Annotated in this window: 43 protein-coding genes, 1 tRNA gene and 1 pseudogene (1 of these 45 cut by a window edge); 19 read left to right on the top strand and 26 right to left on the bottom strand. The window is 62.4% G+C overall.

What is annotated here, in order from left to right; genetic code table 11:
- Both ROH8110_RS18475 and ROH8110_RS10995 read left to right on the top strand, forming a co-directional pair.
- Positions 1 to 104, top strand: a pseudogene (locus tag ROH8110_RS18475) (IS5/IS1182 family transposase); the annotation flags it as partial.
- A gap of 25 nt (positions 105 to 129) precedes the next feature.
- Entirely contained in the window at positions 130 to 663 is a 534-nt protein-coding gene (locus ROH8110_RS10995) for a deoxycytidylate deaminase (RefSeq protein ID WP_085817769.1), read from the top strand.
- Between the two features lie 58 nt (positions 664 to 721).
- On the opposite strand, the gene ROH8110_RS10990 is transcribed toward ROH8110_RS10995, so the two are convergent.
- Positions 722 to 2,239 carry a DNA cytosine methyltransferase gene (locus ROH8110_RS10990; protein ID WP_245962893.1) on the bottom strand — a complete coding sequence of 506 codons (1,518 nt, stop codon included), beginning with the start codon at positions 2,237 to 2,239 and terminating at the stop codon, positions 722 to 724.
- A 57-nt stretch (positions 2,240 to 2,296) separates the two neighbouring features.
- Between ROH8110_RS10990 and ROH8110_RS10985 the strand changes: the two genes are divergently transcribed.
- The 3 genes from ROH8110_RS10985 to ROH8110_RS10975 all read left to right on the top strand — a co-directional run bounded on the left by ROH8110_RS10985 (position 2,297) and on the right by ROH8110_RS10975 (position 3,747).
- Positions 2,297 to 2,761 (top strand): very short patch repair endonuclease, encoded by a 465-nt coding sequence (locus ROH8110_RS10985; protein WP_085817767.1) that lies wholly within the window; start codon positions 2,297 to 2,299, stop codon positions 2,759 to 2,761.
- 76 nt (positions 2,762 to 2,837) lie between these two features.
- A complete protein-coding gene (locus tag ROH8110_RS10980; protein WP_176236598.1) occupies positions 2,838 to 3,152 on the top strand; it encodes a hypothetical protein in 315 nt (104 codons plus the stop codon).
- A gap of 1 nt (position 3,153) precedes the next feature.
- Positions 3,154 to 3,747 (top strand): hypothetical protein, encoded by a 594-nt coding sequence (locus ROH8110_RS10975; RefSeq protein ID WP_085817765.1) that lies wholly within the window; start codon positions 3,154 to 3,156, stop codon positions 3,745 to 3,747.
- 80 nt (positions 3,748 to 3,827) lie between these two features.
- Here ROH8110_RS10975 and ROH8110_RS10970 read toward each other — a convergent pair whose 3' ends face one another.
- The 4 genes from ROH8110_RS10970 to ROH8110_RS10955 form a co-directional block, all read right to left on the bottom strand.
- Positions 3,828 to 5,384 (bottom strand): relaxase family protein, encoded by a 1,557-nt coding sequence (locus ROH8110_RS10970; protein WP_085817764.1) that lies wholly within the window; start codon positions 5,382 to 5,384, stop codon positions 3,828 to 3,830.
- Positions 5,378 to 5,806 (bottom strand): plasmid mobilization protein, encoded by a 429-nt coding sequence (locus ROH8110_RS10965; RefSeq protein WP_245962892.1) that lies wholly within the window; start codon positions 5,804 to 5,806, stop codon positions 5,378 to 5,380. Before ROH8110_RS10965 ends, ROH8110_RS10970 begins: the two co-directional genes overlap by 7 nt.
- A 19-nt stretch (positions 5,807 to 5,825) precedes the next feature.
- The gene (locus ROH8110_RS10960; RefSeq protein WP_085817763.1) at positions 5,826 to 6,677 is read right to left on the bottom strand and encodes a helix-turn-helix domain-containing protein; all 852 of its coding nucleotides are present in this window, start codon (positions 6,675 to 6,677) and stop codon (positions 5,826 to 5,828) included.
- 222 nt (positions 6,678 to 6,899) lie between these two features.
- A tRNA-Pro gene (locus ROH8110_RS10955) sits at positions 6,900 to 6,976 on the bottom strand.
- 109 nt (positions 6,977 to 7,085) lie between these two features.
- Here ROH8110_RS10955 and ROH8110_RS10950 point away from each other — a divergent pair.
- Positions 7,086 to 8,636 carry a Na/Pi cotransporter family protein gene (locus ROH8110_RS10950; RefSeq protein ID WP_085817762.1) on the top strand — a complete coding sequence of 517 codons (1,551 nt, stop codon included), beginning with the start codon at positions 7,086 to 7,088 and terminating at the stop codon, positions 8,634 to 8,636.
- A 56-nt stretch (positions 8,637 to 8,692) separates the two neighbouring features.
- Here the strand turns inward: ROH8110_RS10950 and leuB are convergent, their stop codons facing one another.
- Positions 8,693 to 9,799 carry a 3-isopropylmalate dehydrogenase gene (gene leuB, locus ROH8110_RS10945; protein WP_085817761.1) on the bottom strand — a complete coding sequence of 369 codons (1,107 nt, stop codon included), beginning with the start codon at positions 9,797 to 9,799 and terminating at the stop codon, positions 8,693 to 8,695.
- Positions 9,800 to 10,047: 248 nt separating this feature from the next.
- Here leuB and ROH8110_RS10940 point away from each other — a divergent pair, with 248 nt between their 5' ends.
- Positions 10,048 to 10,893: a Rossmann-fold NAD(P)-binding domain-containing protein gene (locus tag ROH8110_RS10940; protein ID WP_245962799.1), complete on the top strand. Its 846-nt coding sequence runs from the start codon at positions 10,048 to 10,050 to the stop codon at positions 10,891 to 10,893.
- Here ROH8110_RS10940 and ROH8110_RS10935 read toward each other — a convergent pair.
- The 3 genes from ROH8110_RS10935 to leuD all read right to left on the bottom strand — a co-directional run bounded on the left by ROH8110_RS10935 (position 10,890) and on the right by leuD (position 13,786).
- Positions 10,890 to 11,843, bottom strand: a complete 954-nt coding sequence (locus ROH8110_RS10935; RefSeq protein WP_245962831.1) for an endonuclease/exonuclease/phosphatase family protein — start codon at positions 11,841 to 11,843, stop codon at positions 10,890 to 10,892. The two genes, ROH8110_RS10940 and ROH8110_RS10935, sit on opposite strands and share 4 nt — an antisense overlap.
- Positions 11,844 to 11,968: 125 nt before the next feature.
- Positions 11,969 to 12,769, bottom strand: a complete 801-nt coding sequence (locus tag ROH8110_RS10930; protein ID WP_245962800.1) for a hypothetical protein — start codon at positions 12,767 to 12,769, stop codon at positions 11,969 to 11,971.
- A gap of 411 nt (positions 12,770 to 13,180) precedes the next feature.
- Complete coding sequence (leuD, locus tag ROH8110_RS10925; RefSeq protein WP_085817860.1) at positions 13,181 to 13,786, bottom strand: 3-isopropylmalate dehydratase small subunit; 606 nt, start codon at positions 13,784 to 13,786, stop codon at positions 13,181 to 13,183.
- Positions 13,787 to 13,918: 132 nt separating this feature from the next.
- Between leuD and ROH8110_RS10920 the strand changes: the two genes are divergently transcribed.
- Complete coding sequence (locus tag ROH8110_RS10920) at positions 13,919 to 14,533, top strand: hypothetical protein (protein ID WP_085817759.1); 615 nt, start codon at positions 13,919 to 13,921, stop codon at positions 14,531 to 14,533.
- Here ROH8110_RS10920 and leuC read toward each other — a convergent pair.
- From leuC to ROH8110_RS10905, 3 genes are all read right to left on the bottom strand, one after another.
- Positions 14,526 to 15,929: a 3-isopropylmalate dehydratase large subunit gene (leuC, locus tag ROH8110_RS10915; protein ID WP_085817758.1), complete on the bottom strand. Its 1,404-nt coding sequence runs from the start codon at positions 15,927 to 15,929 to the stop codon at positions 14,526 to 14,528. The genes ROH8110_RS10920 and leuC overlap by 8 nt on opposite strands.
- A gap of 365 nt (positions 15,930 to 16,294) precedes the next feature.
- Entirely contained in the window at positions 16,295 to 16,996 is a 702-nt protein-coding gene (locus ROH8110_RS10910) for a response regulator (RefSeq protein ID WP_085817757.1), read from the bottom strand.
- The gene (locus ROH8110_RS10905) at positions 16,993 to 17,490 is read right to left on the bottom strand and encodes a MarR family winged helix-turn-helix transcriptional regulator (RefSeq protein ID WP_085817859.1); all 498 of its coding nucleotides are present in this window, start codon (positions 17,488 to 17,490) and stop codon (positions 16,993 to 16,995) included. The genes ROH8110_RS10910 and ROH8110_RS10905 overlap by 4 nt, the downstream gene beginning before the upstream one ends.
- Before the next feature lie 173 nt (positions 17,491 to 17,663).
- Here ROH8110_RS10905 and ROH8110_RS10900 point away from each other — a divergent pair, with 173 nt between their 5' ends.
- Positions 17,664 to 18,533: a branched-chain amino acid aminotransferase gene (locus ROH8110_RS10900; protein ID WP_085817756.1), complete on the top strand. Its 870-nt coding sequence runs from the start codon at positions 17,664 to 17,666 to the stop codon at positions 18,531 to 18,533.
- A 295-nt stretch (positions 18,534 to 18,828) separates the two neighbouring features.
- Here ROH8110_RS10900 and ROH8110_RS10895 read toward each other — a convergent pair whose 3' ends face one another.
- The 11 genes from ROH8110_RS10895 to eutB form a co-directional block, all read right to left on the bottom strand.
- The gene (locus tag ROH8110_RS10895) at positions 18,829 to 19,554 is read right to left on the bottom strand and encodes a DUF4145 domain-containing protein (RefSeq protein WP_085817755.1); all 726 of its coding nucleotides are present in this window, start codon (positions 19,552 to 19,554) and stop codon (positions 18,829 to 18,831) included.
- A 69-nt stretch (positions 19,555 to 19,623) separates the two neighbouring features.
- The gene (locus ROH8110_RS10890) at positions 19,624 to 20,592 is read right to left on the bottom strand and encodes a hypothetical protein (RefSeq protein ID WP_176236597.1); all 969 of its coding nucleotides are present in this window, start codon (positions 20,590 to 20,592) and stop codon (positions 19,624 to 19,626) included.
- Between the two features lie 210 nt (positions 20,593 to 20,802).
- Positions 20,803 to 21,978: an ABC transporter permease gene (locus tag ROH8110_RS10885; RefSeq protein WP_085817754.1), complete on the bottom strand. Its 1,176-nt coding sequence runs from the start codon at positions 21,976 to 21,978 to the stop codon at positions 20,803 to 20,805.
- 4 nt (positions 21,979 to 21,982) lie between these two features.
- Positions 21,983 to 23,650, bottom strand: coding sequence for an ABC transporter permease (locus ROH8110_RS10880; RefSeq protein ID WP_085817753.1), 1,668 nt, complete (start codon positions 23,648 to 23,650; stop codon positions 21,983 to 21,985).
- 86 nt (positions 23,651 to 23,736) lie between these two features.
- Positions 23,737 to 24,849: an extracellular solute-binding protein gene (locus ROH8110_RS10875; RefSeq protein WP_085817752.1), complete on the bottom strand. Its 1,113-nt coding sequence runs from the start codon at positions 24,847 to 24,849 to the stop codon at positions 23,737 to 23,739.
- Positions 24,850 to 24,962: 113 nt separating this feature from the next.
- On the bottom strand, positions 24,963 to 26,066 hold the full coding sequence (locus tag ROH8110_RS10870; RefSeq protein WP_085817751.1) for an ABC transporter ATP-binding protein: 1,104 nt from the start codon (positions 26,064 to 26,066) through the stop codon (positions 24,963 to 24,965).
- Positions 26,067 to 26,297: 231 nt separating this feature from the next.
- A complete protein-coding gene (locus ROH8110_RS10865) occupies positions 26,298 to 27,668 on the bottom strand; it encodes an aspartate aminotransferase family protein (protein ID WP_085817750.1) in 1,371 nt (456 codons plus the stop codon).
- Positions 27,669 to 27,745: 77 nt separating this feature from the next.
- A complete protein-coding gene (locus tag ROH8110_RS10860; RefSeq protein ID WP_085817749.1) occupies positions 27,746 to 29,221 on the bottom strand; it encodes an NAD-dependent succinate-semialdehyde dehydrogenase in 1,476 nt (491 codons plus the stop codon).
- A gap of 108 nt (positions 29,222 to 29,329) precedes the next feature.
- The gene (locus ROH8110_RS10855) at positions 29,330 to 29,803 is read right to left on the bottom strand and encodes an Lrp/AsnC family transcriptional regulator (RefSeq protein ID WP_085817748.1); all 474 of its coding nucleotides are present in this window, start codon (positions 29,801 to 29,803) and stop codon (positions 29,330 to 29,332) included.
- Positions 29,800 to 30,792, bottom strand: coding sequence for a cyclodeaminase (locus ROH8110_RS10850; RefSeq protein WP_085817747.1), 993 nt, complete (start codon positions 30,790 to 30,792; stop codon positions 29,800 to 29,802). The genes ROH8110_RS10855 and ROH8110_RS10850 overlap by 4 nt, the downstream gene beginning before the upstream one ends.
- Positions 30,782 to 31,783 (bottom strand): hydroxyectoine utilization dehydratase EutB, encoded by a 1,002-nt coding sequence (gene eutB / locus ROH8110_RS10845; protein WP_085817746.1) that lies wholly within the window; start codon positions 31,781 to 31,783, stop codon positions 30,782 to 30,784. The genes ROH8110_RS10850 and eutB overlap by 11 nt, the downstream gene beginning before the upstream one ends.
- A gap of 163 nt (positions 31,784 to 31,946) precedes the next feature.
- Here eutB and doeA point away from each other — a divergent pair, with 163 nt between their 5' ends.
- The 5 genes from doeA to rfbA all read left to right on the top strand — a co-directional run bounded on the left by doeA (position 31,947) and on the right by rfbA (position 36,620).
- The gene (doeA, locus tag ROH8110_RS10840) at positions 31,947 to 33,131 is read left to right on the top strand and encodes an ectoine hydrolase DoeA (RefSeq protein WP_085817857.1); all 1,185 of its coding nucleotides are present in this window, start codon (positions 31,947 to 31,949) and stop codon (positions 33,129 to 33,131) included.
- 153 nt (positions 33,132 to 33,284) lie between these two features.
- Positions 33,285 to 33,863, top strand: coding sequence for a dTDP-4-dehydrorhamnose 3,5-epimerase (gene rfbC / locus ROH8110_RS10835; RefSeq protein ID WP_176236596.1), 579 nt, complete (start codon positions 33,285 to 33,287; stop codon positions 33,861 to 33,863).
- A complete protein-coding gene (rfbB, locus tag ROH8110_RS10830) occupies positions 33,860 to 34,900 on the top strand; it encodes a dTDP-glucose 4,6-dehydratase (protein WP_085817745.1) in 1,041 nt (346 codons plus the stop codon). Before rfbC ends, rfbB begins: the two co-directional genes overlap by 4 nt.
- Complete coding sequence (rfbD, locus tag ROH8110_RS10825; protein ID WP_085817744.1) at positions 34,897 to 35,754, top strand: dTDP-4-dehydrorhamnose reductase; 858 nt, start codon at positions 34,897 to 34,899, stop codon at positions 35,752 to 35,754. Before rfbB ends, rfbD begins: the two co-directional genes overlap by 4 nt.
- A complete protein-coding gene (rfbA, locus tag ROH8110_RS10820; RefSeq protein WP_085817743.1) occupies positions 35,751 to 36,620 on the top strand; it encodes a glucose-1-phosphate thymidylyltransferase RfbA in 870 nt (289 codons plus the stop codon). Before rfbD ends, rfbA begins: the two co-directional genes overlap by 4 nt.
- Before the next feature lie 27 nt (positions 36,621 to 36,647).
- On the opposite strand, the gene ROH8110_RS10815 is transcribed toward rfbA, so the two are convergent.
- Both ROH8110_RS10815 and ROH8110_RS10810 read right to left on the bottom strand, forming a co-directional pair.
- Positions 36,648 to 38,045: an aspartate aminotransferase family protein gene (locus ROH8110_RS10815; protein WP_085817742.1), complete on the bottom strand. Its 1,398-nt coding sequence runs from the start codon at positions 38,043 to 38,045 to the stop codon at positions 36,648 to 36,650.
- 90 nt (positions 38,046 to 38,135) lie between these two features.
- Entirely contained in the window at positions 38,136 to 38,831 is a 696-nt protein-coding gene (locus tag ROH8110_RS10810; RefSeq protein ID WP_085817741.1) for a GntR family transcriptional regulator, read from the bottom strand.
- Positions 38,832 to 38,977: 146 nt separating this feature from the next.
- On the opposite strand from ROH8110_RS10810, the gene ROH8110_RS10805 reads away from it, so the two are divergent.
- The 5 genes from ROH8110_RS10805 to ROH8110_RS10785 all read left to right on the top strand — a co-directional run bounded on the left by ROH8110_RS10805 (position 38,978) and on the right by ROH8110_RS10785 (position 44,281).
- A complete protein-coding gene (locus ROH8110_RS10805) occupies positions 38,978 to 40,066 on the top strand; it encodes a polyamine ABC transporter substrate-binding protein (protein WP_085817855.1) in 1,089 nt (362 codons plus the stop codon).
- Positions 40,067 to 40,128: 62 nt separating this feature from the next.
- On the top strand, positions 40,129 to 41,253 hold the full coding sequence (locus ROH8110_RS10800) for an ABC transporter ATP-binding protein (protein WP_085817740.1): 1,125 nt from the start codon (positions 40,129 to 40,131) through the stop codon (positions 41,251 to 41,253).
- Between the two features lie 3 nt (positions 41,254 to 41,256).
- Entirely contained in the window at positions 41,257 to 42,147 is an 891-nt protein-coding gene (locus tag ROH8110_RS10795) for an ABC transporter permease subunit (protein ID WP_085817739.1), read from the top strand.
- Positions 42,144 to 42,959: an ABC transporter permease gene (locus ROH8110_RS10790; protein WP_085817738.1), complete on the top strand. Its 816-nt coding sequence runs from the start codon at positions 42,144 to 42,146 to the stop codon at positions 42,957 to 42,959. The genes ROH8110_RS10795 and ROH8110_RS10790 overlap by 4 nt, the downstream gene beginning before the upstream one ends.
- Positions 42,956 to 44,281, top strand: a complete 1,326-nt coding sequence (locus tag ROH8110_RS10785; RefSeq protein ID WP_085817737.1) for an NAD(P)/FAD-dependent oxidoreductase — start codon at positions 42,956 to 42,958, stop codon at positions 44,279 to 44,281. The genes ROH8110_RS10790 and ROH8110_RS10785 overlap by 4 nt, the downstream gene beginning before the upstream one ends.
- A gap of 9 nt (positions 44,282 to 44,290) precedes the next feature.
- On the opposite strand, the gene ROH8110_RS10780 is transcribed toward ROH8110_RS10785, so the two are convergent.
- Positions 44,291 to 44,709, bottom strand: the final stretch of a protein-coding gene (locus ROH8110_RS10780) for a DMT family transporter (protein WP_085817736.1). The gene runs 505 nt beyond the window's last position; 419 of the gene's 924 nt are visible here — the last part of the coding sequence; its start codon lies off the right edge, out of view; it ends in the stop codon at positions 44,291 to 44,293.

Here is a 44,709-nt window from a genome sequence, read left to right as displayed (position 1 = left end):
GCAGGCTCAAGGATTGGAGGCGTGTTGCGACCCGTTACGACAGGTGCCCAAAGGTCTTCCTGTCAGCCATCGCTCTCGCGGCCATCGTCATCTACTGGCTTTGAAACTCAATGAGTCCAGACCCTAGCCATGAACATTTTCAACTGTGATAGATGGGATGCTCGGTTCTTTGCAATGGCAGACCTAGTCGCGTCGTGGAGTGAGGATCGCAGCAGGCGGGTCGGTTGTGTTGTCGTTGGCGATGCCAACGAGGTCAGATCGACCGGCTACAATGGCTTGCCAAGAGGTGTGAGTGCAGAACACGCGAAGCGTCATTCACGCGAAAACGGCGAAAAGTACCTGTGGTTCGAACACGCCGAGCGAAATGCGCTGTTCAACATGCTCCGTGCTGGCGTGTCCACGTCGAACTGCCGGATGTATTGCAACAGCTTTCCCTGCGCTGATTGCGCTAGGGCAATTATCCAATCTGGCGTTAGCGAGCTTCGGACTTTTGCGCCAGATTTGAAGGACAAGAAATTCGGTCGGCACTTCGAGGTTGCCTTGGACATGTTCAAAGAAGGTGGCGTGACCGTAAGGTTTTACTCGCGACGCGACGATTTGATATCTGGTGTCTTTGGTGTCTTGGAGGAAACACGCAACCCGGACAGCGGTTTTTTTCGGTAGTTTGTTTCTTCAACCACGCATCGACATGCCTCTTTGAGGCTAAGTGTCTCTCGCTTGGTCAAACCAGATCAGAAAAGACGGGTAACAGAGCCTCCGCAATCTGCCGCGCAAGAAACGGCGGCACGGCGTTCCCAACCTGGACGAACTGCTCGGTGCGATTGCCCATGAAATGGTAGTTGTCTGGGAAGGTCTGCAACCGCGCAGCCTCGCGTACAGTCAGACTGCGACACTGCGTCGGGTCGGGGTGAATGAAGTAGTGCCCGTCCTTCGAGATGTGACTCGTTACCGTCGAAGCCGGAGCATTCCCGACCTGCACACGAAACCGGTCATTGAACTTGCCCGTTTTCCAGTTCTTGTGGTTCGGCGCCAGGATGTCTGGAAACTGATGCGCACGCGGGCTCAGACCCTCGGCCTTCGCGAAACAGGCGGCATACAGATATCGGGCAAGATCGGACGGCATGTGTCCACGGGTTTCGTGACCCGAGACGCCTATCAGGTTCGGGTCGTCGAGGAACGCGGCAAGCTCGGGCTGCAGTTTCCTTGATAGGGGTTTTCGCGCGTGGTTCGTTCGGCCCATCTGCGACGTTGCCAGCAATCGTTCCTCGACACGATCCAACTCATCTTGAAAGCTGCGAAAGTTTTCGCCTGGGTACTCCCGAGTGACCTGACCAACGGCTTCGATCGCATCTACAACAGCGTCATACCAGGCATATTCGTCGTCGCGTCTGCTTAATCCGCTTCTCAGCCGCGGCAAGCCGGTCAACATGTCCTTGACCTGCGCCTTAGTGTTCCGCCGACGAAGTCTGGGCGCGGAACCCGCGTCAATATCCGATCTGATACCAACGATGATCACCCTGTGGCGTGCCTGCGGCACTCCGTGGTCTTCTGCGCGAATGACGAAATCCTTCGGTTCGGGATGATCTCCCGGCTGGATGTTGGCCGACAAGGACATGAGCCTGTAGCCGGGACCAGCAGTTTGGAGATCAGACAAGACCTGTTCGAAAATCGCCAACCCCTCGACAGACGAAGAGAGCATGCCCTTGACGTTCTCCATTACGAAAACAGCGGGACTCAACTCATTCAAGACACGACAATATTCGCGGTAGAGGAAGTTGCGCTCATCGTCTTTCGGCCTGTAGTCCTCAATGCCTGCGTTACGTGAGCGCCCGGCAAGAGAGTATGCTTGGCAAGGCGGACCACCGATCAAAAGCGTTCGATCGCCTGCTGTTCTGTTGGTTTCGGAAATCCTCTCCGACAAGAGCGCGGTGGTTTCTGCCTTCCCAAGCTCCGCGCAAACGGCCTCATTCTCGGCGGCATTCCATTCACGCGGATAGAGCTTCTTCCAATCCGGGCAGTCGTGCTTTCCGGAAATCCATGAATAGTACTCGGGTGGAAACTCGCTGAACTGACGCAAGAACGCGCGAAGTCGGAGTGTCTTGTGCGCAGCACTATCCTTCTCAATCGACACAGAAATCTCGTAGGCACGAGAGCCATCCGTCTGCATGCACGATGAAAATCCCTCGCCAAGGCCACCCGGGCCGGAGAATAGATCAATTATCTGAACGGGTTTTGACACTGCATTACTCCTCGATCTCCTCTTTCCAGGTTTTCGGACTCATGGCAAGGAGTAGGAATGGTAGACATCGTTGATGCCAGAACCCGCTCACAGATGATGAGCAACATTCGCGGCAAGGATACGAAGCCCGAGCTTGCTCTCAGAAAGGCCCTTCACGCGCGGGGTTTTCGATTCCGGCTGCATGTGAAGGATGTCCCCGGAAGGCCTGACATCGTGTTTCCAAAGTATCGCGCGGTCGTGTTCGTTCATGGGTGCTTCTGGCACCGTCATGCCGGTTGTCGATATGCAACCGTTCCCAAGACACGCGAGGACTTCTGGAACAAGAAATTTGCTGCAAACGTATCCAGAGACGCTGCCGTCCACGAGAGATTGACCAGCAAGGGGTGGCGAGTTGCCACCGTTTGGGAATGCGCTTTGCGGAACCCCAAAGCAATGACGCAAACGGCAGAGATGGTGGCAACTTGGCTCAAGTCAGATGAGCCTGAAATGGAACGTGGTGAGCTTCAGGTCGAGCCGCATTAGGCAATGGCGCACCGGGCCGTTGTTGTTGCCCAGTCAATATGCTTGAAGCATCTGGATCGAACGTCGCCCCATAAAGTTGTCGATTGACAACTTAAATCAGAAAGCCTATATCATGCCCCGTAAGCCGCACAAATCCAAGGAGATCGAGACGGTCTTGCGTGAGCTGGAAGCCTTGGGGTGGACGGTCACTCTGCGTTCCGGGCGCGGGCATGCCTGGGGCCTGATCAGGTGCCCGAACAACGATCCGGACTGCCGGTGCGGTGAGTTTTGTCAGATGGGTGTCTGGTCGACGCCACAGAATCCGGGCCGGTTTGCCCGGCAACTGAGGAACCGGGCGCTTGGCTGCACGAAGCTCGGCAATGCCGATGGTGGCGCTCAAGAGGATGAATGACATGGCAGAAATCGAATTCGAACTGGTCTTTGCCCTTCCCGAAGGCGATCACGATGCGTTCGACCTGATGGATGCGGTCTTCGAGGCGGGATTCGAGGACGCCATCGTTGGCACTGGTGTCCCTGGCATGATCGGAATCGCGCTGGAAGCTGCCAGCGATCACGCCGAAGACGCCATTCTCGACGCCGCGCGCGCGATCCGGAAACAGCTTCCTGTTGGGTCAGTACTGCGTGAAGTGCGACCCGACTTGGTCAGCCTCGCTGATGTTGCAAAGCGGCTCGAAGTTACACGCCAGTCTCTCCAGAAGCGAAAAATGCCCTTGCCGAGCCAAGGCGGCCTGTTCCGTATGGAAGAGGTTGCCGTGGTCATCATTGAAGCCGCGCAAGGTAACGGCGCAGGAACGCGCAAGGGGCGTTTCTCGGTCGAGAAGGCTGCGAGATGGCTGAGTGCCGGCAAGCCTGCGCGCAGGGTCAACGCTGGTCTTGCCGTTGGCGTCATTGACGGCGCGACGCTGGAAATCCGTGAAGATGCCAAGCACTTCCTCTACGCGGACAATCCGGCAACCGACCCACGGAATAGTGCCGGCGCGGCCTGAACTCCCCAAGGGTCTTTCGCGCGCCAAGCCATAGCATGGCAAAGGGCGCGCATTTGCCAACTCGTAGCTTGGCAAATGGCTCAATGCGTCAGCCCGCGATCCATATCCCGATCCCGCACCTCTAGCTCTGTCTCAGCCGCTCTTCGGCGTCCCTCGCTAGCATCAAGCTCTCGTTCAACTTCGCGTCCAGCGCGTTGTAGGTGGCCTCTTCGCTCAGCAAGCCACGCAACGCCTGCATTGACGCGATCTGCGAGCGTATGAGCAACGTCGCGCAACCCGCGATACCATCCAACTGGGCTTGCAGCCTCTTCGTCGAGCGCGCCTCTAACCCGCTCAATTCCTGCGTTGAGGTTTCGCAGGCCGTCACCAACCGCTCGACGCAGGCGAGCAAGTCGCGTTCCAAGGCTGTCAGGGGTGTCGTCATTCATTTCTCCTCGATCTTGATGCAGATGACCGGCGTCCCGGCCAGCGTGCAGGTCTTCAGCTCGGTCCTTTCGGGGTCCAGCGTCAGCCAGGTCTGCTCCCCCTGGTCGATCCGTGTCAGGCCGAGTTCCGTCAGCTCCGAGCGCGTCAGCATGGACGTCCAGAACCAGCTCGCGACCATCATCGAGGCGATCCCCGTCACGATCAGCCCCGAGATCACCCAAGGCGAGATCGTCAGCCAGCGCCTGATCTGGTCGGTCCGCGTCTCGAACAAGCTCCTGTTCTCGTTCAGGAAGCGGCGCGTATCGCTCTCGATGGTACGCCGCGCGTCGCTCGCAATGCCTGTCAAATCGGTCCTGAAGCTCTCCAGCTGGGATGCCATCGAGGCGGCGTAGCCCTGGCGTATCGTGTCCAGCTCCGCGTTCAGCTTCTCGCTCAGCCGGGTCGGCCTGCCAGTCTTCATGGAAAATCTCTCCTTTCAGGCGCCAGCGTTCGCCGGTCTCGGGATCTTGCGCGGTCAGGTAGGCCTTGCCGATGCGAGGCAGGTCGAAGCCCGCATCGGCCAAGGCATTGATCATGCTGGCGCGATCCACGATCAGACCCATCGATATCTGATCGAGGATCCACGCGTGCAGCTCGTCGCGGCCATGGGCACGGGTCGGGGCCTCGATGGTGTCGCGCACCTCCTGGACGCGCTCCAGCTCCATCGGATCGGCCCAGCCGTGGCGCTGGTTCATCAGGTCGCGCAGGCTGTCATAGGCGTCCTGGTAGCCCGGTGGCGCGATGTTGAGGCTGCGCCCGGTGGTCAGCTCCAGGCGCGGGGTGCAGAAATGCAGCTCGACGCGGTCCTCGTGGCTGTGACGGACCCAGAGCATGTCATATTGCTCACCGTCCAGCCCGGCAAAGGCCAGTTGTTCAAAGGCGTCCATGACCTCGGCCTGCTGCGCCTCACTGGGGGCGTCTTCGGCCGCAAAACTGATAACGCCCGCGCGGTAAGTCCACTGGTGGCGGCTGGCGTCGATCAGCGCCTCGGTGCGGCTTGGGTCGCCGCGCAGCACTTCGGGCAAGGGATCGCGCGTCACGGTCGGGGGCTGGCCGTCGGCATCGCGGATCAGGTCGCGGTTGCCGTCATAGGCCAGCACGCGCTCGGCCACGAGGTAGCCGACCGGCCCCGCGCCCGCGCCCTTGCCGTTGGGGAAGAACTTGATCAGCACTGCCGCGCCGCCTCAACGATCTGGGCAAGCTGGCGTTCGATCACCAAGAGGCGGCGCGCGACGGTCAGGCTGTCGAGATCGGTGCGACCCATCAGCATCGCGCGGTTCAGCCAGCGGGCGATCTGGTTGAGGTTGCCGCCGATGCGCCCGACCGCCAGCACCAGCGCCGGATCGACGCGCGGCATAGGCTTGCGTCGGCGCGCCTCGGTCAGGCCAAGCGCCTCGCGCAGGAGCGTTGCGGCGGGCAGACCTGCGGCCTCGGCCTTGGCGCGCAGCTCGGCCTTCTCGGTGGCCGTGCAACGGAAGACGAAGGTCTCGGTCAGCGGCTCCTTTGCGCGGGGCTTACCCGCGCCGGTGGGGTTCGAAGGGGAGGCTTGCCGCCCCTCGCAAGGTCCCGTGTCATCCGCGCCAGCGTATGACATGGGTCGCCTTGCTGTTTCCTCAGACCGCATGGCGGTTCTCCCCCACGGTCGGGGCAACATCCTGCGGAAGACGTGATGCGCGCTGCATCTGACGCGGTGCAAAGGAGGCGATACGGGTTGCAGAAGACGCGGCGCATTCGCCATCCTGCGCCTGACGAATGACATCCCGCAGAGCGCGCAACTGCGCCTGCCATTCCGCACTGCCCACCGGGGCCGGTATCTGGGCTGGCAGCCAGAAACCCAAATGTCGCCCGTTCGGTACGATGGGCAGGCTGCGCTCCAGCGTCGTCATGCCTTCCCGGGCCAGCCTGTCGTCCCAGTCCCGGACAAAGCAGATGCCCCTCGGGACAAACACCAGGTCCGGGCGCGTTCCGCCGGATTGCCCTTCATCGGGCAAATCCGGCGCGGACGCGCGCCCCTGTTCTTTTCTAAGTTCTTGTTCTCTGTTCGGGGGGCGATCCTGTCCCCCTTTGCCGGACAGGTCTGTCCCGTTTTGCGGACAGGATTGTCCCCCTTTGGCGCGGCCAAGCGGGACAACCTTGTCCCCCTCCCGGCGGCGCTCGGTGGCCCGTTTCAGAGCCGCTTCGGTCGGGCGGTAGCGCGAGGATTTTCCCTTGTTGGTCCCGCGCTCCACGGTCATGTAACCCGCCGCCTCGACCTTGTTCAGCGCGCGTTTGACCGACTTGGCGTGTTTGCCGATGGCCGCGCCTATGGTCTCGAAAGACGGGCGGCTCTCGCCGGTCTCGTGGTCTGCATGCGCCAGTGCCAGGTAGAGGGCCACGCGCAAGGCGTTGTCGTCCAGGTCGTGGTCCGTGACCATCTCCAGCAGGTATTGCAGCTTGATCTTGCAGAAGGGCAGAAGCTCAGACATCGGCCCCTCCCGCAATTGCGATCACGGGCGCGATCTGGTATCCAACTTCCGCAAACTTTTCGATTTGGCCGTTGACGCGGGTGCCAGCCCGGTCAGCGGCCTTTCGGTTTCTGGGACCAAGAGACTCAGGAAAACGTCTCCAAAGAACCGCAAAATCCGGATCAAATCCGGACCGGCCCTGAATGAGGGCCGGAACAACAATTGCTAAGTATCTGAAATTATTGGTCGGAGTGAGAGGATTCGAACCTCCGGCCCCTGCCTCCCGAAGACAGTGCTCTACCAGGCTGAGCTACACTCCGACCGTGGAACAGGCGATTATACGTCGCAGGCCTTCTTTGCAAGGGGGTATCGCGGCGCGCTTGTATTCGACGCGCAGGATTTGCATTGTCTGTCGTCGGAGACAGAACCATGACATTGAATCTTCTGACCGCATTGGGCGGCGTCGGCCTGTTCCTGATCGGAATGGACATCATGACCGGCGCCCTGCGCGAGGCCGCCGGGCCTGACCTGCGCCGGATGCTGGGGCGTTTCACCGCCTCGCCGCTGCGCGGCACGCTGACCGGGGCGGTGGCGACCGGGGCGCTGCAATCCTCGACGGCGGTCACGCTGATGACCATCGGCGCGGTGGGCGCGGGGCTGCTCAGCTTCGCCCATGCGCTGGGCGTTCTTTACGGCGCCAACATCGGCACCACGCTGACCGGCTGGATCGTGATGATCCTCGGCTTCAAGCTCAAGCTGGGCACCGCCGTGCTGCCGGTGATCTTCGTCGCGGCACTGGCGGCGATGTTGGCGCATGGCTGGGTGGCGCGCGCGGCGCGTGCCCTGGCCGGGTTCTGCCTGCTCTTCATCGGGCTCGACATGATGCAGGGCGGGCTTGATGGCGCCGATGCGCTGCTGCACCCCGAAATGCTGCCGGATGGCGACGGCTGGTCCGGGCGGCTGATGCTGGTGGGGCTGGGGGTGATCCTCGTCACGCTCACCCAGTCCTCATCGGCGGGCATCGCCCTTACCCTCGTGCTGCTGGGGGCCGGGTCGATCACCTTCGCGCAGGGCGCCGCGCTGGTCATCGGGCTCAATGTCGGCACCACGCTCACCGCCGTCCTCGCGGCACTTGGCGGCACGCGGGCGATGCGGCTGACGGCGCTTGGCAACCTGCTGTTCAATATCGGCACCGCGCTCATGGCCTTTCCCCTGCTGGGGCTGATCGCGCCGGTCCTGCATGGCACATGGCTCGGGTCGGACGACCAGACCGCACTGGTGCTGTTTCACACCGGCTTCAACCTGTTGGGCGCGGCGGTGTTCCTGCCCCTCACCCCCCGCTTTGCCGCCATGGTCGAGGCACTGGTCCCCGACCGGCCGATGCCGATGGCGACCCCCCTCGACAAGCGCCTGCTGGCCGATGAAGGCGCGGCGATGGAGGCCGCGCAGACCGTCGCCGATCAGTTGCGCCAGACCCTCTTCACCGCGCTCGCCAACGCGATCGGCCCCGATCACGACCTGCGCGCGCTCGGTTCTGTCTCTGCGCAGGGCGCACCCGTTCTCGAGGCGCTCGGCGCCTATCTCGCCAAGATCCATATCCCCCCCGACAAGGCCCCCGAACAGGCCCGCTATGTCGCCCTGCTTCACCAGCTCGATCATCTGGAGCGCCTGCTCGAACGCTGCGGCCAGCGAAGCCGCATCGACATGCTGCGCAAGGACCCGCTCCTGACACGCGACGTGGCGGCGATCCGCGCGGCGCTCGCGCGCGACGCGGACGCGGCGCGGTTCTCGCGGCTGGCGCGTCTGATCCGGTATCGCGCCGAAAGGTTCCGGCGCGGCGCGCTCTTGCGTGAACATGCCGGGCTGATCGAAGTCGATCAGGTCTTTGCCCGCACCGATGCGATCCGCTGGCTCGAGCGTGTCGCGGGCCATGCCGAACGCCTCAGCCACTACGCCGCCGAGGCCCGCACCCACGCATGAAAAAGCCCGCGCCTTGGGGGCGCGGGCCATTGGTCATTGCCGCAAAGGCGTGCCGCTCAGAGGCTCGCGTCCAGCGCCGCCAGGATCGCGTCGCCCATTTCCGAGGTCGAAACCGGCTCGATACCGTCCTCGCCCAGCAGGTCGGCGGTGCGCTTGCCATCGGCCAGCACCTTTTCGACAGCCTTTTCCACCCGCGTCGCTTCCTCGCCCAGGTCGAAGCTGTAACGCAGCGCCATCGCAAAGCTGAGGATACAGGCAATCGGGTTGGCCTTGCCCTGCCCGGCGATATCGGGGGCCGAACCATGCACCGGCTCGTAAAGCGCCTTGGGGCGGCCATTCTCCATCGGCGCGCCAAGGCTGGCCGAGGGCAACATGCCAAGCGAACCGGTCAGCATCGCCGCCGCATCCGACAGGATATCGCCAAACAGGTTGTCCGTGACGATCACGTCGAACTGCTTGGGCCAGCGGCACAGCTGCATCGCCCCCGCATCGGCATACATGTGGCTCAGCTCGACATCGGCGTAATCCGCGTCATGCACCTTCTGCACGACTTCGCGCCACAGGATGCCGGATTCCATCACGTTGGCCTTCTCCATCGAGCAGACCTTGTTGCCGCGCTTGCGCGCCAGTTCGAATGCCGACCGCGCCACGCGCTCGATCTCGGATTCGGTGTAACGCTGGGTGTTGACGCCGACCCGCTCGTTGCCTTCCTTGAAGATGCCGCGCGGCTCGCCGAAATAGATGCCGCTGGTCAGCTCGCGCACGATCATGATGTCGAGTCCGGCGACCACGTCGCGCTTGAGGCTCGAGAAATCCGCCAGCGCGTCAAAGCACTGCGCCGGGCGCAGGTTGGCGAACAGGTCCATTTCCTTGCGCAGGCGCAGCAGGCCGCGTTCGGGCTTGAGCGAGAAATCCAGATCGTCGTATTTTGGGCCGCCCACGGCACCCAGCAGAACCGCATCCACCTCCTGCGCGCGCGCCATCGTATCGTCATGCAGCGGCGTGCCGTGCTTGTCATAGGCCGCGCCGCCCACCAGATCCTCGCTGACCTCGAACGGCAGGTCGCGTTTGGCGCCGAACCAGTCGATCACCTTGACGACCTCGGCCATGACTTCGGGGCCGATCCCGTCACCGGGCAGAATGAGAAGCGAGGGGGTGCTCATGGGCATTGTCCTTTGCATGATCCTATCGGCTTTCGCCTAGCCCGAAGCCGGGGAATGGTCAAGAAACGAGGGCGGCGGCCGACGCCCCGCCAGCCCCGCCCGCTCGACAGATGGATCGGGCCGCGTCTTCATTCCGTGATGAGGAACGGACATCATGGAATTCGGTATATCCATCCGGGTCGCCTGTGGCGATGATATGGACAGGACGTCAGCAAGCGGAGGCTCGGATAACCGGCACGGCAGTTATCATGGGACAGAACGGACGCTTCGGCAGCGCGATGGCGAAGGCCATGACCGCTGCGCACTGGTCCCTGCGCAGCTACCGGCGCGGGCATGACGATCTCGATCAAATGGCGCAGGGCGCGGATGTGATCGTGGTCGCCGCCGTCCCGCCCTATCACCAATGGGCGGCGCAACTGCCCGCGCTCCATGCCGCCGTGCAACGCGCGGCAAAGGCCAGCGGCGCGCTGGTGCTGCTTCCCTGCAATGTCTATGTCTATGGCGCGGGGTCCGGGCCGCTCTGGACAGCCGAGACGCCCCACGCCGCGACCAACCCGCTTGGACGCCTGCGGGTCGAGATCGAAGATTCCTATGCCCGCGCGGGTGTGCGGACCCTGATCCTTCGTGCAGGGGATTTTCTGGATACCAAACCCTCGGGCAACTGGTTCGACAGGCTCATGACCCCCGGGCTTGCGCGCGGCGTGCTGCGCTATCCCGGTTCCCCTGACGTGCCCCATGCCTGGGCTTACCTGCCCGATATGGCGCGCGCGGCCCTGGGGCTGCTCGGGGACCATCGGCGCATGACCGGTGTGAACGAGGTGCTTTTTCCCGGCTACACGCTGACCGGCGCTCAACTGGCCGAGGCGCTTGGCGAAGTCATGGGGCGGCCGGTGACCCTGCGCCCCTTTGCGTGGTGGCAGTTGCACCTGCTGCGCCCCTTCATGCCGGTGCTCGGGGGCCTGCTGGAAATGCGCTACCTCTGGGACATGCCGCACCGGCTGGACGGAACGGGCTTCGAGCGCGCGCTGCCCGACTTCTCGCCGACGCCACTGGTGCAGGCCCTGACAGCGTCCACCGCCCATCTGCGCGCCTAATCGCGGATCATCAGGTCCGCCCAGACCAGCCGATGCCGGCTGGCCACCTCGGCCACGGCATTCAGCGGCGCGCCCGGCGCCGGCCACAAGACGCCCGATGCCAGCACCTCCAGATCCGCCGACGGCAGGATGTAATCCACCCGCCGCCCGCCCGGCCCCGGATCGGGCCAGTGAACCGTATCGAATGCCGGATCGGCGGCGCGCGCAGGGTCGCGCGGCACCGGCGCGCTTCGGCGCGGGCGCGGGTCCTGCAGGCGCGGATCATCCAACAGCGCCCGCAGCGCTCCATGCCGCCCCTCGCCCTCGTCAGGGGCAAGGTTCGCCGCGCCCAGCAGCACGAAACGCTTTGCCGGCGGCGGCCCGAACGCCCCGTCCATGTAAAGCGACCAGAACCGCAGCTCATCGTGATTGCGCCGCCCGTTGCGGTCTTCAGGCCCGTCGAAAACCGGCGTCGTGGCGTGAAAGGTCAAAAGGTGCACCGGCCCCTCGGGCAGCATCACCGGCACCACCCAATGCCCCACCGAAGACAGGCGCTGCACCGCCAGCGCCTTTGCCGCCATCACCGGCGTGCCATCCGCCATCTGCAGATCAGCACCCGGCAGGTCCTTCCACAGCAGGCCCGAGAAATCCCGCACACCCGCCGCATCGATCGGATAGCGCGACAGGATCGCCATGCCCCCCTGCCCCGAGAACCCGCCATACGCCTGCCGGTCGACGGGTTCACCAAGGCGGCCATTGCCATCCATGTCCTGCCCGGTCGGCATTCCGCGATTGGGCCGCAGCGCGAAGAAATGCCCGAACTCCGCACCCGCATCGGCTATCCGGTCCCGCAGCGCGCCCAGCGCGTGCAGCTCCAGGTCGTAATCGACCCCCTGAAGAACGATCACATCCGGCGACGCCGCGGCGATCACCGCCGCCACCGCGTCAATCTGCGCATCCTCCCCGCGCATGAGATCGCGCAGCAAAAGACCGGGGCCGTCGCGTTTGAGTTCGGTGTGAAAACTGGCGATCCGCAGCCTCTCGCCCGCATCCGCCTGCGCGAGGAAGATCAGCAGAAACGCAATCGCAAGCGCGCTCAGGCGCCCTGCATCGCCTCGGCTTCTGCGCGGGCATGGGCGCGGCGGCGCTTCTCGACGATCATCTCGGCGATGCGCGACATCGCGATGCCCCTCATCAACATGCTGGCAGGCAGGAAGGCCCATGCGCTCATCGTCCAGATCAAGGTCTGCGAGTCGGCAATCGAAACCGGGTTGATCAGATCGGATGCCGCCTTGATCGCCGCCGGAATCAAGAATGGCAGCAAAGTCCCTAACACAATGTTAAGACCGGCATCGCGCCGCAGGCGATGCAGCACATCGCCCCCGCCCGTCGGGTCGAACATCGGCAGGTTGACCCAGACATTGAACGCGCCGTTGCGCAGCGGCCAGCCCAGGAAACGGACAAAGGTGATGAACACGAACAGCATCACGATCGAGATCGTATAGGCCAGCCCCGCCGCCGTGCGCACCGAGGCAATCAGCTCGGCATCGGCATCGGCGGGCAGCATCAGCACCACCAGCCGGACCGGCGAATAGGGAAAATCGATCGCCTCTCCCAGCCCGTTGCCCAGCACCGTCAGGAACATGGTCAGCTCAGTGGGATAGGCCTTGCCGCGCAGGATCAGCGTCAGCATGAGCACCGTCAGCGCCAGCCCCGCGAACTTCAGCCGGTTGATCGGCGGCGCAAAGCGGAATTCGACGATGCTCGGGTAGCGTCCGTAATATTCGATGAATGTCATGAACGAGGCCAGGATCGCCAGCACCAGCACCAGCTGCGCGGTATCCGAAGGCGTCTCGGGCAAGAGCAGGGACGGCGTTGCAACCAGCAATGCGACCATGAATGCGCGCAAAAGCGCATTTGTTACCTGTGAAACCACTGCTCATGTCCCTTCAAACTGGTCCGGCCCGATACTTTGTCGCGCCATTGTGCCAACTTGATCCCGCCAATTGTGGCGGCTTGCCTCATTTCTGTCCAATTTCTGCCCATTTTCGGACCCCGGCTCAAGCTATTGGTTATTAACACAGGGTTTTTCTGGCGAATTGATGAAGCAGGTGGTGCGAGAATGCATCAATTCGCGTTCAGAAATTGGGCAGTCTTGTGTCTCACCACAACATCATGTGGATGCAGCCCGCGCGCCTACCACGCCTGAGCCGCGCAGCGCGACACCCTGACACGAAAACGCCGCCGAGATGCCCCGGCGGCGCTTCGGCCCCATCGCGAAGGGCCGGTCTTCAGCTCTGGTCGCGTGCTACACCCAGGGGCGTGCGCTCTGCGACTGCGCCTCGAAATTGTCGATCGCGGCGGCCTTTTCCAGGGTCAGCCCGATATCGTCCAGCCCCTCCAGCAGGCAATGCTTCTTGAACTGGTCGACCTCGAAGGCGATCACCTCACCATCCGACGTGGTCACGGTCTGGTTCTCCAGATCGACGGTGACGCGCGCGTTCGATCCCTTTTCGGCGTCCTTCATCAGGATATCCACCTGCTCCTGCGGAAGCGCGATGGGCAGGATGCCGTTCTTGAAACAGTTGTTGTAGAAGATATCGGCAAAGCTCGGCGCGATGACGCAGCGAATGCCGAAATCCTTGATCGCCCAGGGCGCGTGCTCGCGCGATGAACCACAGCCGAAATTATCCCCCGCGATCAGGATCTCGGTCTCGCGGTATTGCGGCTTGTTCAGCACGAAATCGGGGATCTCGTTGCCATTGTCGTCAAACCGCATCTCGTCGAACAGGTTCTTGCCCAGACCCGTCCGATTGATCGTCTTCAGGAACTGCTTGGGAATGATCATGTCGGTATCGACATTGATCTGCGGCAGCGGCGCCGCGACGCCTGTGAGTTTCTCGAACTTTTCCATCTTGTCCTCCTTGGCCCGCAACGAGCCGTGTTGTTCTGTCTGGATCGCCTAGAATGATACCCCTGCGATCCGCGGCGCGGACGCCAGAAAGCCTGTGGTCAGCGGATGTGAGCTGTCATACTCTCCACAGTCGTGAACGATATCTTGCGCATCTCCTGGCCGGACCTGCAGTGGATCGCCACCTGCACCTCCGATCATTGGCAGGCGAAGATCGGCGACCCCCACCTGATGGGCTGGATCACCGTTCTCGCCTATGCGCTGACCTGTGCGCTGGCTTTCGCCCTGCGCCGCCGTCTGCCGCGCCACCCACGGGGCCAGCGCTTCTTCTGGTCCTTCATGGTCGTGGTGCTGGCCTTCCTGGCGGTCAACAAGCAGCTCGATCTCCAGTCGCTCGCCACCGCCGCGGCGCGCTGCACCGCCAAGCTTCAGGGCTGGTATGCCGAACGGCGCGGTGTCCAGGTGACGGCGATCCTGTCGTTCATCATGCTCACCGGCTTTTACGGGCTGATCCTGCTCTGGATCATCCGCAAGGCCTTCTGGCAGAACGCCGTCGCCCTGCTGGGCCTGACGGCGATCCTCGCCTTCGTGCTGGTGCGCGCGGTCGGCTTTCACCATGTCGACGCCCTGATCGGCCAGAGCATCGCCGGACTCCGCATGAACTGGATTCTCGAACTCTCGGGAATCGCGCTTGTCGCCGTGAACGCCGCCGCGCTTCTCGTGCACATCCGGCGCACCGGGCCTACATGAGATCCCGGACATCGGTCAGCCTGCCTGTCACCGCGGCCGCGGCCGCCATTTGCGGCGACATCAGATGCGTGCGCCCGCCCCGGCCCTGACGGCCCTCGAAATTGCGGTTCGACGTGGCCGCGCAACGCTCACCCGGCGTCAGCTGATCCGGGTTCATCGCCAGGCACATCGAACAGCCCGCCAGACGCCACTCGAAACCGGCCTCCTTGAAGATATCGGCAAGCCCTTCTTCCTCGGCCTGGGCACGCACAAGGCCTGAGCCCGGTACGACCATCGCGCGCAGGCCGTCCTTGATCTTCTTGCCCTTCAGGATTTCGGCGGCGGCGCGCAGATCCTCGATCCGGCCATTGGTGCAGGAACCGATGAACACCGTGTCGATCTCGATCTCGCTCAGCTTCTGGCCGGGCTTGAGGCCCATGTAATCCAGCGCCCGGCGCGCGGCATCCACCTTGCCACCCTCGAAATCCTCGGGGGCGGGCACGCTTTCGGTGATCGCCAGGACATCCTCGGGGCTGGTGCCCCAGGTGACGACCGGCGCGATCTCCTCGCCCTTGATGGTGATGACCTTGTCCCAATGCGCGTCGTCATCGGAATAGAGCGTCTTCCACCATGCCATCGCGGCTTCCCACTGGGCACCCTTGGGCGCGTGGGGGCGACCGTTGATATAGGCATAGGTGGTCTCGTCCGGGGCGATCAGCCCGGCACGCGCGCCACCCTCGATCGCCATGTTGCAGACGGTCATGCGCCCTTCCATGCTGAGCGAGCGGATCGCCTCGCCGCAATACTCGATGACATAGCCGGTGCCCCCGGCGGTGCCGGTGCGCCCGATCACCGACAGGGTGATGTCCTTGGCGGTCACGCCGGGGCGCAGCTGTCCGGTGATCTCGACCTTCATGTTCTTCGACTTGGTCTGGATCAGCGTCTGGGTGGCCAGCACATGCTCGACCTCGGACGTGCCGATCCCATGCGCCAGCGCGCCGAACGCGCCATGCGTGGCGGTGTGGCTGTCACCGCAGACCACCGTCATCCCCGGAAGGGTCCAGCCCTGCTCCGGCCCGACGATATGCACGATGCCCTGACGGATATCGTTCACCGGGTAATAATGGATACCGAAATCCTTGGCGTTCTTGTCCAGCGCCTCGACCTGGATGCGGCTTTCCGGGTTCTGGATGCCGTTCACACGGTCCGGCGTGGTCGGCACGTTGTGATCCGGCACGGCGATCGTGTTCTGAGGCTTGCGCACCTTGCGCCCGGCCATGCGCAGACCCTCGAAGGCCTGCGGGCTGGTCACCTCATGAACGAGGTGGCGGTCGATATAGAGAAGGCAGGTGCCATCATCGGCTTCATGCACCAGATGCGCATCCCAGATCTTGTCATAGAGTGTCTTGGGGGACATGGGTTCTCTCCCGTTTGGCGGAATGTCTCGGATAGCTCAACAGGTCGTGCCGCGCCTCATAGGCGGGCCAGCACCGATAGCGTCGCGCCGAAAAACCGCCAGGGCAGGCGCGCGCGGTCATCCATGTCGAATATAGGTTTCATGCCCTGTCAGATACTCCCGATCCACGACTCTATCAAGAGGATTGGACCCGCCGCGCCCCGCCGCGCCCTGGCGATATGAGTATTTTTTGCAAGATGAAGCCCACACCCTTCACCGTGCCGCAAATACTCCGGGGGTGAATTGGCCGAAGGCCAAGGGGGGGCCGCCCCCCCTCACGCACAGGGATCGAGCGCGCCGCAGGCGCTCATCGTGATCGCAGCGCCTCAGTCGGGCGCCAGCATGTAGCCCTCGCCGCGCACCGTCTGAAGATAGCGCGGCTGCTTGGGGTCGGTCTCGATCTTGCGGCGCAGGCGGGTGATCTGCACATCCACCGCGCGCTCCTGCGCCTGTCCCTTGTCGCGCCCCAGGTCCTCGACCAGCTTGGCACGGCTCAGCGGTGTGCGCAGATGCTCCGAGAAAATACGCATCAGCTGCACCTCGGTCGCGGTCAGGCGCACCGGCTCGTTGCCGCGCATCAGCTCCGCGCGCTCGATATCATATCGCACCGGCCCCATCTGCAGCACCTTGGGGACATTCGTCTCGGGCTGGGGCTCGGGCATCCGCCGCAGGATCGCGTTGATCCGCAACAGCAGCTCCTTGGGCTCGAAGGGCTTGGCAAGATAGTCATCCGCCCCCGCCTCCAGCCCGGCGATCCGCTCTTCGGTCTCGCCCCGCGCGGTCAGCAGCAGGATCGGCGTGGCCGATGACTGGCGCAGCGCCCGCGTCAGCGCGACGCCATCCTCGCCCGGCATCATCACGTCCATCACGATCAGGTCGAAATCCAGCCCCGACAGGATCCGCCGCGCATGTGCCGCATCGCGCGCCACAGACACGAGGAAACCATGCCGTATCAGGAACTTGCGCAGCAAGCCCCGGATGCGTTCGTCGTCATCCACGATCAGGAGATGGGGGCTCGGGTCGCTCATGTGTCCTTTTCCCTGATCGCATGATAGCGCCGCCGCATATCCGGGTCCATCATCGCCTCCAGCACCTGCCGGAACCCCGCCACCGCCGCCGGCCCTGCGGCGCGATAGGCCGCCCGCATCCGCGCCCGCTGCGCATCCGACAGCCGCTGCTCCAGCGCCTCGCCCTCCTCGGTCAGGTAAAGGTGGCGCTCGCGCTTGTCGGCATTGCCCACCCGGCTCTCCACCAGCCCGTCCTCGATCAGCGTGCGCAGCACCCGGTTGAGCGACTGCTTCGTCACCCCCAGGATGGCCAGCAGGTTGTTGACCGTGGTGCCGGGGATGCGCGCGATGAAATGCACCGCCCGGTGATGCGCCCGCCCATAGGCCAGCGTCGCGAGGATCCTGTCGGGATCGGCGGTGAACCCGCGATAGGCGAAGAACATCGCCTCGATCCCCTGTCGCAGCTGTTCATCCGTCAGGAACAGCAGGGTCTCTCCGCCTGGGCGTTCGGGCATGTCGTTCCTCCGGTCGCGCAGCATGGGGCGTTCGCCGCCACATTACGTCAGCTTTATTGACATTCCAAGAGCGAACTGGTAGCGAATCGCAGTTTCGACGCAATATTATGTCCACTTCGGACGTTTCGCGCGCAACAAATGGAAATTAATGCCTGCGCAGAAGGAGAAGAACGATGGCTGGCTACGATGACCGCGACGGCAAGATCTGGATGGATGGCACCCTTGTCGACTGGCGCTCGGCCAATGTGCATATCCTCTCCCATGCCCTGCATTACGCCAGCTCCGTCTTCGAGGGCGAGCGCTGCTATGACGGCACCATCTTCCTCTCGCGCAAGCATTCCGAACGCCTGCTGAAATCCGGCGAACTGCTCGACATGGAGATCCCCTACACCGTCGATCAGATCGAAGCCGCCAAACAGGCCGTGCTCGATGCCAACGGGCTGGAAAACGCCTATGTGCGCGTCGTCGCCTTCCGTGGCGCGGGCGAGGACATGGGCGTCGCCTCCGCCCGCAACCCGGTCCGCATGGCCGTGGCCGCCTGGGAATGGGGCAACTACTATGGCGACGCCAAGATGAAGGGCGCCAAGCTCGACATCGCCAAGTGGAAACGCCCCAGCCCCGAGACCATCCCCACCGCCGCCAAGGCGGCCGGCCTCTACATGATCTGCACCATGTCAAAACACGCCGCCGAGGCCAAGGGCTGCTCGGACGCCCTGTTCATGGATTACCGCGGCTACGTGGCCGAGGCGACAGGCGCCAACGTGTTCTTCGTCAAGGACGGCGAGGTCCACACCCCCAACCCTGACGCCATCCTCAACGGCCTCACCCGCCAGACCGTGATAGGCATGCTCGAAGAGCGCGGCATCAAGGTCAACGTGCGCCACATCATGCCCGAGGAACTCGAGGGCTTCGAGCAATGCTGGCTCACCGGCTCCGCCGCCGAAGTCACGCCCGTCGGGCAGATCGGAGACTACACCTTCGAAGTCGGCACCCTGACCCGCGACATCGCCGAAGGCTATGAGAGGCTGGTTCGGGGGAAGTGAGAGGGTTGCCCCCCGGCGGCGCGGTTTGTGGTGTCGGGGGGGGTGACGCGAGGGGCGGAGAGCCGACCTTCGCTGCGTCATGTGCGAATGTTCGAGGCGAGCATAATAGCTGACCTTGAGACACGCCGTGTCGGCCGTTTGGAAGTGATAGTGACGTTCGATTCATGATCGGGTTCAGGCTGAACGGGATAGCAAGGCTACCGATCGCAAAGTCGACTTGACCAGGAACAACGGCACAGGACGTCTAGGGCAAGCAGGTTCGCGGGCGAACGATCTAAGGCCTATTCGCGGACAATTACTTACTCGGAGCCTTGCCGTCGCGCTTCTCAATGGCCTTGACCGCTCCCTCTGGAAGCGAGGCGTAGACCTCTGCGACATGCTTAGGCTCAGATATGGTCTTGTCCACAATGAGGTTAAGGAGCTTGAAGAGCGCCTCCGCTGTCGCCCGGTCGTCGCGCAGGTCGATTTGACCGGGATGCACAGCGCTGTTCCCGATGACGCGGACCGCATCAAGTGCCTGCTGCACTCTTGGGTCGAGCCCGCCCTTCACTAATGCGCCAATGTCGTCGTTGATGTTCTTTCCGGGCTGCCCCAGCTCCCTGCACAGCTTCTGAATCGCAAGGCGGATGAGCGCCGCCGCCCCTCTGGGCGACTGGTCGAGGATCGTGCTTGCCTCGTTATAATCCCGCTGGATGTCGTCCGGCATGTCCGCATTCGCCGCCGGAGCTTCCCCGGTTTGTGGGTAGACAATTGCGTCATGGACCCACACCGCGACCTTATTGCAGCTCGCGCATTTGCTGAACATGACACTGCCCAGAGCAAGGCAGGACTGGCTATTCTCAGTATTGAAAAGCTCGGGAGGATGTCGTTGCGCAAGGGTTGCATCTTTGAAGAACGCGCCCATCGGTAAGTTTCTGGCGAAATGGCGGGCACCTCCCGCGAACCAGTCTTGATGCGCATAGGCCCGGCAGTAGGGACAGTTGAATGCGTTGAGGTCTAGTTCTGGCGGGACATATTTCATTGGCAACTCACAGTTCTAACAATCGGACAGCATAGACGGTGCTGGTAAGTTTGAAAGCCGCATGGACAACTACGGGCCAGACACGAAAAGATTTCTTAAGAACGCCCAAAGAGACCCGGGGAGGGTGGGCTGAAACGCAATTACCAAGCCGATTATGCTCGCTGTTCCTGCAACAAGCTGGAACGTCCGGCTCTCTGCGGCGAAATTGATGAAGGTCCGAAGTCGCCCGCCGTGCATCTCCCACCACGTTGTGTTGGTCTTTAAGGAACGGTCCCGGGCGCGCCCCGCGAGGTTGGCTATCATGTCAACTTTTCGCAACGTAGACTGATGAAGGCCCACAAAGTTCCCCTGCTCGAAAGCCTCTGCTTCGGACGCCCCATTCAGGAAGTCTCGCGGCTGAATCTTGTTCTTGTCGAGCAAGGTCGTAAGCCGGGGGTGTCCCGTGTACCCTACGCCGTAAATGTCGATCAGCAGTCGGGCGAGGTCAAATTTGTTCTCGTCCGGGATGATGAACGCGGGGGTTCCGCCCAGTACTCGGTATCTGTGCTCAATGGCGGCGAAGCCGTAGTTGATGTCCCTCATGTTCCAGTGGAGGTACTTCATCCCTCGGTGCCCGCCGATATGGGCAAAGAAGGCGTCCAGCATCTTCCGCTCTAGGGTATCGTAGTGCGCGGTGATGCCCGCAAGGTCGATGCCGTCCATTTCTGCAACTTGGTGAATTGAAAAGGAGATGGTTTGCCCCGAGTCAAGTTTGCGCACCGCGATTGACGTGATCCTAGGCGAGCGTCCATCGGTCCGGTCATAGAAGCTCTCGCAAGAGTAATGCGTCACCCAGACATTGGCAGCGTCTTCAAAGAGACGATCAATGATTTCCCTCGATGCCTTCTGCCGTTTGGGGTCTGGTGCTGACAAGTTGTGGTAGCCTTCAATACTTGACTTTACGTCTGAGTTATCCGCGCTGCCGACATTCTGACATTCCACGATGCTGCGCAAGGCATGAATGTCCGGTTTGTTGGAACTGCGGCGCGGCACCAGCAACGGCCGTGAATGGCCGGTGTGGGCCGAAACATCCCTCTAGCCCTACACCTCCATCACGGCTGTCGCCCCAATCACTCCCCCCAAAAACCACACCCCGACCCGGCGCAAAAGCACCTGATCGGGGGATTTGTACAGAACGAGGACTAACCCGCCGGATTTCGGTACAGAACAGCCGTACAAAACGGACGATTTGTACTGAATTTTCGGGCGTCAGCCGGGGCTCAGGCCGCGCAGGCGCTCGGAGCGGCGGCGCAGCATTTCGACCGTTGTCAGCAGCATGATCGAGATGATCACCAGCATCGTCGCGACCGCCAGGATGGTCGGCGAGATCTGTTCGCGAAGGCCCGTAAACATCTGCCACGGAAGGGTTTTCTGCCCCGCCGAGCCGACGAACAGGACCACCACCACCTCGTCGAACGAGGTGATGAAGGCGAACAGCCCGCCCGAAATCACCCCCGGCAGGATCAGCGGCATCTGCACCCGGAAAAACGTCGTCACCGGGTTCGCCCCCATATTCGCCGCCGCCCTGGTGAGCGACCGGTCGAACCCGACCAGGGTGGCCGTTACCGTTATGATAACAAAGGGAATTCCGAGCGCGGCATGGGCCAGGACGACACCCCAGTAGGTGCCCTGAAGCCCCAGTCGCGAGTAGAAGAAATACATCCCCGCCGCCGAAATGATCAGCGGCACGATCATCGGCGAAATCAGAATCGTCATGATCGCCCGCCGAAACGGAACATGCTCATCACTCAACCCGATCGCCGCCAGCGTCCCGAAACCCACCGACAACATCGTCGCGACAGGGGCGATGGAAATCGAGTTCCACATCGCTTGCTGCCAGTCGTCATTGGTGAAGAAGTCCTTGTAATGCTTGAGAGAATAGCCCGCGGGATCAAGCCGCAGCATCTCGGGCGTGAAGGTGAAGAAGTTCTCGGCGTTGAAGCTGAGCGGCATCACCACGACGATGGGCGTGATGAGGAAAAAGAAGATCAACCCGCACAGAACCCGGAATGCGAAGTGATAAAACACCTGCTGCGCCGTGGTATAGGGCGGCAGTTTCGCCCGGTAACGCCCCTCGCCCAGCCAGAAGATGAACCACCCGATCAGCCATCCGAACAACAGGCCGATCAGCGCCCCCATCGCCCCGGCCAACAGGTAACCCCCTGTTCCCGCAGCGATAAACGTGACCCATCGCGCGATACGCTCATGCCGGAACACACCCAGCCAGACAAAGGCCAGCGCCGCTGTCAGCACAAATCCGATGGCCAGCCCGAGCAGCGGATTGTCATGCGCCGTGCCCACCAGAAGGCCGGCAAACGCCCCCGCCAGACCCGCCACAGGCGCGGCGAAGGTGATAGGCTTCGGTTCGGTGATGGTGATTGTCATGGCCTTACCCCAGCTTCACGTTGTCGATGCCGACAATCTTGTCATAGGCCCAATACAGGATCAGCACCGCGAACAGCAGGATAGACCCAAGCGCCGCCGCCAGACCCCAGTTGAGCGAACTGGAGATATGATAGGCAATCCGGTTCGAAATGAACGTGCCGGTGGTGCCGCCCACGATCTCGGGCGTGATGTAGTAGCCGATGGCGAGGATGAACACGAGGATCGACCCCGCACCGATCCCCGGAACGGATTGCGGGAAATAGACCCGCCAGAAGGATGTCCAGTTGGTTGCGCCCAGCGATCGGGCCGCACGGACATAGGTCTGCGGGATAGTCGACATCACCGAGTACATGGGCAGGATCATGAAGGGCAGCAGGATATGCGTCATCGCCACGATCGTGCCGAACTGATTGTTGATCATCACGAGCCGCCCGGCATCATTCACTAGCCCGAGCCAGACCAGCGTGTCGTTGATCACGCCTTGTTGCTGCAACATCACCTTCCAGGCCGACGTGCGCACAAGAAGCGAGGTCCAGAAGGGCAGCAGGACCAGGATCATCAGCAGGTTCGCCGAGCGCGACGGCAGCGTCGCGAGCAGGTAGGCGACGGGATACCCCAGCAAGATGCAGCTGCCCATGATCACCAGCGACATGAACAGCGTGCGCTGGAACAACATGATGTAGATCTGTTCGTTTTCGGGGCGTGGGCGGAAACCCTCGGGGGTCTTCTGAAGATCGATCGCGTTCAGGAAATAGCCCGCCGTGAAGGGCGGCGCATACATCTTGATGGTCTTCCAGTTCTCCAGGTTGGCCCAGTCCTCGTTCATGTCGATGAACGCCTGCTTGTAGTCGATCTCGGGCTGGTCGGCCAACCCGGCTTGTGCGGCGCGCAATTCCTCGGCGCCTGCCCCCTGATACCCCGAAAGGTCGGCGCCTGCGCGCAGGTCCTCGATCAGGGCGACCTTGACGGCTTCCCAGGGCTCTTCCTCGGCCACGACATCTTCATCGGCGATGGCGGTGAAGACGGCAAATGCAGTATAGGCGCGCACGGTTCGCGGCAGAAGGTCGGCGATCTCTTGCGACGGGGCAAAACCCACTTCGCCGCCGAAACCGGACTGGTTCAGCTTGGCCAGGCGCTCGCGCTGATCGGCGACAATGTCGGATGCCTTGGGCGCGTCGTCGGGACCGCTCATCATGGTGAACCAGAAGGTCTCGTCGCTCCATGCGTCGTTCAGATCCTCCAGCGCCTCGACCTGGTCTTCTCCAACCTCGTCCACGTTGCGTCCAGAGGTCCGGAACATCGAGGAGATGCCGGCCTGTTCGTAGTTCAAACGCGACCCGAGGCGCGTGTGACGCTTGGATTCGGCGGCGAGGAACATATCGTAAAAGAGCGCCTCGAACGTTTGGTCGCCGGGCAGCGTCTCGCCGGTGCCATCCCAGTCATTCAGGGTCGCAACCGTATTGGGCAGCGTGTTCGAGACGATCTGGTTCTCGACCGAGCGGAACAGCATGTCCGCGATCGGCGCGATGAAAGTTACAAGAACGAAGATCAGCAAGGGCGCGATCAGTGCCAATGCCCGCAGTTTCTGTGCGCGGATGGCGCGCCGCAGGCTGCGTTTGAGTGGCGTCCCATCAGCGGCCAGAACCGGGCCAGTATCGGTGGTATCGCTCATCTTTTCCCCGTCGGAATGTTCTTGTTTTTTGGTGTCGAGAGGGCCGCGAACGGCCCTCTCGCATGGTCAGGTATCGGCGAGACCGATCAGTTGGCCAGCCACGACTGGAACTTGGCGTCCAGATCGTCGCGGTTGTCGGCCCACCACTCGTAGTCGTAGATATGCACGTTGGTCGCGTTGGCCGGATCGGTCGGCATGTGCGGTGCCATGTCGATGCCCAGCTCGGCATGCTGACCAACCAGCGGCGCCGAAGACGCGCGTGCCGGACCATAGGAGATATACGCCGCCTGATCGGCAAGACGCTGAGTGTCGGTCGCGAACGACAGGAAGTCCATGACCCGCGCCAGACGATCTTCGGGCAGACCCGCAGGCACGATCCAGCCGTCAAGGTCGAACGACTGCATGTCCCACATCATGGCGATCGGCTGATCCTGCTCGGCGATGGCCGAGAACAGACGACCGTTGAAGGTCGACCCCATGAACACTTCGCCATCGGCCAGAAGCTGGGGTGTTTCGGCGCCAGCCGACCACCAGACAACCTGGTCCTTGATGGTGTCGAGCTTGGCCAGTGCGCGATCCACACCCTCGTCGGTGCCAAGGACGTCATAGATATCGCCCTTCTCGACGCCATCGCAATAAAGGGCCCATTCCATGTTGTCGATCGGACGCTTCTGCAGCGCGCGCTTGCCCGGATAGGTTTCCAGGTCGAACACGTCGCAAACGCTGCTCGGGGGCTCGGTACCCTCGGGCACCATGTCGGTGCGATAACCGAACGTGGTCGAGTAAACGATCTGCGGCACGAAGCAATCGCTGACGATCAGGTCACCGAAGTCGTCGCTGGCGCTGGTGCCATCGGGCGCGGCGGCCAGCATCTCGTCGTGATCCAGCTCCATCGCCAGACCTTCGTCGCAGAGACGCATTGCGTCGGATGCCACGACATCGACCAGGTCCCAGGTCACGTTGCCGGCTTCGTCCATCGCGCGCAGTTTGGCGACGGCTTCGGCCGAGCTCTCGTCCCATGTGATCGTCACATCAGGATTGTTCGCCAGATAGGGTTCAACATAAGCTTTCTGCTGGCTGTTCTGATAGGCACCGCCCCAGGAGACGAGCGTGAGCGAATTGGCCATGTCCTGCGCATGCGCCGACACAGCGGCAACCGTCAGCGCCGTCGTGGCCAGAAGAGTTGTCGTTAGTTTCATTTCATACTCCCAACATTATTTTCCCGTTTTGAACTTTGGGCTCCGCGTTACGGGCGGGAACGGCGAAGCCTCGGGCTCATCACGCCCCGGTACGGGACGCGAATGCACTTGATCTAGACCGAATCCAGTGCGCGGCAGTCGCGCGGCAGCCAGCCGATCTTGATTTTCTCGCCAGGTTTCAGGCGGCGTTGATCCGCCGAATTCCGGGTCTTGATGATGAAGTCGTCACGGCCAGCCACCCTGAGGCGTGTACGGAACACATCGCCCATGTAGATGAACTCAAGCACCTCGGCATTCAGCGTGTGCGCGTTCTCGCCAAGCTTGGCTGTATCCACCTCGACCCGCTCGGGACGGATCGAAATGGTCGTCCGCTCGCCGGGCTGACTGACATTCACGGGCTTGGCGTCGATCAACTCGCCATCGTCCAGCTCAACGACACAACGCTCGCCCTCGATCTCCTTGACGGTCCCTTCCAGCGTGTTGTTTTCGCCGATGAACTGCGCAACGAAACTGTTTTCGGGGCTTTCATAAAGCTCGTCCGGCGGCGCAAGTTGCTGGATGCGGCCATCGTCGAACACGGCGACGCGGTCTGACATCGTCAGCGCTTCGGTCTGGTCATGGGTGACATACACCGTGGTGATCCCCAACTCATGCGCCAGGTTGGTGATCTCGAACTGCATGTGTTCGCGCAGCTGCTTGTCGAGCGCGCCAAGCGGCTCGTCCATCAGGACCAGCTCCGGCTCGAACACGAGCGCACGGGCCAGGGCGATCCGCTGCTGCTGACCCCCCGAAAGCTGCGCAGGCCGACGTCCGCCGAAATCGCCCATCTGCACCATGTCCAGCGCACGTTTGACCTTGGCCTCGCGATCGGCCTTGCCGATCTTGCGCACCTCCAGAGGGAAGGACAGGTTTTCGGCCACCGTCATATGCGGGAACAGCGCGTAATTCTGGAATACCATACCGATGCCGCGCTTGTGCGGTGGGATGTTGTTGATCTGGCGCCCATTGAGCTTGATCTCGCCGTGGGTCGCTGTCTCGAACCCGGCCAACATCATCAGGCAGGTGGTCTTGCCGGAACCCGACGGCCCGAGCATCGTCAGAAACTCGCCCTTCGGCATCGATAGATTGAGGTCTTTGACGACTAGGGTCTCGCCGTCATAACTCTTCTGCACGCGTTCGAATGCAACGAACGCATCATTGTTCGCAGTGTCCGCCAATTGTGGCTCCCTGTCTTTGTTACCCATGGATTATTTCCACGTTTGAGACGGAACTAAACCGCCAATAGTCCCCTGTTGCAAGCAGAATTCCCGCAAATCCGTAGATTATGCTGCGCTCAAGGAACATTGCGCAGTCAAAACGTGCAATTCGGGAAAAATGGGTAGTTCTGTCAGGGGAAAAGGACCATGGCTGACAGACTCAGCCATGGCCTTGTGTTGCTTGACCCAACGTCAGCCGAGCACTTTTTTAACCGCCGCGGCAGTTTTTGCAACAACCTCGTCCGCCTCCTGGCGAGTCAGGCAGAAGGGCGGCGCAAAGCCCAGGATGTCACCTTGGGGCATGGCACGCCCGATCACGCCATCGGCACCCAGGGCGCTAGCGACCTGCGGGCCAATCTTGTCTGCGGCATCAAAGAAGGTGCGGCTGTCCTTGTCCTTCACGAACTCGACGGCACAAAGCATCCCCTCGCCACGGACCTCACCGACATTCGGATGATCGCCCAAAGCCTCGGTCATGGTCTTGTTGAGGTAGCCGCCCACATCGCGGTTGTTGGAAATCAGGTCCAACTCGTCCAGCAGCTTGAGGTTCGCAACCCCCGCCGCCGCGCCGATCGGATGCGCCGAGTAGGTCCAGCCATGGCCGATCGCGCCGTTCTCGTCGGTGCCCTGCTCAAGAACCTTCCACATCTTCTCGCCCACGATCGAACCCGACAGGGGCGCATAAGCACTCGTCAGACCCTTGGCGATGGTGATCAGGTCGGGCTTGAGTCCGTAGTGATCCGAACCGAACATGCTGCCCAGACGGCCAAAGCCGGTCACGACCTCGTCGGCGATCAGCAGGATGTCGTGCTTCTTCAGAACCTTCTGGATCGCGTCCCAATAGCCTGCGGGCGGCGGCACGATACCACCCGTGCCCAGAACCGGCTCACCGATGAAGGCAGCAATGGTATCTGCGCCTTCGCGTTCGATCAGGGCTTCGAGAGAGTCGGCGCAATGCTGCACGAACTGCTCTTCGCTCTGATCCAGGTTGTCTCGGCGATAGTAATAGGGCGCCTCGGTATGGATCACCTGCGACAGCGGCAGATCGAACTTCTTGTGGAACAGTTCCAGCCCGGTCAGCGAGCCGGTCATCAGCCCCGAACCATGGTAGCCGCGCCAGCGCGAGATGATCTTCTTCTTCTCGGGGCGGCCAAGGATGTTGTTGTAATACCAGATCAGCTTGACGTTGGTTTCGTTGGCATCCGAACCCGACAGGCCGAAATAGACCTTCGACATCCCCTTGGGCGCGCGGTCCATGATCATCTTGGAGAGGGTGATGCTGGCCTCGGTGCCGTGGCCGACATAAGCGTGATAATAGGCCAGTTCCTTGGCCTGCTCGGCGATCGCGTCGGCGATATCCTGGCGGCCATAGCCCACGTTCACGCAGTATAGCCCGGCAAAGGCATCCAGCAGTTTGTTGCCGTCCCGGTCCTCGATATGACAATTCGTGCCGCCGGTGATGATCCGATTCGGGGCCTCACCGCGGGCGAACTGCGCCAGATGCGTCGAGGGATGGAAGAAATTCTCGCGGTCCCATTGATCGAGTTGGTCGTTCTTCAGCATGGTCTTTCCTTTCGCTTGTTCCTTGGCCCGGCCGGTTCAGCGGCTCGAAGCCGGCATCTGTCACTTCGCCTGCCCGCTCATGCCCAATCGCGGCAGACGTATTTCACTTCCATGAACTCTTCCATGCCCCTGCGCGCGCCTTCGCGACCCAGACCGGATTGCTTGACCCCGCCAAAGGGGATCGGCGCGCCGGTGACCTTGGTGCGGTTGACCGCGACCATGCCGAACTGCAGCGCGCGCGTCACGCGGTAGATCCGGCGCGGGTCATGGCTGTGCAGATAGGCGACAAGCCCGAACTCGGTGGCATTGGCGCGCGCGACGACCTCGTCCTCGGTATCAAAGGGCGTGATCGCCGCGACCGGGCCGAAGGTTTCATCGCTCATGATCGCCGCCTCGTCTGGCACATCGGTCAGCACGGTTGGCTGGTAGAACAGCGGACCCAGATCGTCGCGCTTGCCCCCGCATGCCAGCTTCGCGCCCTTGGCCAAGGCGTCGGCCACATGCTCTTCCTGCTTCTGCACTGCCTTTTCGTTCATCAGGGGGCCGATATCGGGGTCGTCCATGCCGATCCCGAGGCTGAGCTTCTGTGTCGCCTCGGTGAAGCGGCGGCAGAAGGTGTCGTAAACCGCGCGCTCCACGTAAATCCGGTTCGCGCCCAGACAGTCCTGACCAGAAGTGGCGAACTTGGCCTTGATGGTCTCGTCGATGGCGGTGTCCATATCGGTGTTCTTGAACACGATCACCGGGGCATGACCACCCAGTTCCATCACCAGCCGCTTCACCGTATCGGCGGATTGCCGATAGAGCAGCCTGCCGATATCCGTCGAACCGGTGAATGACAAAGCACGCACGCGCGCATCCTCCGTCCAGGGCTCGACGATGGTCGATGCGCGGCCCGTCAGCACGTTGAACACACCCGCCGGAATGCCCGCGCGCTCGGCCAGTTCGGCCAGCGCCAGCGCGGAGTAGGGTGTTTCGCTCGAGGGATGCGCAACCACCGTGCAGCCGGCCGCCATCGCCGCCGCCGCCTTGCGGGTCAGCATCGCCGCCGGAAAGTTCCAAGGCGTGATCAGCGCCGCCACGCCGACCGGCTCCAGCCACAGCTCGACTTCCGCGTCGGGCAGATGGCTGGTGACACCCTCAATGTTCGGGCGCTTGGCTTCTTCTGCGTAATACTCGACAAAGCTGGCCGCATAATCGATCTCGCCAAGCGCCTCCGACAGAGGCTTTCCCTGTTCCAGCACCATGATGCGGGCCAGATCATTCTTGTTCTCGATCATCAGGTCGAACCAGCGCCGCAACATCGCCGAGCGGTCCTGCGGTAGGGTCATCGACCAGCCGGAAAAGGCCGCATGCGCGCCATCCACCGCCAGCCGCGCCTGATCCGCCGACAGGCTGGCCACATCGCCGAGCGTCACACCGTCCGCCGGGTTGGTGACGGCAACGGTCGCGCCATCGTCTCCGGCAGTCCACTTGCCGTTCACATATGAAAAATTCCGCACCAGGCGCGCATCGTTCACGCCATTGCGGGTCCAGATCGCTGAATCAGACATGCAAATCCTCCTTTCGCGGAAGAATATCCGTTCAGCAACATGCTTTGGGGCTAAACTCAGGCGCAATCGCAGACGATTCTTCTGCAATCGCGCAAGGTGGCAGAGGATTCACCCCAAAAGCATCTCAAGCGGCGGAAGCGAAGGGGATTTCACCGGCTTGGTCACAATATAGGTGAAGTAGCGCGCCAGGCCGATGCGCGCCTCGAGCATCTCGTCGATCAGGCGCTGATAGGCATCGATATCGGTGGTCACGATCTGCAACAGGTAGTCGAACCCGCCCCCCAGAGCCCAGCAGGCGGTGATCTCGTCGAAATGCTGCACGCTGTCCTCGAAGGCGCGAAAACTGGCCGGGGTATGATCGGCCAGCTCCGCCGCCACGAACACCGTGACATGCGCGCCCAGTTTCTTGAGGTTGATGCGCGCGCCGTAGCCATCAATAAACCCGGCCTGTTCCAGCTTCTTGAGCCGCTCCCAGCAAGGGCTTGCCGAGAGGCCCACCCGCGTCGCCAGTTCCGCCTTGGTGATGCGACCCTCCTGCGACAACACGCGAAGGATCTGCAAATCGCGCGCATCGAGCTTCATGCGCGGATCACCGTGCCAGCGGCGCTGTCGCCAAGCAGCGCGAAAACATGGCTGGCAATGGCCGTATCCTGCGCACCCGTGCCGGTAAGATCGGCGATCGTGACATCCTCCGCGCCGCGCCGCCCCGGCGCATCGCCCCGGATCACCTGACCCAGCTCTGCCGGGATGCCCGCATCCCACAGGCCCGCCGCCCGTGCGCTGCGCAACTCACCCAGCATCTCGGTCTGGCTGACTCGGTCGGCGACATAGAGATCGGCCTGCGCCAGTGCCTTGGGGTCAATCTCGTTTTTGCCTTCCTGATCCGATCCCATCGCTGTGATATGCAGACCGGGATGCAGCCACTCGGCCTTGAGCACCGGTTCGCGCGCAGGCGTGGTGGTGACGACAAGCTGGCTTTGCGCGACCAGATCGTCGGGCGCGGCAACGGCCTTGGCCTCGATCCCCAGACTTGTGGCAAGGTCTTCGGCACAAGCCTGCGCCTTGGCCTGATCGCGCCCCCAGACCAGCAACCGCTTGAACGGCCGCACCAGATGCGCCGCCTGCATCTGCAGGCGCGCCTGAACACCGGTGCCGATGACGCCCGCCGTCTCGACCTCGGCGGGTGCCAGATGCCGCGCGGCGACGGCCCCGGCGGCGGCAGTGCGGATATCGGTCAGATAGCCATTGTCCAGAAACAGTGCCTGCACCAACCCGGTCTTGGACGAGAACAGGATCATCAACCCGTTGAGCGAAGGCAGGCCCAGTTTGGGATTGTCAAAAAAGCCGGGGCTGACCTTGATCGCGAACCCGTCAAAGCCGGGAATATACGCGGTTTTCACATCCACCTCACCATTGGCGGCGGGAAGGTCCATCGACATGATCGGCGGCATCACCACATCCCCCCCGGCCAGCGCCGTGAAGGCCTGCTCGATCACGTTGACCGTTTCGATATCAAGCGCCACGGCATCGCGCAGATCGGCCTCGGTCAGGATCCTGATATCATGCGGCATAGGGTTTCCCTTTCACGGTGATGTCGCCCAGTTGCACATGCTGCCCGGTGACGACACGGGTAAATGTGGGCATGTCCAGATTGCGACCGGTGACGATGGTGGCCGTAGGTCCATCGAGCTTGATCCGGCCACTCAGCACGGCCGCCATGCCGACGACACAGGCGCCTTCGGCGACGATCCGGTCCTCGTAATAAAGCACCTGCATCGCGTGGTAAATCTCGTCTTCCGAGACCAGCACGATCTCGTCCAGAAGATCGCGGCAGAGAGGAAAGCTCAGGCGGTTTTCCATCCCGATCCCGCCACCCAGCGAATCCGCCAGCGAGGGAATTTCCTCGACCTCGACGGGTTTGCCCGCGCGGATGCTTTCATACATCGCCGCGCCGCGATCCATCGAGATGCCGATCAGGCGGATCTGCGGGTTGATCGCCTTGGCCGCGAGCGCCACGCCTGCGGCCAGCCCGCCACCCGACAGCGGCACTAGCAGCGTGGTGATGTCGGGGCGCGCCGACAGAATCTCAAGCCCGATCGTGCCTTGCCCTGCGATCACCAGCGGGTCGTCGAATGGCGAGATTTCAAAGAGGCCCTCTTCGCGGGCAAGGCGCCGGGATTCGGCCTGCGCGTCATCCTGGCTGCGGCCCGCGATGTGCACCTCGCCACCCAAGGCCCGGATGCCATCGACCTTGGCCTGCGGCACAAGCTCGGACATGCAGATCACAGCACGTATCCCGCGCTGCCCGGCGGCATAGGCGACACCGCGCCCGTGATTGCCCGTGGAGCAGCAGGTCACGCCCCTTGCCTCGGTCACGCCCGCCACCGCGTTGAGCGCCCCGCGCAGCTTGAACGCGCCGATCGGTTGCATGTTTTCCAGCTTGAGCAGAAAGTCAGCCCCCGAGCGCGCGCTCATGAATGGGGACGGCACCAGCGGCGTGCCGTCGGCGACCCCGCGGATCACCTTGGCCGCTGAATAGATGTCGGCGAGGGTCAGTTGCATGTCGAACTCCGGGTCGCTGAAACCAGCTTTGCGCCGGGGGAGCGTAGCGTCAACTGCGCGACACGTAATTTCCCAAAAACGACATTTCATGCCGTTTTCCTTGGGGCAAGCCCGCCCACTGCGCAGTAAGGCGCAAGAGTGTCCTCTAGATTCAGGTATGACGATGATCCAGAAATACCTCCCATTTTCCGATGCAGAGTTCCAGCGCCGGCTGGCTAAAACCCGCCACGCAATGGAAAAGGCCGGGCTCGATGCGATGTTCGTGACGGACCCTTCCAACCAGAACTGGCTGACAGGTTACGACGGCTGGTCCTTCTATGTGCATCAGGGTGTCATCGTCCTTCCCGACGCCGATCCGATCTGGTGGGGTCGCAATCAGGACGCCAATGGCGGGCTGCGCACCGTCTGGATGACCGATGACCGCGTGATCGGCTATCCCGACAACTACGTGCAGTCCACCGATCGCCACCCGATGCAGGATCTGTCCGAACGCCTGAAAGGCATGGGGCTGGATAGTGCCCGCATCGGTGTCGAGATGGACAATTACTATTTCTCGGCCAAGGCCTTCACCGTCATGCAGACCGAGATGCCGAACGCCACGCTGGTGGACGCCACCGCGCTGGTGAACTGGCAGCGAGCGATCAAGTCGGACGAGGAACTGGCCTTTATCCGCAAGGCGGCCGCGATCTCGGAAAAGATCGTGGACGGGTTGCTGGAACGGGTCGAACCGGGCGTACCCAAGAACGAGGTCGTCGCCGAAATCTTCCGCGACGGTATCCGTGGCACCGATGGCAACTGGGGCGACTACCCGGCCATCGTGCCGCTACTGCCCTCGGGGTCTGACGCCGCCGCACCGCACCTGACATGGGATGGCCGCGATTTCGCCGAGGGCGAGGCGACCTTCTTCGAGATTTCCGGATGCTACCGGCGTTACCATGCGCCCCTGTGCCGAACGCTGTTCCTTGGCAAGCCTCCGCAATTCCTGCTGGATGCCGAAAGGGCGTTGGTCGAGGGGCTGGAAGCGGGTCTTGACGCTGCGCGGGCGGGCAATCGTGCCTGTGACATCGCCAATGCGCTGGCCGCGCCGCTGGAACGTGCCGGGATCGAGCGGGGCGCGCGCTGTGGCTATCCCATCGGGCTCAGCTATCCGCCCGATTGGGGCGAGCGCACCATCAGCCTGCGGGCCGAGGATGAAACCGTCCTTGAACCGGGGATGACGTTCCATTTCATGCCTGGTCTGTGGATGTCGGATTGGGGTCTCGAGATCACCGAATCGATCCTGATCAAGGAGAATGGCGCGGCGGAGACATTCTGCAATCGTCCGCGAAAGATGTTCATCAAGGACTGAATACGAGGCGGATTCGGCCTGTCGGTTCCGCGTCGGTATCGCATCGGTATCGCGTCGGTCTTTCTTGCGGTGGCTGCGCCTGTCGCAAGTGCCGCCGCTGGGGCGGTGACAATCCTGCCGGGGCTTGCTAAAGGCTGGTGCAGGGTCGCCACGATGGAGCCGATTTTGAAGGTCACGGAAACGAAACTGCCCGGCGTGCTGCTGATCGAGCCGCGCCGCTTTGGCGACAACAGGGGTTTCTTCTCGGAGAGCTGGAACCGCAAGACCCTGTTGGAACACGGCGTCGATTTTGACTTCGTACAGGACAATCACTCGGTCTCGGCGGCGGTCGACACGGTGCGGGGGCTGCATTTCCAATCCCCGCCCCATGCACAGGCCAAGCTGGTGCGCTGTGGGCGCGGGCGGCTGTTCGATGTCGCGGTCGATGCGCGCAAGGGCAGTCCGACCTATGGCCAATGGGTCGGCTATGATCTGACCTTCGAGAACGGCCTGCAACTGCTGATCCCGGAGGGTTTCCTGCACGGTTTCGCAACCCGCGAACCCGACACCGAGATCATCTACAAGTGCTCGGATTACTATGCGCCCGAATGCGATGGCGCGGTGCGCTTTGACGATCCCGATATCGGGATCGACTGGGGCCTCTCCGGCGCGCCGGTCCTGTCGGACAAGGACGCCGCCGCACAGCTGTTCGCGGAGTTCGACAGCCCCTTCACATACGGAGACACGCCATGAAGATCCTTGTGACCGGCGGCGCGGGGTTCATCGGCTCTGCAGTCGTGCGCCTTGCGGTGGAACGCGGGCATGAGGTGGTGAACCTTGATGCGCTGACCTATGCGGGGCGGCTTGAGAACGTGGCCGCCGTGGCCGACAGCCCGCTCTACAGCTTTGAACATGCCGATATCCGCGACCGCGCCGCGCTGGCGCGAATCTTTGCGGCGCATGATCCAGATGCAGTCATGCACCTGGCCGCCGAAAGCCATGTCGACCGCTCGATCGACGGGCCGGGCGATTTCATCGACACAAACATCATCGGCACCTACAACATGCTGGAGGCCGCCCGCGCCCAATGGACCGCCACGGGCCGTCCACCCGGATTCCGCTTTCACCATATCTCGACCGACGAGGTCTATGGCTCGCTCGGCGATACGGGGCTGTTCACCGAAGAAACCCCCTATGACCCCCGCAGCCCCTATTCCGCCTCAAAGGCATCGTCGGACCACCTGGTGCGCGCCTGGTTCCACACCTACGGGCTGCCGGTGGTGCTGACCAACTGCTCAAACAATTACGGCCCCTATCATTTTCCCGAGAAGCTGATTCCCAAGGTCATCCTGAATGCCCTGCACGGCAAGGAAATCCCCGTCTATGGCGAGGGCCTGAATGTGCGTGACTGGCTGTTTGTCGAGGACCATGCCGACGCGCTGTTGCTGGCGGTGGAAAAGGGGCGGCCGGGGCGCAGCTATAACGTGGGCGGCCACAACGAGCGGCGCAATATCGACCTCGTGCATGCGATCTGCGATTGCCTCGATGAAAAGCGCCCGCGCGAAACCGGCTCTTATCGCGATCTGATCCGGTTTGTCACCGACCGCCCCGGCCATGATGCGCGCTATGCCATCGACCCCGACCGCATCACGGACGAGCTGGGCTGGAAACCCTCGGTGACGGTGGAACAGGGTCTGGAAAAGACCGTGCAATGGTATCTCGACAACCCGGAATGGTGGGAACCCCTGCTTGAGATCGAGGGCGTCGGAACACGGGTGGGCACGGCATGAGCCTGCTTGTTTTCGGCAAGACCGGACAGGTCGCCACCGAGCTGGCAAAGCGCGCGCCGGGTGCCGTGTTTCTGGACCGGGACGAGGCCGATCTGAGTGATCCCGCCGCATGCGAAAAGGCGATCCGCGCCCATGCGCCAAGCGCCGTCATCAACGCCGCGGCCTATACCGCCGTGGACCGCGCCGAAGAGGAAGAGGCGCTTGCCCATCAGGTCAATGCCATCGCCCCTGCGGCCATGGCCCATGCCTGCGCCGAGATGGGAATCGCGCTGGTGCATATCTCGACCGATTACGTCTTTGACGGAAGCGGCACCGCGCCGCACAGCCCGACAGACCCTGTTTCACCGCAAAACGTCTATGGGCGCAGCAAGCTGGCGGGCGAAGAGGCCATCACGCAGGCGGGTGGCACCCATGCGATCCTGCGCACGAGCTGGGTTTTTTCGGCGCATGGCGGCAATTTCGTTAAGACCATGCTGCGCCTTTCCGAAAGCCGCGATGCGCTCAATATCGTCGATGACCAGATCGGCGGGCCGACTGCAGCGGCAGATATCGCCGCCGCCTGCCTTGCCATTGCGGAACAGTTGCAGGCGGACCCGGCCAAAAGCGGCATCTATCATTTCTCAGGGGCGCCCGACGCCAGCTGGAAGGACTTTGCCGAAGCGATCTTCGACATGGCCGCGCGCCCTGTCACGGTCAGCGGCATTCCGACATCGGACTACCCGACCCCGGCCAGGCGCCCGCTTAATTCGAGACTGGATTGCGCCGAAACAGAGACTGTTTTCGGCATCAAGCGCCCCGACTGGCGCGCGGGCCTCAAGGCCGTTCTGAACGATTTGGGAGTGTTGAGCGCATGACACAACGCAAAGGTATCATTCTTGCCGGTGGCTCGGGTACCCGCCTGTACCCGATCACCATGGGCATCTCGAAGCAGCTTTTGCCGATCTATGACAAGCCGATGATCTATTATCCGCTGTCGGTGCTGATGCTGGCGGGGATCCGCGAGATCGCGATGATCACCACCCCGCAGGATCAGGACCAGTTCAAGCGGATGCTGGGCGATGGCAGCCAATGGGGGCTGTCACTGACCTATATCGTGCAGGAATCGCCCGACGGGCTGGCGCAGGCCTATATCCTGGCCGAGGATTTCCTGAACGGCGCGTCTTCGGCGATGGTGCTGGGGGACAACATCTTTTTCGGGCATGGTCTGTCGGCGCTTCTGGCCGAGGCCGACAAGCAGGAAAGCGGCGGCACGGTGTTCGGCTATCACGTCGCCGATCCCGAGCGCTACGGCGTGGTCAGTTTCGATTCCGAAGGACGGGCGCAGCAGATCATCGAGAAGCCCGATGTGCCGCCGTCGAATTATGCGGTCACGGGGCTCTATTTCCTCGATGGCGACGCACCCCGGCTGGCGCGCGATGTGAAACCGTCGGAGCGCGGGGAGCTTGAGATCACCACATTGCTCGAGATGTATCTGCATGCCGGCAAGCTGGATGTGCAGCGCATGGGGCGGGGTTACGCCTGGCTGGACACCGGCACCCATGCCAGCCTTCTGGATGCGGGCAATTTCGTACGGACCCTAACCCAGAGGCAGGGGCTTCAGACCGGCTGCCTTGACGAGATCGCGCATGACATGGGCTGGATCAGTGATGAAAACCTGGCCGAGCGCGCCCGGATGTTCGCCAAGAACGATTATGGCCGTTACCTGAAAAGCCGCCTCTGACAAAGGCGGCTTTCCGGGGCATTCACATCAGCTGGCGGCGACCATCAGGCCTTCGTCGCTGAGCCGCGCATGGGCCTGATCCAGCGCCGCACCGGCGCGCGCGATCAATGTGTCGATCTCTTCATGGGTGATGACCAGCGGCGGCGAGATCACCATGCGGTCGCCGACATGGCGCATCACCAGGTTGTTGGCGAAACAGGCCTCGCGGCAGATCAGCCCGGCCGTGCCGGGGTCGGCGGCAAAGGCGGCGCGGTTCGCCTTGTCGGGCGACAGCGCGATCGAGCCCATCATGCCCGCGATCCGTGCCTCGCCCACCAGCGGATGATCGGCCAGGGTTTCCCATTTCTTCTTGAGGTAAGGCGCGGTGTCGGATGCGACGCGATCGACGATGCCCTCTTCCTGAAGGATACGCAGGTTTTCCAGCGCCACGGCGCAGGCGACGGGATGCCCCGAATAGGTATAGCCATGGGCAAACTCGCAGCCATTGATGACCTCGGCCACCTCGTCGCAGACCAGCGAGCCGCCAATCGGGGCGTAGCCCGAGCTGAGCCCCTTGGCGATGGTCATGACATGCGGCTTGATGCCGAAACTTTCCGAGCCGAACCAGGTGCCGGTGCGTCCGAAGCCGCAGATCACCTCGTCGGCGATCAGCAGGATCTCGTATTTGTCGCAGATGCGCTGAATCTCGGGCCAGTAGGTCTCGGGCGGGATGATCACGCCGCCCGCGCCCTGCACCGGCTCGCCGATAAAGGCGGCGACGCGGTCTTCGCCCAGTTCCAGTATTGCGTCTTCCAGCTCGCGGGCACGGGCCAGGCCGAATTCCTCGGGGGTCATGTCGCCGCCTTCGCCATACCAGTGAGGCTGGTTGATGTGATGCACGTCGGGGATCGGCAGGCCGCCCTGCGCATGCATCGCCGACATGCCGCCAAGGCTGGCGCTGCCGACGCTGGAGCCGTGATAGGCGTTCTTGCGGCTGATGATGACCTTTTTGGTAGGCTTGCCTTTCTGTGCCCAGTAGGTGCGAACCAGGCGGATATTGGTGTCATTCGCCTCGGAACCGGACCCGGCATAGAAGACGTGGTTGAGGTCATGAGGCGTCAGTTCCGCCAGCTTGTCGGCCAGCGCGATGGCCGGGACATGAGTCGTCTGGAAGAAGGTGTTGTAATAGGGCAGTTCCTTCATCTGGCGTGCGGCGGCCTCGGCCAGCTCGTCCCGGCCATAGCCGATATTGACGCACCAGAGCCCCGCCATCGCATCCAGGATCTCATGACCCTCGCTGTCGGTCAGGGTGACGCCCTTCGCACGGGTGATGATACGCGCGCCCTTGGCCGCCAGCTCGTCGCCCTGGGTGAAGGGATGCATGTGATGCGCCGCATCCAGCGCCTGCAATTGCGCCGTGGGCATGTGATTCGTGATCAGCGTCATGACGGGACCTTTCGCAATGAGATACCGGGCGCGCCGGCGCGCGCCGCTCTTGTGGCAAGAATATGATCAAATTATCCGCTGTCAATCGAATCAGCGCGACGCCCCCGGCGCGCCCAGAGATTGGCGCACCTGCTCCATTCCCTGGATTACATCCTCGCGGATCGCCCGCGCCGCGGTCTCGGCATCGCCAGCGCGCATGGCATTCAGAAGATCCTTGTGCTTGTCCGGCAGGTTCTGGGTGCCAAGCCTGCCGCAGACCACGCGCAGCGATGGGCCAAAGCGCAGCCACAGCCCATCGGCCATATCCGCCAGGATCGGGGCATCGGCCAATTCGTAGATTCGTTGATGAAAACGGTAATTCAGCTCGAGATATCCGCGCAGGTCGCCCCGGCGAATCGCCTCGTCGAGGGCGGCATCCATCGCTGTCAGGTCATCCAGGTCACACGCATTGGCCCGTTCGGTGGCGCGTTGGCTGAGATGAGGATCAAGCCATTGCCGCGCAACGATTAATTCGCTGATATTATCGGCGCTCAGCAACGGTACGCAGACCCGGCGGTTGCCCTGGAATTCCAGTGCGCCCTCGCTGATAAGACGGCGAATCGCCTCGCGCACCGGGGTCATCCCGGCGCCGAGCCGGTCCGTCAGCCCCTGGATCGTCACCGCCTGCCCCGGTGCAAGATCACCGAACAGCACAAGGTCGCGCAACTGACGATAAATGAGCTCATGCGCGGGCAGCCGCCCCTTTTCAGGGGCGGAAGTGGTCATTTTAACGGCAGCCTTGTTCATGTTTCGGGCCTCCAGCCACCTCATCGACACAACCGACCTTGCGAGTTTAACGGCTGCGTGGAAACATTGCTATATTGCCATGCGCGGAAAATTTTGATCAAATCCGCTACCAAGGCTGCGACAAAGCGCCGAACCAACGGGAGACCATGATGCGAAAGCTGATTCTGACCACCACCGCGACTCTGGCCTTGAGCGCGCTCAGCGCCACGGCGCAGGAAGTGCGCGTCTACAACTGGTCCGACTATATCGATGAGGACCTGATTACAGAGTTCGAGCAAGAGACCGGGCTGAAGCTGGTCTATGACGTGTTCGACAGCAACGAGGTTCTGGAGACCAAGATGCTGGCGGGCGGCTCCGGCTACGATGTCGTCGTTCCCTCGGGCACTTTCCTGCAACGTCAGATTTCCGCCGGGGCCTTTCAGAAGCTGGACCCGTCGAAACTGCCGAATCTGGACAACATGTGGGACGTGGTCGAGCAGCGCACGGCGCAATACGACCCCGATAACGCCTATTCGATCAACTATATGTGGGGCACCACCGGGATCGGTGTGAATGTCGGCCAGGTCAAGGAGCTGCTGGGCGAGGACGCCCCTATCGACAGCTGGGAGCTGGTTTTCAACCCCGAGAACATGGACAAGCTGGCCGAGTGCGGTGTGCACTTCCTCGATGCGCCCGCCGAGATGATCCCGGCGGCGCTGAAATATATCGGCGAGGACCCCAATAGCCACGACCCCGATGTGATCGCCAAGGTCGAAGAGGTCTATGCCCCGGTCCGCGACAGCATTCAGAAATTCCACAGCTCGGAATACATCAACGCGCTGGCCAATGGCGACATCTGCGTCGCGGTCGGCTGGTCGGGTGATATCCTGCAAGCGCGCGACCGCGCGGTCGAGGCCGAGAACGGCGTCGAGATCGCCTATAACGCGCCCAAGGAAGGCGCGCAGATGTGGTTCGACCAGATGGCGATTCCCATCGATGCGCCCAACCCCGATGGCGCGCATACCTTCCTGAACTTCATCATGGATGCCGAGAACATGGCGGCGGCGTCGAACTACGTCTATTACGCCAACGGCAACAAGGCCTCGCAGGAATACCTGGTCGAGGACGTGATCGGCGACCCGGCGATCTATCCTTCGGAGGAGGCGATGAACAACCTGTTCACCACGACGCCCTATCCGGCCAAGGTCCAGCGCGTCGTGACGCGCCTGTGGACCAAGATCAAATCGGGCACCTGACGCCCGCACGGCCCGCGCGACCCGATCGCGCGGGCCTTTTCATTCCGACAGGTGGGACAGGCATGGGCCAGACCGTATTCGAGCCGTGGAACGACCCGAACGAAAAACCGCTGATCCAGTTCAAGGGCGTCACCAAGCGCTTTGGCGAATTCACCGCCATCGACAACCAGACCTTCGACATTTTCGCGCGTGAGTTCTTTGCGCTGCTCGGCCCGTCGGGCTGCGGCAAGACCACGATGATGCGGATGCTGGCCGGGTTCGAGACCCCGACCGAGGGCACGATCCTTCTGGCCGGACAGGATATCGCGCCGATCCCGCCCAACAAACGGGCGGTGAACATGATGTTCCAGTCCTATGCGCTGTTCCCGCACCTTTCGGTCTGGGACAATATCGCCTTCGGGCTCAAGCGCGACGGCCTGGCAAAAGACGCCATCGGCGACCGCGTCGCCGAAATGCTGAAACTCACCCGGCTCGAGAAATTCGCGCGCCGCAAACCGCACCAGATTTCGGGCGGCCAGCGGCAGCGCGTGGCGCTGGCGCGCAGCCTTGCCAAGGCGCCCAAACTGCTGCTTCTGGATGAACCTTTGGGCGCGCTTGACGCCAAGCTGCGCCAGGATACCCAGTTCGAGCTGATGGACATCCAGGAAAAGACCGGCACCACCTTCGTGATCGTGACCCACGATCAGGAAGAGGCGATGACCGTCGCCAGCCGTGTCGCGGTGATGGATCACGGCCGGATTGTGCAGGCCGACACCCCGGCGCGCATCTACGAGAACCCCAATTCGGTCTATGTCGCTGATTTCATCGGTGATGTGACGATCATCGAAGGCACCGCGAAACGCTCGGGTGACGGCTATGAGATCAGCTTCGCCGAAGGCCAGCCCGCGCTTTATGCGGTGTCGGATGTGCAGCTGACGCAAGGCCAGCGCTGTTACCTGGCGATCCGGCCCGAAAAAGTCTCTATTACGGCGGAAAAGCCCGAGAACCTGCGCAACGCGCTCAAGGGCAAGATCCTGGATATCGCCTATCTGGGGAACCTTTCGACCTATCATGTCGAGCTGCCCACAGGACAGATCGTCAAGGCCCAGACCGCCAATACCCGCCGCCTGTCGCGCCGCGCCCTCACCTGGGAGGACGAGGTGTGGCTAGGCTGGACCGACACCGCAGCCGTCCTGCTGGAGCAATAGACGATGCGGCGCGCGGCACTCATCCTCACCCCGTATCTGTGGCTGCTGGCGCTGTTCCTGGTGCCGTTCATCATCGTTCTGAAGATCAGCCTCAGCGATACCGCGCTGGCGATCCCACCCTATACGCCAACGCTTGATTTCGGCGCGGGCTGGCAGGGGATCAAGGATTTTGTCGGCGCGCTGGATTTCGAGAATTTCACCTTCCTGACCACTGACGATCTTTACTGGAAAGCCTATCTTTCGTCGGTCAGGATCGCCTTGATCGCCACGACGCTCACGCTGCTGGTCGGCTATCCCATCGCCTATGGCATGGCCCGCGCACCTGAACACTGGCGCGCGACGCTGATGCTGCTGGTGATCCTGCCGTTCTGGACCAGCTTCCTCATTCGGGTCTATTCCTGGATGGGGATCCTTTCGGGCGAGGGGTATCTCAACCAGTTCCTGCTCTGGATAGGGTTGATTTCCGAGCCGCTGACAATCCTCAACACGCCCGTCGCGGTCTATATCGGTATCGTATATACCTATCTGCCCTTCATGATCCTGCCGGTCTATGCCGCGCTCGAGCGGATGGACGGGTCGCTTCTGGAGGCGGCCGAGGATCTGGGCTGTTCGCGGCTCACCGCCTTCTGGCTGATCACCATTCCGCTCAGCAAGAACGGCATCATCGCGGGCTGTTTCCTCGTCTTCATCCCGACAATCGGCGAATTCGTCATCCCCTCGCTTCTTGGCGGGTCGCAGACGCTGATGATCGGCAAGGTCCTGTGGGAGGAGTTCTTCAACAACCGTGACTGGCCGGTAGCCTCGGCGGTGGCAGTGATCCTGCTGTTGATCCTCATCATCCCGATCATCCTGTTCCAACGCAACGAACAGAAGCAACGCGAGGCAGACGGATGAGGCGCCTTACCTGGTTCAATGTCACTTCGCTGACGCTCGGCTTCGCCTTCCTTTACCTGCCGATGGTGCTTCTGATCGTCTACAGCTTCAACGAATCCAAGCTGGTCACGGTCTGGGCCGGGTTCTCGACCAAATGGTATGGCACCCTGCTGAGCAACGATGCCTTCCTGGACGCCGCATGGGTCACGGTGCAGGTGGCCTTCGTCAGTTCCTCTATTGCGACGGTGCTGGGGACAATGGCGGCCTATGTCATGGTGCGCGGCGGGCGATTCTTGGGGCGCACGCTGTTTTCCGGCATGATCTATGCGCCGCTGGTGATGCCCGAGGTGATCACCGGTCTGTCGCTGTTGCTGCTCTTCATCGGGATCGGGCTGGATCGCGGGATATTCACCATCATCCTGGCGCATACGACATTCTCGATGTGCTATGTCTCGGTGGTCGTGTCGTCCCGGCTGGTCAGCTTTGACCGCTCGCTGGAAGAGGCGGCGCTGGACCTTGGCTGCTCGCCGATGCAGGCGTTCCGGCTGGTCACGCTGCCGATCATCGCCCCGGCGGTCATCTCTGGCTGGCTTCTGGCGTTCACACTGTCGCTTGACGACCTGGTGATCGCGTCCTTCACCGCCGGACCCTCGGCCACCACATTGCCGATCAAGATCTGGTCATCGATCCGGCTGGGCGTCAGCCCCGAGATCAACGCGCTTTCGACCATCCTGATCGCGGTCGTCTCGGTCGGGGTCATCACCGCATCGATCATCACCAAGCGCTCGGCCTTGCGCCAGCAGGCTGAGGAACGCGCCGCCGAACGCCTATGAAACGGATATTTCCCGAACATACCTATGGTGCCGCCCCGCGCGAAAGCTGCTATTGGGCCGATACAGTGACGAATCCGGCCCTTCCGGCCGCCCAAGGGCCGCTTGCCTGCGATGTCGCCGTGATTGGCGGGGGCTTTACCGGCCTGTCCGCAGCACTGCATCTGGCCGAAGCGGGCGCAGACGTGGCTCTGCTCGAGGCCGAAACCCCGGGCTGGGGCGCATCGGGGCGCAATGGCGGCTTTTGCTGTCTCGGCGGTTTCGGCGCGCCCGACAACGTGATCGCCAAGATGCATGGCGACGCAGCACGCCAGGAAGCGCGACGCAGCGAAATGGCTGCCGTCGCCACTGTCGAATCGCTCATCGAGCGACACGCGCTGGAGGTGGAGCGGCATTCGCGCGGCGAGTCGATCATGGGCTTCACCGCGAAGTCCCTGATCGGTTTCGAGGCCGAATCCCGCCGCGTCGAAGCCGACCTGGGCGTCACCCCCGAGATCACGCCACCTGAACAACTCGCCGAAATGGGCATGACCGGCCCGTTCCACTGCGCCATGACCATTCCGGTCGGTTTCGCGCTGAACCCGGCGAAATATGCATTGGGGCTGGCCCGCGCCGCGCAGGATGCCGGGGCGCGCATCTTTGCCGACAGCGCGGTCAGGCGGATCGACCAGGGCAACGGCTTTACCTTGCATACCGACGCTGCACAGATCACCGCAAAGCGCCTGATCGTGGCGACCAACGGCTATTCGTCAGACGATCTTCCCGACTGGATGCGCGCGCGCTACCTGCCCGCGCAATCCAACGTGCTCGTCACCCGCACCCTTTCAGACGAGGAGATCGCCGAACAGGGCTGGACGACCAACCAAATGGCCTATGACGAACGGTTCTTTCTTCACTATTTCCGCCTGATGCCCAATCGCCGCTTCCTGTTCGGTATGCGCGGCGGGCTGTTCAGCTCGGCGGCGGCCGATGCCGGAATGCACCGCACGATCCGCAGCCATTTCGAGCGCATGTTCCCCGCCTGGGCGCATGTCGACACGCCCTATAGCTGGAATGGGCTCTTGAGCCTGTCGCGCGACATGACCCCGTATGCCGGGCCGATCCCCGAGATGCCCGGCGCCTTTACCGCGCTCAGCTATCAGGGCAACGGGGTGGCGATGGCCAGCCATGCGGGCGCGATCCTGGCCGATCTGGCACAGGACAGGCAGCCGCAGGCCGACTGGCCCGGGATCATGCGCAAACCGCCCCGGCGCTTTCCGCTGGGCCGGTTCCGGCGCGCATGGCTCTGGCCGCCCTATGCGGTGGCAAAGATCATGGGCGACTGAAAACAGGCTCTAAACCTGCGGCGTCCGCGCCGATCTGGCACGCCCGCGTTTCAGCCCCAGATGCCGTTCGCGCAGGATGATGATCAGTCCCGCCACGATCACGAGCGCCGCGCCAATCAGCATCTGCATGGTCGGCACCTCGCTGAAAACGAAATACCCGATCAGCAGCGCAAACAGCATCGAGGCATAATCGAACGGCGCCACCACACTGGCATCCGCGAAGCGATATGCCGATGTCATGAAGATCTGCGCCGATCCGCCCAGAAGCCCGGCAAGGATCAACAAGAGTATCTCGGTGCCGCCCGGAATGACCCAACCGAAGGGGATCGTCAGCAGCGACAGAAGGGTCGAGGTCAGCGAGAAATAGAACACGATCGCGCTGGTCTGTTCGGTCGCCACCATCTTGCGGATATAGATATGCGCGAGCG

Origin of the sequence: Roseovarius halotolerans, from assembly GCF_900172255.1 — a bacterium.
GTDB lineage: Bacteria > Pseudomonadota > Alphaproteobacteria > Rhodobacterales > Rhodobacteraceae > Roseovarius > Roseovarius halotolerans.
Note: the sequence above shows the minus strand (reverse complement) of the source record. Positions and strands in the feature narration are given on the sequence as shown.

Coding starts and splice junctions, on each gene's coding strand:
- ROH8110_RS10995 (WP_085817769.1), top strand. CDS start 130: ATGAACATTTTCAACTGTGATAGATGGGATGCTCGGTTCTTTGCAATG.
- ROH8110_RS10985 (WP_085817767.1), top strand. CDS start 2,297: ATGGTAGACATCGTTGATGCCAGAACCCGCTCACAGATGATGAGCAAC.
- ROH8110_RS10975 (WP_085817765.1), top strand. CDS start 3,154: ATGGCAGAAATCGAATTCGAACTGGTCTTTGCCCTTCCCGAAGGCGAT.
- ROH8110_RS10965 (WP_245962892.1), bottom strand. CDS start 5,806: ATGTCATACGCTGGCGCGGATGACACGGGACCTTGCGAGGGGCGGCAA.
- ROH8110_RS10960 (WP_085817763.1), bottom strand. CDS start 6,677: ATGTCTGAGCTTCTGCCCTTCTGCAAGATCAAGCTGCAATACCTGCTG.
- ROH8110_RS10950 (WP_085817762.1), top strand. CDS start 7,086: ATGACATTGAATCTTCTGACCGCATTGGGCGGCGTCGGCCTGTTCCTG.
- leuB (WP_085817761.1), bottom strand. CDS start 9,799: ATGAGCACCCCCTCGCTTCTCATTCTGCCCGGTGACGGGATCGGCCCC.
- ROH8110_RS10940 (WP_245962799.1), top strand. CDS start 10,048: ATGGGACAGAACGGACGCTTCGGCAGCGCGATGGCGAAGGCCATGACC.
- ROH8110_RS10935 (WP_245962831.1), bottom strand. CDS start 11,843: ATGCGCGGGGAGGATGCGCAGATTGACGCGGTGGCGGCGGTGATCGCC.
- ROH8110_RS10930 (WP_245962800.1), bottom strand. CDS start 12,769: ATGGTCGCATTGCTGGTTGCAACGCCGTCCCTGCTCTTGCCCGAGACG.
- leuD (WP_085817860.1), bottom strand. CDS start 13,786: ATGGAAAAGTTCGAGAAACTCACAGGCGTCGCGGCGCCGCTGCCGCAG.
- leuC (WP_085817758.1), bottom strand. CDS start 15,929: ATGTCCCCCAAGACACTCTATGACAAGATCTGGGATGCGCATCTGGTG.
- ROH8110_RS10910 (WP_085817757.1), bottom strand. CDS start 16,996: ATGAGCGACCCGAGCCCCCATCTCCTGATCGTGGATGACGACGAACGC.
- ROH8110_RS10905 (WP_085817859.1), bottom strand. CDS start 17,490: ATGCCCGAACGCCCAGGCGGAGAGACCCTGCTGTTCCTGACGGATGAA.
- ROH8110_RS10900 (WP_085817756.1), top strand. CDS start 17,664: ATGGCTGGCTACGATGACCGCGACGGCAAGATCTGGATGGATGGCACC.
- ROH8110_RS10895 (WP_085817755.1), bottom strand. CDS start 19,554: ATGAAATATGTCCCGCCAGAACTAGACCTCAACGCATTCAACTGTCCC.
- ROH8110_RS10885 (WP_085817754.1), bottom strand. CDS start 21,978: ATGACAATCACCATCACCGAACCGAAGCCTATCACCTTCGCCGCGCCT.
- ROH8110_RS10880 (WP_085817753.1), bottom strand. CDS start 23,650: ATGAGCGATACCACCGATACTGGCCCGGTTCTGGCCGCTGATGGGACG.
- ROH8110_RS10875 (WP_085817752.1), bottom strand. CDS start 24,849: ATGAAACTAACGACAACTCTTCTGGCCACGACGGCGCTGACGGTTGCC.
- ROH8110_RS10865 (WP_085817750.1), bottom strand. CDS start 27,668: ATGCTGAAGAACGACCAACTCGATCAATGGGACCGCGAGAATTTCTTC.
- ROH8110_RS10860 (WP_085817749.1), bottom strand. CDS start 29,221: ATGTCTGATTCAGCGATCTGGACCCGCAATGGCGTGAACGATGCGCGC.
- ROH8110_RS10855 (WP_085817748.1), bottom strand. CDS start 29,803: ATGAAGCTCGATGCGCGCGATTTGCAGATCCTTCGCGTGTTGTCGCAG.
- ROH8110_RS10850 (WP_085817747.1), bottom strand. CDS start 30,792: ATGCCGCATGATATCAGGATCCTGACCGAGGCCGATCTGCGCGATGCC.
- eutB (WP_085817746.1), bottom strand. CDS start 31,783: ATGCAACTGACCCTCGCCGACATCTATTCAGCGGCCAAGGTGATCCGC.
- doeA (WP_085817857.1), top strand. CDS start 31,947: ATGATCCAGAAATACCTCCCATTTTCCGATGCAGAGTTCCAGCGCCGG.
- rfbC (WP_176236596.1), top strand. CDS start 33,285: ATGGAGCCGATTTTGAAGGTCACGGAAACGAAACTGCCCGGCGTGCTG.
- rfbB (WP_085817745.1), top strand. CDS start 33,860: ATGAAGATCCTTGTGACCGGCGGCGCGGGGTTCATCGGCTCTGCAGTC.
- rfbD (WP_085817744.1), top strand. CDS start 34,897: ATGAGCCTGCTTGTTTTCGGCAAGACCGGACAGGTCGCCACCGAGCTG.
- rfbA (WP_085817743.1), top strand. CDS start 35,751: ATGACACAACGCAAAGGTATCATTCTTGCCGGTGGCTCGGGTACCCGC.
- ROH8110_RS10815 (WP_085817742.1), bottom strand. CDS start 38,045: ATGACGCTGATCACGAATCACATGCCCACGGCGCAATTGCAGGCGCTG.
- ROH8110_RS10810 (WP_085817741.1), bottom strand. CDS start 38,831: ATGAACAAGGCTGCCGTTAAAATGACCACTTCCGCCCCTGAAAAGGGG.
- ROH8110_RS10805 (WP_085817855.1), top strand. CDS start 38,978: ATGATGCGAAAGCTGATTCTGACCACCACCGCGACTCTGGCCTTGAGC.
- ROH8110_RS10800 (WP_085817740.1), top strand. CDS start 40,129: ATGGGCCAGACCGTATTCGAGCCGTGGAACGACCCGAACGAAAAACCG.
- ROH8110_RS10795 (WP_085817739.1), top strand. CDS start 41,257: ATGCGGCGCGCGGCACTCATCCTCACCCCGTATCTGTGGCTGCTGGCG.
- ROH8110_RS10790 (WP_085817738.1), top strand. CDS start 42,144: ATGAGGCGCCTTACCTGGTTCAATGTCACTTCGCTGACGCTCGGCTTC.
- ROH8110_RS10785 (WP_085817737.1), top strand. CDS start 42,956: ATGAAACGGATATTTCCCGAACATACCTATGGTGCCGCCCCGCGCGAA.